This window comes from Streptomyces racemochromogenes (assembly GCF_044129415.1).
GTDB lineage: Bacteria > Actinomycetota > Actinomycetes > Streptomycetales > Streptomycetaceae > Streptomyces > Streptomyces racemochromogenes_A.
Map to the genome: position 1 here is coordinate 55,969 of NZ_JBBDHD010000012.1, position 50,891 is coordinate 106,859.

Annotated in this window: 41 protein-coding genes, 2 tRNA genes and 1 pseudogene; 15 read left to right on the forward strand and 29 right to left on the reverse strand. The window is 73.6% G+C overall.

Features of this window, described 5'->3' with window-relative positions:
* Positions 1-59: 59 nt before the first annotated feature.
* A complete protein-coding gene (locus WDV06_RS07205) occupies positions 60-875 on the reverse strand; it encodes an SOS response-associated peptidase (protein ID WP_395508800.1) in 816 nt (271 codons plus the stop codon).
* A gap of 53 nt (positions 876-928) precedes the next feature.
* Here WDV06_RS07205 and WDV06_RS07210 point away from each other — a divergent pair, with 53 nt between their 5' ends.
* From WDV06_RS07210 to WDV06_RS07225, 4 genes are all read left to right on the forward strand, one after another.
* Positions 929-1,642, forward strand: coding sequence for a M50 family metallopeptidase (locus WDV06_RS07210; protein ID WP_395508801.1), 714 nt, complete (start codon positions 929-931; stop codon positions 1,640-1,642).
* A gap of 53 nt (positions 1,643-1,695) precedes the next feature.
* Positions 1,696-3,048 carry a 3-phosphoshikimate 1-carboxyvinyltransferase gene (gene aroA / locus WDV06_RS07215; protein ID WP_395508802.1) on the forward strand — a complete coding sequence of 451 codons (1,353 nt, stop codon included), beginning with the start codon at positions 1,696-1,698 and terminating at the stop codon, positions 3,046-3,048.
* A 10-nt stretch (positions 3,049-3,058) separates the two neighbouring features.
* On the forward strand, positions 3,059-4,069 hold the full coding sequence (gene rsgA / locus WDV06_RS07220; RefSeq protein WP_395508803.1) for a ribosome small subunit-dependent GTPase A: 1,011 nt from the start codon (positions 3,059-3,061) through the stop codon (positions 4,067-4,069).
* A gap of 91 nt (positions 4,070-4,160) precedes the next feature.
* Positions 4,161-4,484, forward strand: coding sequence for a DMT family transporter (locus WDV06_RS07225; RefSeq protein ID WP_007266432.1), 324 nt, complete (start codon positions 4,161-4,163; stop codon positions 4,482-4,484).
* On the opposite strand, the gene WDV06_RS07230 is transcribed toward WDV06_RS07225, so the two are convergent.
* Entirely contained in the window at positions 4,450-5,010 is a 561-nt protein-coding gene (locus WDV06_RS07230) for a TetR/AcrR family transcriptional regulator (RefSeq protein ID WP_395508804.1), read from the reverse strand. The genes WDV06_RS07225 and WDV06_RS07230 overlap by 35 nt on opposite strands.
* A 153-nt stretch (positions 5,011-5,163) precedes the next feature.
* Between WDV06_RS07230 and hisN the strand changes: the two genes are divergently transcribed.
* On the forward strand, positions 5,164-5,970 hold the full coding sequence (gene hisN, locus WDV06_RS07235) for a histidinol-phosphatase (RefSeq protein ID WP_395508805.1): 807 nt from the start codon (positions 5,164-5,166) through the stop codon (positions 5,968-5,970).
* 134 nt (positions 5,971-6,104) lie between these two features.
* Positions 6,105-6,497, forward strand: coding sequence for a CBS domain-containing protein (locus tag WDV06_RS07240; protein WP_395508806.1), 393 nt, complete (start codon positions 6,105-6,107; stop codon positions 6,495-6,497).
* A 64-nt stretch (positions 6,498-6,561) separates the two neighbouring features.
* Here the strand turns inward: WDV06_RS07240 and WDV06_RS07245 are convergent, their stop codons facing one another.
* A complete protein-coding gene (locus WDV06_RS07245; RefSeq protein WP_395508807.1) occupies positions 6,562-8,013 on the reverse strand; it encodes a catalase in 1,452 nt (483 codons plus the stop codon).
* 146 nt (positions 8,014-8,159) lie between these two features.
* Here WDV06_RS07245 and WDV06_RS07250 point away from each other — a divergent pair, with 146 nt between their 5' ends.
* Complete coding sequence (locus WDV06_RS07250; protein WP_395508808.1) at positions 8,160-8,576, forward strand: Fur family transcriptional regulator; 417 nt, start codon at positions 8,160-8,162, stop codon at positions 8,574-8,576.
* 129 nt (positions 8,577-8,705) lie between these two features.
* On the opposite strand, the gene WDV06_RS07255 is transcribed toward WDV06_RS07250, so the two are convergent.
* The 4 genes from WDV06_RS07255 to WDV06_RS07270 form a co-directional block, all read right to left on the reverse strand.
* Positions 8,706-8,779 (reverse strand) — tRNA-Met (locus WDV06_RS07255).
* A 71-nt stretch (positions 8,780-8,850) separates the two neighbouring features.
* On the reverse strand, positions 8,851-10,707 hold the full coding sequence (locus WDV06_RS07260) for a tetratricopeptide repeat protein (protein WP_395508809.1): 1,857 nt from the start codon (positions 10,705-10,707) through the stop codon (positions 8,851-8,853).
* A 267-nt stretch (positions 10,708-10,974) separates the two neighbouring features.
* Positions 10,975-11,048 (reverse strand) — tRNA-Met (locus tag WDV06_RS07265).
* A 61-nt stretch (positions 11,049-11,109) separates the two neighbouring features.
* Positions 11,110-13,995, reverse strand: a complete 2,886-nt coding sequence (locus WDV06_RS07270) for a UPF0182 family membrane protein (protein ID WP_395508834.1) — start codon at positions 13,993-13,995, stop codon at positions 11,110-11,112.
* A 126-nt stretch (positions 13,996-14,121) separates the two neighbouring features.
* Between WDV06_RS07270 and WDV06_RS07275 the strand changes: the two genes are divergently transcribed.
* Positions 14,122-14,691: a PPA1309 family protein gene (locus WDV06_RS07275; protein WP_395508810.1), complete on the forward strand. Its 570-nt coding sequence runs from the start codon at positions 14,122-14,124 to the stop codon at positions 14,689-14,691.
* Between the two features lie 48 nt (positions 14,692-14,739).
* On the opposite strand, the gene WDV06_RS07280 is transcribed toward WDV06_RS07275, so the two are convergent.
* From WDV06_RS07280 to WDV06_RS07295, 4 genes are all read right to left on the reverse strand, one after another.
* Positions 14,740-15,828 carry a YlbL family protein gene (locus WDV06_RS07280; protein WP_395508811.1) on the reverse strand — a complete coding sequence of 363 codons (1,089 nt, stop codon included), beginning with the start codon at positions 15,826-15,828 and terminating at the stop codon, positions 14,740-14,742.
* 131 nt (positions 15,829-15,959) lie between these two features.
* Positions 15,960-16,157, reverse strand: a complete 198-nt coding sequence (locus WDV06_RS07285) for a hypothetical protein (protein ID WP_395508812.1) — start codon at positions 16,155-16,157, stop codon at positions 15,960-15,962.
* 325 nt (positions 16,158-16,482) lie between these two features.
* Positions 16,483-16,944 (reverse strand): molybdenum cofactor biosynthesis protein MoaE, encoded by a 462-nt coding sequence (locus WDV06_RS07290; protein WP_395508813.1) that lies wholly within the window; start codon positions 16,942-16,944, stop codon positions 16,483-16,485.
* 160 nt (positions 16,945-17,104) lie between these two features.
* Positions 17,105-18,271, reverse strand: a complete 1,167-nt coding sequence (locus WDV06_RS07295; RefSeq protein ID WP_395508814.1) for an SDR family oxidoreductase — start codon at positions 18,269-18,271, stop codon at positions 17,105-17,107.
* 192 nt (positions 18,272-18,463) lie between these two features.
* Between WDV06_RS07295 and WDV06_RS07300 the strand changes: the two genes are divergently transcribed.
* Positions 18,464-19,858, forward strand: a complete 1,395-nt coding sequence (locus WDV06_RS07300) for a zinc-dependent metalloprotease (RefSeq protein WP_395508815.1) — start codon at positions 18,464-18,466, stop codon at positions 19,856-19,858.
* Positions 19,855-20,397, forward strand: a complete 543-nt coding sequence (locus WDV06_RS07305; protein WP_395508816.1) for an NUDIX hydrolase — start codon at positions 19,855-19,857, stop codon at positions 20,395-20,397. Before WDV06_RS07300 ends, WDV06_RS07305 begins: the two co-directional genes overlap by 4 nt.
* Before the next feature lie 62 nt (positions 20,398-20,459).
* On the opposite strand, the gene WDV06_RS07310 is transcribed toward WDV06_RS07305, so the two are convergent.
* From WDV06_RS07310 to WDV06_RS07325, 4 genes are all read right to left on the reverse strand, one after another.
* A complete protein-coding gene (locus tag WDV06_RS07310) occupies positions 20,460-21,215 on the reverse strand; it encodes an AIM24 family protein (protein ID WP_395508817.1) in 756 nt (251 codons plus the stop codon).
* Positions 21,216-21,232: 17 nt separating this feature from the next.
* Positions 21,233-21,913, reverse strand: a complete 681-nt coding sequence (locus tag WDV06_RS07315) for an AIM24 family protein (RefSeq protein WP_395508835.1) — start codon at positions 21,911-21,913, stop codon at positions 21,233-21,235.
* 29 nt (positions 21,914-21,942) lie between these two features.
* Complete coding sequence (locus tag WDV06_RS07320; RefSeq protein WP_395508818.1) at positions 21,943-23,709, reverse strand: TerD family protein; 1,767 nt, start codon at positions 23,707-23,709, stop codon at positions 21,943-21,945.
* 171 nt (positions 23,710-23,880) lie between these two features.
* On the reverse strand, positions 23,881-24,516 hold the full coding sequence (locus WDV06_RS07325) for a M48 metallopeptidase family protein (RefSeq protein ID WP_395508819.1): 636 nt from the start codon (positions 24,514-24,516) through the stop codon (positions 23,881-23,883).
* Positions 24,517-24,641: 125 nt separating this feature from the next.
* On the opposite strand from WDV06_RS07325, the gene WDV06_RS07330 reads away from it, so the two are divergent.
* Complete coding sequence (locus WDV06_RS07330) at positions 24,642-25,754, forward strand: ThiF family adenylyltransferase (protein WP_395508836.1); 1,113 nt, start codon at positions 24,642-24,644, stop codon at positions 25,752-25,754.
* A gap of 133 nt (positions 25,755-25,887) precedes the next feature.
* Positions 25,888-27,216, forward strand: a complete 1,329-nt coding sequence (locus tag WDV06_RS07335) for an ABC1 kinase family protein (RefSeq protein ID WP_395508820.1) — start codon at positions 25,888-25,890, stop codon at positions 27,214-27,216.
* Between the two features lie 9 nt (positions 27,217-27,225).
* On the opposite strand, the gene WDV06_RS07340 is transcribed toward WDV06_RS07335, so the two are convergent.
* From WDV06_RS07340 to WDV06_RS07360, 5 genes are all read right to left on the reverse strand, one after another.
* The gene (locus WDV06_RS07340; RefSeq protein ID WP_395508821.1) at positions 27,226-27,432 is read right to left on the reverse strand and encodes a hypothetical protein; all 207 of its coding nucleotides are present in this window, start codon (positions 27,430-27,432) and stop codon (positions 27,226-27,228) included.
* Between the two features lie 95 nt (positions 27,433-27,527).
* The gene (locus WDV06_RS07345) at positions 27,528-27,860 is read right to left on the reverse strand and encodes a hypothetical protein (RefSeq protein ID WP_395508822.1); all 333 of its coding nucleotides are present in this window, start codon (positions 27,858-27,860) and stop codon (positions 27,528-27,530) included.
* The gene (locus tag WDV06_RS07350) at positions 27,857-28,228 is read right to left on the reverse strand and encodes a WhiB family transcriptional regulator (RefSeq protein WP_351879426.1); all 372 of its coding nucleotides are present in this window, start codon (positions 28,226-28,228) and stop codon (positions 27,857-27,859) included. Before WDV06_RS07350 ends, WDV06_RS07345 begins: the two co-directional genes overlap by 4 nt.
* Before the next feature lie 183 nt (positions 28,229-28,411).
* Positions 28,412-28,717 carry a hypothetical protein gene (locus WDV06_RS07355; protein ID WP_395508837.1) on the reverse strand — a complete coding sequence of 102 codons (306 nt, stop codon included), beginning with the start codon at positions 28,715-28,717 and terminating at the stop codon, positions 28,412-28,414.
* 179 nt (positions 28,718-28,896) lie between these two features.
* The gene (locus WDV06_RS07360) at positions 28,897-31,074 is read right to left on the reverse strand and encodes an ATP-dependent DNA helicase UvrD2 (RefSeq protein WP_395508823.1); all 2,178 of its coding nucleotides are present in this window, start codon (positions 31,072-31,074) and stop codon (positions 28,897-28,899) included.
* A gap of 171 nt (positions 31,075-31,245) precedes the next feature.
* On the opposite strand from WDV06_RS07360, the gene WDV06_RS07365 reads away from it, so the two are divergent.
* On the forward strand, positions 31,246-31,506 hold the full coding sequence (locus WDV06_RS07365; RefSeq protein ID WP_045949161.1) for a mycoredoxin: 261 nt from the start codon (positions 31,246-31,248) through the stop codon (positions 31,504-31,506).
* A 75-nt stretch (positions 31,507-31,581) separates the two neighbouring features.
* Here the strand turns inward: WDV06_RS07365 and nudC are convergent, their stop codons facing one another.
* The 5 genes from nudC to WDV06_RS07390 form a co-directional block, all read right to left on the reverse strand.
* Positions 31,582-32,523 (reverse strand): NAD(+) diphosphatase, encoded by a 942-nt coding sequence (gene nudC / locus WDV06_RS07370; RefSeq protein WP_395508824.1) that lies wholly within the window; start codon positions 32,521-32,523, stop codon positions 31,582-31,584.
* A 49-nt stretch (positions 32,524-32,572) separates the two neighbouring features.
* Complete coding sequence (locus tag WDV06_RS07375; RefSeq protein WP_395508825.1) at positions 32,573-34,009, reverse strand: dipeptidase; 1,437 nt, start codon at positions 34,007-34,009, stop codon at positions 32,573-32,575.
* Between the two features lie 10 nt (positions 34,010-34,019).
* A complete protein-coding gene (locus WDV06_RS07380) occupies positions 34,020-38,240 on the reverse strand; it encodes a UvrD-helicase domain-containing protein (protein WP_395508838.1) in 4,221 nt (1,406 codons plus the stop codon).
* A gap of 55 nt (positions 38,241-38,295) precedes the next feature.
* Positions 38,296-41,679, reverse strand: coding sequence for an ATP-dependent helicase (locus tag WDV06_RS07385; protein ID WP_395508826.1), 3,384 nt, complete (start codon positions 41,677-41,679; stop codon positions 38,296-38,298).
* Positions 41,680-41,883: 204 nt separating this feature from the next.
* Complete coding sequence (locus WDV06_RS07390; RefSeq protein WP_395508839.1) at positions 41,884-42,240, reverse strand: MGMT family protein; 357 nt, start codon at positions 42,238-42,240, stop codon at positions 41,884-41,886.
* Positions 42,241-42,350: 110 nt separating this feature from the next.
* On the opposite strand from WDV06_RS07390, the gene WDV06_RS07395 reads away from it, so the two are divergent.
* Positions 42,351-45,146, forward strand: coding sequence for a lysylphosphatidylglycerol synthase transmembrane domain-containing protein (locus tag WDV06_RS07395; protein ID WP_395508827.1), 2,796 nt, complete (start codon positions 42,351-42,353; stop codon positions 45,144-45,146).
* Positions 45,147-45,710: 564 nt separating this feature from the next.
* Entirely contained in the window at positions 45,711-47,315 is a 1,605-nt protein-coding gene (locus tag WDV06_RS07400) for an alpha/beta hydrolase (protein ID WP_395508828.1), read from the forward strand.
* On the opposite strand, the gene moeZ is transcribed toward WDV06_RS07400, so the two are convergent.
* The 4 genes and pseudogenes from moeZ to WDV06_RS07420 form a co-directional block, all read right to left on the reverse strand.
* Positions 47,312-48,490, reverse strand: coding sequence for an adenylyltransferase/sulfurtransferase MoeZ (moeZ, locus tag WDV06_RS07405; protein WP_045950911.1), 1,179 nt, complete (start codon positions 48,488-48,490; stop codon positions 47,312-47,314). The genes WDV06_RS07400 and moeZ overlap by 4 nt on opposite strands.
* Before the next feature lie 63 nt (positions 48,491-48,553).
* Positions 48,554-49,309 carry a spherulation-specific family 4 protein gene (locus tag WDV06_RS07410; protein ID WP_395508829.1) on the reverse strand — a complete coding sequence of 252 codons (756 nt, stop codon included), beginning with the start codon at positions 49,307-49,309 and terminating at the stop codon, positions 48,554-48,556.
* The gene (locus WDV06_RS07415) at positions 49,297-50,313 is read right to left on the reverse strand and encodes an NAD-dependent epimerase/dehydratase (protein ID WP_395508830.1); all 1,017 of its coding nucleotides are present in this window, start codon (positions 50,311-50,313) and stop codon (positions 49,297-49,299) included. Before WDV06_RS07415 ends, WDV06_RS07410 begins: the two co-directional genes overlap by 13 nt.
* Positions 50,314-50,391: 78 nt before the next feature.
* Positions 50,392-50,891, reverse strand: a pseudogene (locus WDV06_RS07420) (hypothetical protein); the annotation flags it as partial.

The window sequence follows — 50,891 nt, forward strand, 5'->3', positions numbered from 1 at the left end:
CCCCCATCGTGCCGGGTGGCCGCCCCGGCGCGGCGCAGGCCGGGGCCGGGAGTCGGGGCCTAGAAAAGGGTGCCCTCCTCGGGGGCCTCCAGCTCGCCGAGCAGCTCGGGCCCGTTGTTGCGCACGTTGCTCACGGCCGTGGAGACCGGGTAGGCCCGCATCAGGCCGCCCGGCGGGGGCGCCAGAAGGTCCCGCAGGCCGGTCTCGTCGGTGCGGGCCGGGTCCAGCCAGGCGTCCCAGCGGTCCGGGGTGAGCATCAGCGGCATCCGGGGGTGGATGTCGGACAGCGAGCGCGGTCCCTCGGCGGGGGCGACGCCCAGCGGGGTGGTCTCGGCCTCGGCGGTGATCACCGAGCAGGTGGCCCACCAGGCCTGCGGGTGGTCGGGGGGCAGGGCGGCGTCCCGCCAGAACTCGTAGATCCCGGCCATCGCGAAGACGGTGCCGTCGGCGGGGAGCACGAAGTAGGGCTGCTTGCGGGCCCGCTTCTTCCTGCCCTCCACCTCCAGCTGCCGCTCCTCGTGGGCGGTGACCCACTCGTAGTAGCCGTCGGCGGGGACGATGCAGCGCCGCTGGGCGAAGGGGCGCCGGAAGGAGGGCTTCTCGTGCAGGGTCTCCGACCGGGCGTTGATCATCCGGGCGGCGCCCTCGGGGCTCTTGGCCCAGGAGGGGACCAGGCCCCACTTCAGGGTCCGCAGCTGGCGAACCGGACGCCGGTCCCGCGCGTCTTTGAGGGGGCGGTCGAGGACGACGTGGACCTCTTTCGTCGGCGCCACGTTGTAGTCGGGGGCCAGGGTCTCCTCGGGCTCCCACCGCTCGATGCCGAATATCCCCGCCAGCTCCTCCGGCGTCCGACCGGCCGCAAACCTTCCGCACATGGCTGACACACTGCCACGGACACCGCCCACGACCGCAAGGAGTCCGCCACTCCATGGACAGCAGCACGACCGCCGGCCTCTGGGACCGGCTGACCGGCATACAGACCGCGCCGGCCACGTGGCTGGTGGCCGCCACCGGCCTCGCCGCCCTGGCGGTCGTGGCCTGGCGACCGCTGTGGCTGCCGGCCCGCAACGCGATCACCATCGCGCACGAGGGCGGCCACGGGCTGGTGGCCCGGCTGAGCGGCCGCAGGCTGGCGGGGATCCGGCTGCACTCGGACACCAGCGGGGTGACCGTCAGCTGGGGCAAGCCGACGGGGATCGGCATGGTCCTGACGGCCGCCGCCGGGTACACGGCGCCCTCGCTGCTGGGCCTGGGCGGGGCCGCCCTGCTGTCGGCGCACCGGATCACGGTGCTGCTGTGGGCGGCGACCGTGCTGCTGGCACTGCTGCTGGTGCGGATCCGCAACGCGTACGGGCTGCTGACGGTGGTGCTGGCCGGGGCCGCGTTCGTCCTGGTGTCCTGGCTGGCCTCGGAGGCCGTGCAGGCGGTCTTCGCGTACGCGGTGGTGTGGTTCCTGCTGCTGGGCGGGGTCCGGCCGGTCTTCGAGCTCCAGCGCAAGCGGCGCGGAGGAGCGGCGCCGGACTCGGACGCCGACCAGCTGGGGCGGCTCACTCACCTGCACCCGGTGGTCTGGCTGGGCTTCTTCCACACGGTCGCGCTGTGCTGCCTGGTGGGCGGGGGGCGTTGGCTGCTCGGCCTGTGAGACGCGGGAGCGATCAAGATCCGGGGTGGCGGCGAGCCACTAAAGTGGGGGCCATGACCGAGACCCCCGCGCTCCATCCGCTCTGGCCCGCTCCGCTCGCCGAGGGCGCCGTCCACGCCACCGTCACCGTGCCGGGGTCCAAATCGGTCACCAACCGCGCCCTCGTGCTCGCCGCCCTCGCGGCCGAGCCCGGCTGGGTGCGCCGCCCGCTGCGCTCGCGCGACTCGCAGCTCATGTCGGACGCGCTGCGCGCCCTGGGCGTCGGCATCGAGGAGACGGTCTCCTCCAGCTCCGCCGGGGCCGGCGCGGGCGGCGAGGCCTGGCGGGTCATCCCGGCGGCCCTGCACGGCCCGGCCACCGTCGACGTCGGCAACGCGGGCACGGTCATGCGCTTCCTGCCGCCCGTCGCCACCCTGGCGGCCGGCGACATCCGCTTCGACGGCGACCCCCGCTCCTACGAGCGCCCCCTCGGCGAGGTCATCAACGCGCTGCGCGCCCTGGGCGCCCGGATCGACGACGACGGCCGCGGCGCGCTGCCGATGACCGTCCACGGCGGCGGCGCCCTGGAGGGCGGCACGGTCGAGATCGACGCCTCCAACTCCTCGCAGTTCGTCTCGGCGCTGCTGCTGTCCGCGCCGCGCTTCAACCAGGGCGTCGAGGTCCGGCACACCGGCGCGACCCTGCCGTCGATGCCGCACATCCGGATGACGGTGGAGATGCTGCGCGCGGCGGGCGCCCAGGTCGACACCCCCGAGGCCGGCGGCGAGAAGAACGTGTGGCGGGTCGCGCCGAGCGCGCTGCTGGGCCGCGACATGGTCGTCGAGCCGGACCTGTCCAACGCGCAGCCCTTCCTGGCGGCGGCGCTGATCACCGGCGGTACGGTCACCATCCCGGACTGGCCGCGCCGCACCACGCAGCCCGGTGACGAGCTGCGCCGCATCTTCACGGAGATGGGCGGCTCCTGCGAGCTCACCGACGCGGGCCTGGTCTTCACCGGCACCGGCCGGATCCACGGCATCGACGTGGACCTCGGCGAGGTCGGCGAGCTGACCCCGGGCATCGCCGCCGTGGCGGCGCTGGCCGACTCCCCGTCCACCCTGCGCGGGGTGGCCCACCTCCGGCTGCACGAGACGGACCGGCTGGCCGCGCTCACCAAGGAGATCAACGAGCTGGGCGGCGACGTCACCGAGACGGCGGACGGGCTGCACATCCGCCCGCGCCCGCTGCACGGCGGCGTCTTCCACACCTACGACGACCACCGCATGGCCACGGCGGGCGCGGTGATCGGGCTGGCCGTGAAGGGCGTGGAGATCGAGAACGTGGCGACGACCGCGAAGACCCTGCCCGACTTCCCGAAGATGTGGACGGACATGCTCTCGGGAGCGGAAGCAGGAGCGGGAGCGTAGGGGCCCGGTCATGCGCAGGTACGGCAAGCACACCGACGAGGACGACATCCGCCAGCGCCCGAACCCCAAGGGCAACCGGGCGCGGACGAACATCCGGCCCAAGCACGAGGACGCCTCCGAGGGTTTCGTCCTCACCGTCGACCGGGGCCGGCTGACGTGTCTGGTCGAGGACCGCAAGGTCACCGCGATGAAGGCCCGGGAGCTGGGCCGCAAGGCGGCGGTGGTCGGCGACCGGGTGTCGCTCGTCGGTGACCTGTCCGGCAAGAAGGACACGCTCGCGCGGATCGTGCGGATCGAGGAGCGCAAGTCCGTCCTGCGGCGCACCGCCGACGACGACGACCCGTACGAGCGGGTGGTCGTCGCCAACGCCGACCAGCTGGCCATCGTCACGGCCCTGGCGGACCCCGAGCCCCGGCCGCGGATGATCGACCGCTGCCTGGTGGCGGCGTACGACGCGGGGCTGGAGCCGCTGCTGGTGCTCACCAAGTCCGACCTGACCTCCCCGGACAAGATCCTGGAGGTCTACTCGACCTTCGGCCTGAACTACGTGGTGACCAACCGCGAGGAGCTGGAGACGGGCGACGCCGCCGAGCGGGTCCGCGAGCGCCTCGAAGGCCGCATCACCGCCTTCGTCGGCCACTCGGGCGTGGGCAAGACCACGCTGGTGAACTCGCTGGTCGCCGAGGGCCGCCAGCGGGCCACCGGCCACGTCAACAAGGTCACCGGCCGCGGCCGGCACACCACCACGTCGGCGCTGGCCCTGCCCCTGCCCTCCGGGGACGGCTGGGTCATCGACACGCCGGGCGTGCGCTCGTTCGGCCTGCACCACGTGGACCCCTCGCGGGTGGTGCTCGCCTTCCCGGACCTGGTGCCGGGTACGGAGGAGTGCCCCCGCGCGTGCAGCCACGACGAGCCGGACTGCGCGCTCGACCAGTGGGTGGAGGACGGCCACGCGGACCCGGCGCGGCTGTACTCGCTGCGGCGGCTGCTGGGGACGCGCGAACGCCGCGAAGGCGACTGACCGTCCGGCGGGGTTTGCGTCACACCTTGTCTGGTAAATGCATAATCCCACCACGTGACGCGATGTCACCTGACGCGGGGAGGCACTCGACATGGCGTGGCTGCTGGTCGTGGTCGCGGGAATCCTGGAGACCGGTTTCGCGGTCTGCCTCAAGCTGTCCCACGGTTTCACCCGGCTGTGGCCGACGATCGCCTTCGCGTGCTTCGCGCTCGGCAGCTTCGGTCTGCTGACCCTGGCCCTCAAGAAGCTGGACGTGGGCCCGGCCTACGCGGTGTGGACGGGCATCGGGGCGGCCGGGACCGCCATCTACGGCATGGTCTTCCTCGGGGACCTGGTCTCCACCCTCAAGCTGGTCTCGATCACGCTGGTCATCCTGGGCGTCATCGGACTCCAGCTCTCCGGCTCGGCCCACTGAGGAGCCGCAGCAGTTCCCGCTCCCCCGGCTCCTCCCCGGGCGCCACCACGTAGGACAGCGCGAGCCGCACCGCGAGCTCGCAGCGGCGCTCCGGCTCCTGGGGCAGCGCGGCCGCGGCCCGGTCGCGGGCGGCCCGGGTCAGCTCCCCCGGCCCGATCGCGTACCGGCTCCCGGGCGGGGGCGGCGCGGGCAGGGCCGGCCCCCAGGCCCCGGTCAGCAAGGCCCGTACGAGGGCGTGCGCGCGGGCCGCCCGTACGGTCCACTCGGCGACCGCCGCGAGCCGGTCGGCGGCGGTGTGCCCGGGCGGGGCCGCGGCCAGCGCGCGGTCCACCCCGTCGAGGTACCGGTCGGCCGCCCGGCGCACCAGGGCCCGGCCCAGGCCGTCCTTGCCGCCGAACTCGTTGTAGAGGGTCTGCCGCGACACCCCGGCGGCCGTGGCCACCTCCACCATCCGCACCGCCGGCCAGGGCCGTGCGCACAGCGCCGCCTCGGCCGCTTTCAGCAAGGACTCCCGGGCCGCCGACATCGTCGCCTCCCCCGCCTGTCGCACCGGCCGGCTGTCACCGGGCCTGGCTCACCCGCAAGATTTGACGGGCCGCCAGATCCTGTCAAGGGCGCCTCCCGGCCGTACCGTGGACGGCGTTCGCCGGGCCGGTGCCGATCTCGGTACTGTTCGGGCATGCCCACGTATGACGACGACCTGCGCCTCGCCCTCGAACTCGCCGACGCGGCGGACGCCACCACCATGCAGCGGTTCCGGGCCCTGGACCTGAAGGTGGAGACGAAGCCGGACATGACTCCGGTGAGCGAGGCCGACCAGGCCGCCGAGGAGGTCATCCGGGCGGGGATCCTGGCCGCGCGGCCGCACGACGCGATCCTCGGCGAGGAGTACGGCCTCAAGGGCGACGGCCCGCGCCGCTGGGTCGTGGACCCGATCGACGGCACGAAGAACTACGTGCGCGGCGTGCCGGTGTGGGCGACCCTGATCTCCCTCATGGAGGAGGGCGCGGACGGGGAGTTCCGCCCGGTCGTCGGCGTGGTCTCGGCCCCCGCGCTGGGCCGCCGCTGGTGGGCCTCGCAGGGCGGCGGCGCCTTCGCGGGCGGCGCGCTGGGCGAGCCCGCGGGCCGGATCGGCGTGTCCGAGGTGGCCTCCCTGGGAGACGCCTCTTTCGCGTACTCCTCACTGGGCGGCTGGGAGGAGCAGGGCCGCCTCCCCGGGTTCCTGGAGCTGACCCGCGCCTGCTGGCGCACCCGGGGCTACGGCGATTTCTGGCCGTACATGATGGTCGCGGAGGGCTCCCTGGACCTGTGCGCCGAGCCCGAGCTGAACCTCTGGGACATGGCGGCCCTGGCGGTCGTGGTCCAGGAGGCGGGCGGCCGGTTCACGAGCGTGGACGGCGTGGACGGGGTGCACGGCGGCAACGCGGCCGCCTCGAACGGGCTGTTGCACGAGGAGATGCTGGGCTTCCTGCGCCCCTCCTCCTGATCCCGACGCGCGGGGGCGTGCGCTCAGCGCGCCCCCTTGATGACGCTGCGTGCTCGTGGGAATCTGATACTCCCCCGCTTGTGCGCTTGTGAAGCGGTTCTCGAAGCGGGACACACCAGGAGGTGGTTCTCTTCATGCTCGTCCGTGACGCCATGAGCACCGTGATCCTCACCCTCGGACCTGCCCACACCCTCCGTCAGGCGGCCTGCCTGATGTCCGGCCGACGCGTCGGAGCGGCCGTCGTCCTCGACCCCGACCACAGCGGCATCGGCATCCTGACCGAGCGCGACATCCTCAACTCCATCGGAGCGGGCCACGACCCCGACCGGGAGTCGGTGGGCGCGCACACCACCAACAACGTCGTCTTCTGCACCCCCGAGGCGACCGTGGCGGAGGCGGCCGAGGCGATGGCCATCGGCGGCTTCCGGCACCTGATCGTGCTGGAGGACGGCGGCCCGGTGGGCATCGTCTCCGTCCGCGACGTCATCCGCTCCTGGGTGCGCACCCGGCGCACCATCGCGGCGTGAAACGGCGGCGGGCCGGAACCCCGAGGGGTTCCGGCCCGCCGCTCGCCAGGGCAAGCGGCCTCCGTCAGCCGCGGAGGGCCTGGACCGCGGCTTCCAGCCGCTTGCCGAAGTCGCCGTCCGCCTGGCGGAAGTTGTTGACCGCGCGCTCGACGATGTCGTCGCGGGAGACCTTGGCGATGAAGCCGGCCAGGTTCTCGATCAGACGGCCCTTCTCGTCCTCGGACATCAGGCGGTAGAGGTCACCGGCCTGGACGAAGTCGTTGTCCTCGGAGTGGGACGGGGTGGCGTGGTTGCCCGTGCCGCCCGCGACCGGGGTGGACTGCCACAGCGGGCGGTCCGTCTGGAAGGGGCCGCCGAAGCTGTTCGGCTCGTAGTTCTTCGCGCCCTTGTGGCGGCCGTCGTAGAGGTAGCCGTCACGGGAGTTGGTGCGCGCCTCGGTGGCGTGCGGGCGGTTCACCGGCAGGTGGTCGGCGTTGATGCCGACGCGGTAGCGGTGGGCGTCGCCGTACGCGAAGAGGCGGCCCTGGAGCATCTTGTCCGGGGACGGACCGATGCCGGGGACGAAGTGCGCCGGGGAGAAGATGGACTGCTCGACCTCGGCGAAGATGTTCTCCGGGTTGCGGTTGAGCTCCAGCTTGCCGATCTCGATCGGCGGGTAGTCCGCGTGCGGCCACACCTTGGTGAGGTCGAACGGGTTGAAGCGGTACTGGGCCGCGTCGGCCGCGGGCATGATCTGGACCTGGACGGTCCAGCTCGGGAAGTCGCCGCGCTCGATGGCCTCGCGCAGGTCGCGCTGGTGGGAATCCGGGTCCTCGCCGGCGAGGGCGTTGGCCTCGGCCTGGGTGAGGTTCTTGATGCCCTGGTCGGTCTTGAAGTGGTACTTGACCCAGAAGACCTCGCCGGCCTCGTTGTTCCACTGGAACGTGTGCGAGCCGTAACCGTTCATGTGGCGGTAGGACGCCGGGATGCCGCGGTCGCCGAACAGCCAGGTCACCTGGTGGGTGGACTCGGGCGACAGGCCCCAGAAGTCCCAGACGTTGTCCGGCTCCTGCGAGCCCGTGTACGGGTCGCGCTTCTGGGTGTGGATGAAGTCGGGGAACTTGATGGCGTCGCGTATGAAGAACACCGGGGTGTTGTTGCCGACGAGGTCGTAGTTGCCCTCTTCGGTGTAGAACTTCAGCGCCCAGCCGCGCGGGTCGCGGCGGGCGTCGGCGCCGCCGAGGCTGTCCGCGACGGTGGAGAAGCGCAGGAAGGTCTCGGTCTGCTTGCCGACCTCGGAGAGGAACTTCGCGCGGGTGTACTGCGTGACGTCGGCGGTCACGGTGAAGGTGCCGTAGGCGCCGGCGCCGCGGGCGTGCACCACGCGCTCCGGGATGCGCTCGCGGTTGAAGTGCGCCAGCTTCTCCAGGAGGAGCTGGTCCTGGACGAGGACCGGCCCGCCGACCCCAGCGGTCTCGCTGTTCTGGTTGTCGGCGACCGGAGCCCCGGCCTCCGTGGTGAGCGGTCCCTGCGTCACGTGCGCCTCCTGCGTCATTCCTGCTGGTCCTGTCCTTGGCGTTTGCCGTAACCGATCCTACGATGGACTTTGTCTAAGTCAAGTAGACATCCAAGTCCATATCGGTTCGGGATCTGCACCGGATCGCCACTGTTAGGCTGGCGTGTATGAGTGACCTGCTGGAACGACTTCGCGGACGCGGCTGGCGCATGACGGCCCAGCGGCGTGTCGTGGCCGAAGTACTCGACGGTGACCACGTTCACCTGACGGCAGACGAAGTGCACGCACGCGCTGTCACCAAACTGCCCGAGATTTCTAGAGCGACGGTGTACAACACCTTGGGCGAGCTGGTATCGCTCGGCGAGGTGCTGGAGGTCTCGACGGACCGGCGGGCCAAGCGGTACGACCCGAACGCCCACCGCCCGCACCACCACCTGGTCTGCGGCCAGTGCGGCGCCATCCGCGACGTCCACCCGGCCGGCGACCCGCTGGCCGACCTGCCCGCCGGCGAGCGCTTCGGCTTCACGGTCTCGGCGGTCGAGGTGACCTACCGCGGGCTGTGCCCGGCCTGCGCCGCGGGCTGACACGACGCGGGAACGCAGAAGGCCGGGGGCGGGAAGCCCCCGGCCTTCTGCGCCGCACGCCGCACCGGCGTTCACGTTCAGAAACGACTCAAGGCCCGGATCCATGGGATCCGGGCCTTGGGCCTTCAGTAGCGGGGACAGGATTTGAACCTGCGACCTCTGGGTTATGAGCCCAGCGAGCTACCGAGCTGCTCCACCCCGCGTCGGTAAACACGACTGTACGGGAGTCCACCCGGCAGATGCAAATCAGTGAACCGTCCGCCGCCGGCCGGCCTCAGACGGACAGCTCCTCCGCCAGCGCGTCGCGCAGCCGGGCGGCCCGCTCGGCGACCTCCGCCGGACCGAGCTCCATGGCCCGCAGGCACCACTTCTGCCCCTCCGCGAGGTCCCCGTGCCGGGCCGCGAGCAGCCCCAGGCGCAGGGCGGCCCGGCCGTGGCCGGCCACCGCCGCCCGGGTCCACCACAGGGCCGCCTCCGGCTCGTTGCCCTCGCGGGCCAGCAGCAGCCCGAGGTTGAAGGCGCCGTTGCGCGAGCCGGCCTCGGCCGCCTCCCGGTACCAGCGGGCCGCCACGGCCAGGTCGCCCCGGGCCGCGGCCAGCATCCCGACCCGCACCTGGGCCCGCCGGTGGCCCTGCTCGGCGGCGCGCTCGTACCAGTCCTCGCTCTCGGTGCGCGCGGCTCCGCCGACGGGCTCGCCGAGGGCCACCGGCTCCGGGGGCGGGGCCAGCGACTCAAGGAGGGCGGCCAGCCGGAAGGCGGCCTCCGCGCTGCCGCCGCTCGCGGCGCAGCGCAGGTGCCGCTCGGCGGCGCGCTCCTCGCCGTCGCGGACCAGGGCGATGCCGACCTGGAGGGCGGCGTCGGTGTGCCCGGCCGCGGCGGCGCGCTCGTACCACTTCAGGGCGGCGCGGTCCTCGTCCCGGCTGGCGAAGAGGATGCCGAGGTTGAAGGCGGCGTCCACGCTGCCCGCCTCGGCCGCCTTGGAGAACCAGGGCTCGGCGCCCGCCGCGTCCCCGGCCTGGAGCAGCATGATCGCCAGCGCGTTGGCGGCCTCGCGGTGGCCCGCGTAGGCGGCGCGGCGGTACCACTGCTCGGCCTGGGCGGTCCGCTCCTGCGCGGCGCACAGCAGGGCGAGGTTGTAGGCGCCGTTGTGGTCGCCGGCGTCCATCGCGACCCGGTACCACTTCTCGGCGGTCTCGGTCTCGCCGCGGGCCGCGTGCAGCGCGCCCAGGGCGTTCGCCGCGTTCCCGTCACCGTCCTGCGCCGCGCGGTGCCACCAGGCGGCGGCGCTGTCCTCGTCCCCGGCGTCGCGCAGCAGGAAGCCGAGCGCGCACGCCGCCCGGGCCTCGCCCTGCTTGGCGGAGCTCAGGTACCAGCGGCCGGCCTCCTTCAGCTCGCCGCGCGCTTCCAGCAGGGCTCCCAGGTGCAGTCCGGCACGCCGGTGGCCGCGCGCGGCGGCCTGCCGGTACCACTGCTCGGCCTCGGCGGGGTCGCCCTTGCGCAGGTGCCGGGCCAGCCGGTAGGCGGCCTCGCGGTGACCCTGCTCGGCGGCGGCCCGGAACCAGCGCTCGATGCCCTTGTCGCCTCGGTGCTCCAGCAGGTCGGCGAGGCCGTACGCGCCGAGGGCGTGGCCGGACTCGGCCGCCTGGCGCAGCCAGTACTCGGCGGCGGGCTCGTCCCCGCGCTCGCGGTAGTGGCGGCCCAGGGCGTGCGCGGCGGGGGCGGAGCCGGCGACGGCGGCGACCCGCCACCAGCCGGCCGCCTCGTCGGGGTAGCCGCGCTGGAGGAGGAGGACTCCCAGGTTGTTGGCGGCGGCGCGGTCCCCCGCGGCGGTGGCGCCGCGGAGGTAGGGCTCGGCCCCGGCCAGGTCGCCGCGGCGCAGCAGCAGCGCGCCGAGCACGCTCATGGCGCCGGGGTCGCCCTTGTCGGCGGCCACGCGGTGGCGCGCCTCCAGCTCGGCGTCGGTGGCCCCCTCGGCGTCGCCGAAGGCCTCTTCCGCGAAATCCGCATCGGTCAGTGCGGTCTGCGCGTTGACAGCGGGAGCCGCCTTGCCGGCCTCCGTACCCGACTCGGCCTCCGCCCTCACAAACCGCCCTGTCTCCAGCAGAGTTGACCTGTCCCCCATAAATCCCATCGTCGCATCACCTGCTACCCGCGTACACCTGGTATGTCGCAGCCAGTGAGGTCACTACAGCGTTTTGTCGACATGCCCACAGAGAGACAAGTCAAACACGCTCACGCCCCAACTCACCCGCCCCAGTGACCTCATGTTCCCCAGCAGCTTCCTACCGGCCCTTCCCGGCGCCTGCGAGCCCCTCCGATCCGCCTCCGAATCTCATCCGAATCTCATCCGGGCATGACGAAGGCCCGGATCCCATTGGATCCGGGCCTTCGTCTTCAGTAGCGGGGACAGGATTTGAACCTGCGACCTCTGGGTTATGAGCCCAGCGAGCTACCGAGCTGCTCCACCCCGCGTCGGTGAAACCACAGTATCACGACGCGGGGAGGAGCCATGAACGCCTTCCGGCCGGGCCGCCTAGCCCGCCGGCTTGGGGGCCGTCAGCTTCGCCTCCGCGTCGATCGCCCGCTTCAGCGCCGCCTGGAGGTCGCTCTGCGCCTTGCCGTAGGCGGTCCAGTCGCCGGCCTTCATGGCCTTGTCGGCTTCCTCGACCGCCTTCTGGGCGTCGGCGAGGGCCGCCTTGACCGTCGGGTCCTGGGCCGTCGGCGGGTTGCCGGTCGACTCGCCCGGCTTGGTCGGCTGGGTCTCCGGGGGCACCGGCGTGGTCGGGGCCTCGGCGCCGAACACCACGTTCAGCGCCTTCTCCAGGGTGTCCTCGAAGGCCGTCTGGTTGCCGTAGGTCACGAGGACCTTGCGCAGCAGCGGGTACTTCAGGGTGGAGCTGCGAACGTACACCGGCTCCACGTAGAGCATCCCGCCGTCCATCGGCACCGCGAGCAGGTTGCCGTACTCGATCTCCGAGTCGCCGCCGCGCAGCAGCCGGATGGATTCGGCGATCTTCGGCTCCGACTGGAACTTGCTCTGCACCTGGCCGGGACCGTCCGGCGGCTTGCTGGTCGGCATCTTCAGGATGCGGATCTTGCCGTAGTCCGGGGTGCCCGGATCGGCGTTCACCGCCATGAACGCGCTCAGGTTGGGCCGCTCGTTCGGCGTGAAGGTGGTGGTGAGCGAGAAGACCTGGTCCTTCTCCCTCTGCCCCGGCATCTTCATCGACAGGTAGTACGGCGGAACGGCCGTACCGGCCTTGGTCGTCGGGTCGTCGGGGACGGCCCACGCCTCACTGCCGCTGAGGAAGGTCTGCGGGTCGGTGACGTGGTACCGGGTGAGGAGCTCGCGCTGGACCTTGAACAGGTCCTGCGGGTAACGCAGGTGCTCCATGAGCGGCTTGGGGATCTCGCTCTTGGCCTTCACCGTGCCGGGGAAGGCCTTCATCCAGGTCTTCAGGACCGGGTCCTGGGTGTCCCACTGGTAGAGGTTCACCGTGCCGTCGTAGGCGTCGACGGTGGCCTTCACCGAGTTGCGGATGTAGTTGACCCGGTTCTCCTGGGCCACCACGGCGCGCTGGTTGTTGGTCAGCGAGTCCGCGGTGCTCTGGCCGAGCGTGGTGCGCGAGGCGTACGGGTAGCCGTTCGTCGTCGTGTAGGCGTCGACGATCCACTTGATCCGGCCGTCGACGACGGCGGGGTAGGGGGCGCCGTCGATGGTCAGCCAGGGGGCGACGGCCTCGACGCGGTCCTTGGGGGTGCGGTTGTAGAGGATCCGCGACCCGTCGCCGATGGCCCCCGAGTAGAGGATCTGCGGCTCGCTGAAGGCGAGCGCGTAGGCGGCGCGGTTCACCGGGTTGTCGAGGTTGACGCCGGAGTCGCCCTTGTAGCTCGTCTCCTTCTCGCCCTTGTCGTCCGAGTAGTCGAGCTCCTTCTGCGGTCCACCGACGATCGAGTACTGCTTCGTCTGCTCGCCGTAGTAGATGCGCTGCTCGAAATCCGTGCCGAACATGCCCTTGGAGGGCAGGTCGGACTGGGTGAAGTCGGGGGCGCCGTCCTTGACGGTGGTGCCCTTGGCCGCGACGACGCCGTAGCCGTGGGTGTACTTGAAGTGGTCGTTGATCCAGTTGTTCTTCGGGATGCCGCCGATGTTCAGCTCGCGCAGCCCGATGACGGTGTCCTGGCCGTTGTACCGGTCGACCGCCAGGGTGGACGGGAAGCCGTAGTAGCCCTTGACCTGCTGGAGCTGCTGGAACGCGGGCGAGACGATGTTCGGGTCGAGCAGGCGCAGGCTCGCGGTGGTGTCGGCCGCCGCCCGCAGCTTGGTCCGGTCGTCCGTCTGCGGGACGGCCGGGTAGTCCTTGACCTCGGTCCCGTCGATCCCGTAGGCGTCGCGCGTGGCCTTGATGTTCTTCTCGACGTACGGGGATTCCTTGGCCTGCTCGTTGGGCTGGACCTGGAACTTCTGCACGATGGCCGGGTAGAGCCCGCCGATGAGGATCGCCGAGAGGACCATCAGGCCGAAGCCGATGACCGGCAGCTGCCAGGTGCGCCGCCACAGCGTGGCGAAGAACAGCACCGCGCAGATCGCGGCGATGGCGACGAGGATGGTCTTCGCCGGCAGGTAGGCGTTGGCGTCGACGTAGCGCAGGCCGGTCCAGTTGTCGGAGGCCTTGAAGTCGCTGGACTTCACGGCGAGGCCGTACCGGTCGAGCCAGTACGCGACCGCCTTGAGCGTGACGAACAGGCCGAGCAGCACCGACAGGTGGCCGGTGGCCGCGGCGGTGGCCCGGGCGCCCGGGCTGGTCACGCGGAGTCCGCCGTACAGGTAGTGCACGACGACGGCCGCGATCACCGACAGCACGACGGCGGCGAAGCCGAAGCCGAGCAGGAACCGGTACCAGGGCAGGTCGAAGGTGTAGAAGGACACATCGAGGTGGAACTGGGGGTCCTTCTTGCCGAAGGGCACCCCGTTCACGTACATCAGCCAGGTCTTCCACTGGCCGGCCGCCGACGCCCCCGCGATCAGACCGACGACCGCGGCGATGCCCAGGAGCAGCCACTTCCGGTACGGTGCGACGCTCATCCGGTAGCGGTCGAGGCTCTGCTGCTCCATCGACATCGCGCTCAGCGGCGGGCGCAGCCGGTACGCCAGCCAGACGTTCAGCCCGACGGCACCCGCCATCAGCAGGCCGAAGACGGCGAAGAGGCCGATCTTGGTCCACAGGGTCGTGGTGAAGACCGAGGAGTACTTGACGGAGCGGAACCAGAGCCAGTCCGTCCAGAACCCGGCGAACATGATGAACGCCATGGCCAGCACGGCCAGGACGCCCAGGGTCAGCAGAAGGGTCCGGGCACGCCGGGAGGGGCGGCCGACTCTCATCCGTGGCCCGGAGGGGCCTCCGCCGCGGTCCGGCATCTGGAAAGCCAAGGTGCGCACCTCGAAAGTCGCTGTGTCTGGTCGTGGGCCCACGATCGTAGGGCCCACTCATGCAACTTACTGAGGCTTTAGTCAGTTCCCGGTATCGGGGAGAAAGGAGGCAGGATGTTGCCCATGTCCAACCTTTCGCCCTCCCCCGGCACCCCCATGGCGGCCAGTCCGCTGACCCGCGCCGTCCTCGAAATCGACGAGTACGCCTCCACCCTCGGCTGGGACAAGCCGGCCCGCCTCTTCGCCCTGGTCGACACGGCCCGCCTGCGCCGCCAGGAGCCCGGCCTCGCCAACCAGCTCGGCCTCGACACGGACGACGCGGGCAAGGCCCAGCTCACCCCCATCGAGCAGGACGAGGTGCCGGCCGGGACCCCGCTGGACAAGTTCCTGGGGACCATCGCCTGGCCCGACGCGGTCGTCGGGTGCGCCCTGACCGTGGAACGGCTGATGCTGCCGCCGTCCGCCGAGGCCTCCGTGCCGGAGGGGCTGAACGACAAGCAGCTGGCCAAGTGGGTCGCCGGCCACCCGGAGCGGCAGGAGGTGCGCCTGACGGTCGGCGTCCTGCGCGACGGCTCGCGGGAGTCGGCCGTGCGGCTGCGGGACAAGGACTCCTCCAGCGAGGTGCTCACCGGCGCCGGCCTGGTGCCGGGCCTGGCCGACGCGCTGGCGGCGACCTTCGCCTGAGGGCCCGCCGGGCCGGGCCCCCGCGGGCCCCCGGCCCGGACCGTCCGCTCAGGACCTGGTGCAGCTCGGCAGTCCGGCGGTGTCGCCCTTGCCGATCTTCTGCAGGGCCTTCGTGGCGTCGTCGATGGTGGAGACCTTCACCAGGGTCAGGCCGTCGGGCACCCGCGCGGCGGCGGCGGCGCAGTTCTCGGCCGGGGTCAGGAAGTACTCGGCTCCGGCCTGGCGGGCGCCGATGGTCTTCATCTGGATGCCGCCGATCGGGCCGACCTTGCCGGTGTCGTCGATGGTGCCGGTGCCGGCGATGAACTTCCCGCCGGTCAGGTCCTCCGGGGTGAGCTTGTCGACGATGCCCAGGGCGAACATCAGGCCGGCGCTGGGGCCGCCGACGTCGGCGAGCTTGATGTCGATCGGGAACGGGAAGGTGTGGTCGGTCCCGGCCCGGATGCCCACGACGGCGTGGCCGTCGTCCTGCGCCTTGCCCGCCGTGACGGTCACCTTGGTGGTGCCGGTGGGCTCGCGGCCCGCCTTCTCGGCCTCGGCCGCCTCGGCGGCGGGCACGATGGTGAATTCGACGGGCTCGCCCGGCTTGTGCCTGGTCACGAGCTTGGCGACGTCGCCGGGGACGGTGACCGGGCTGCCGTCGACCTCCTTGACGACGTCGCCGGCGTGCAGCCTGCCCTCGGAGGGGCTGCCCTTGACGACGGTGGCGACCACGACGCGGGTGCTGACCGGGATGCCGAGCTGCTTGAGGGCGGCCACCTTGGCGCTCTCCTGCGACTGGCTGAACTCCTCGGCGTTCTCCTGCGTCGACTCCTTGTCCGTCTTGCCGTCCGGGTAGAGGTTCTCGTGCGGGACGACGATGTTGTCGTCCGCGAGCCAGCCGTAGACCGCTTCGAGCAGGTTCATGTCGTAGTCGGCGCCCGTGACGCGGACCGTGGTCATGTTGAGGTGGCCGGTGGTCGGGTACGTCTTGTGCCCGGAGATGTTCAGGACGGGCTCGCCGTGCGATTCGCCCAGGGTGTTCACCGTCGGGCCCGGGCTCATCTCGGAGTACGGGACCTTGAGGAACACTCCCGCGCAGAGCAGCGCGAACAGCACGAGGGAGGAGGCGAGCATCGTCGCTGTACGGCGTGGCATGGATCGACAGTACGGGACGGCCCGGGCGGGCGACCCGTGGGGCCGGTCCGTACGGGGGCCGCGGGCGCAACTCTCAGGCGATTCTCAGCGGGGGGCCTTCCGGCCCGCTCACCGCGGACTCCCGGGACGCCTCAGACAGCGTCGGAACCGGAGTGCGCCTTTTCCTTCTGCCTCGCCCGGTCGGACTTGTCCATGGCCTCGCGGAACCTCGCGTAGCCGGCGAGCTCGGATATGTCCCCCTGGGTGCGGTCGCGCGCTGCCCAGCTGCCCCATATCGCCGCCCCGATCGCGGCGAACAGCGGAATCAGCAACCACGCCAGTGACGCCATGGACGTGCCTCCCTGCCCCGAAAGTACGAGTGTCGTCGGTGGCTTCAACGCTCGTGCCCACAGGGGGGTTACGCAAATCGAGGGCGTGTTGCGCGGCCGAACGGGTGTGAGGCTACTCCCGCCCGGCAGCGCCTCCGCGACCGGGGGGCCGGTGTGTGCCGCGGGGCGCCTCAGCAGGCGCCGACCCACTCCTCCGTGCCGTCCGAGAACGTCCCCTCCTCCACGCCGACCTCGCGCGGTTCGGCGCCGGGGCGCCTCCCTGGCTTCGGCCGGCTGCGCCGGACTCCGTCCGCCGGTGGGGCCGGGCTGAGTCCCGACCCTCGCCTCAGCAGGCGCCGACCCACTCCTCCGTGCCGTCCGAGAACGTCTGGTGCTTCCAGATCGGGACCTCGTGCTTGAGGTCGTCGATCAGCATCCGGCAGGCCTCGAAGGCCTCGCCGCGGTGCGGGCAGGAGACGGCGACGACCACGGCCAGGTCGCCGACGGCCAGGTCGCCGACGCGGTGGACGGCCGCCAGGGCGCGGACCGGGTACTTCTCCACGACCCGCTCGGCGATGCGGCGCATCTCGGCTTCGGCCGTGGGGTGGCAGGAGTAGCCGAGGGAGTCGACGTCCGCGCCGCCGTCGTGGTTGCGCACCGTGCCGACGAAGAGGGTGGTGCCCCCCGTCGCGTCGTCGCCGACGGCCTGGAAGACCTCGTCGATCGAGAGCGGGGTCTCGCGGATCGCGAGCAGCCGGATGGGGTCCTGGGCGGCCTGCTCGCCGGGGTGGTCGAAGTGCGGTGCCATGCCATCCATCGTGCCTCAGGGGCTGACGTGGCGGAATAGCCGGATCACCCGTGGCATGACCGGCCGGTTGGGAGTCTCCTACAGGAGCCCCGCGTTCCGGCCGGGCCCGGACCGGTGTCCGGGCCCGTGAGCCGGCGGAGCCTTCGGCGGGCGGGCCGGGTCAGAGGCCGCGGCGCCTGCGGGCCCGGCGGACCGCGGCGGCGGCGCCCAGCAGGGCCACCGTCGCACCGGCGGCGCCGGCGGCCGTGGCGGCGTCCTTGCGGCCCAGGCGGCGGCCCGCGACGGTGTGCCGGCCCGCGACCTCCTGGAGCAGCTCGGCCAGCACCTCCTCGTTGGTCCAGCGGGGCCGCCAGCCGGCCGCGTGCAGCCCGCTGACGCTGACCACCCAGGGGTGCATCGTGTACGCGAGGTCGCCGGCCGGGGACGGGGTCAGGCCGATGCGGTGCAGCCGGGCCGCGGCGCCCAGGGCGACGGCCGAGGGCAGCTCCATGCGGCGGATGCCGCTGAGCTCCTCGACCTCCTCCTGTTCCAGCCAGCCCTCGCAGCCGACGGCCAGCTCGCCCTCGACCTTCTCCAGGGCGGCGTACTCCAGGGCGCTGACCAGGTCCTCGACGTGGCAGAACTGCCAGGTGGGCCGGGAGCCGGCGACGACGAGCAGGCGCGGGGACTCGAAGTACCGGGTCAGGGCCGTGTCCGTGCCGCCGACCAGGACGGCCGGGCGGAGCACCGTCACGTTCAGGCCCGGGTGGGCCCGGGGCGCCCGGCGGCCCAGGCGCTCGATCTCCAGCAGGTCGCCGACGCCGGTCGCCTCGGCGGTGGCCCGCAGCTCGGAGTCCTCGGAGAGCGGGATGTCGTTGTCCGGGAGGGCCCCGTAGACCATCGCGGAGGTGCACAGCACCACCCGGTGCACCCCGGCCGCCGCGGCGGCGGTGAGGACGGTCTGGGTGCCGCGTACGTTGTACGCGGTACGGGCGGCGGGGTCGGTCTCCAGGTCGAGGTCGAGCGCGAGGTGCACGACGACGTCCGCGCCGCGCAGTTTGTCGGCGATGGCGGGGTCGCGTACGTCCAGGACGTGCCACTGGGCGTCGGCGCAGTCCCCGCGCCGCTCGTCGATGGCGACGACCTGCTTGACCTCGTCGGACTCGGCGAGGCGGGTCACGAGGGCGGCGCCGACGCCGGAGGCGGCCCCGGTGACCGCGATCACGGGGCTGCGCCGGCGGGGGCCGGCCTCGTTTCGCGGCTGGCGAACGCCGGGGGCGCTGTCGCCGTGCTCAGGGCGGTTTTCGGCGTCGTGCGGCGCGCGAGCCTGCGGATCTGGGGAACTCACCGGGCGTCTCCAGCGGTTGTCTTCAGTGGGGACGCGCCGTGACGCGTACCCACCAGGTGATGTCCATCCTGCCGCAGCCCAGGAGTCGGCGGAGCACCGAGCCCGGAAGCGGGAGTGGTGTCTACGCTGGGTGGTGTTGTCGGACCATTGCCCGTCGGCACCCGCCGGCGGCCCTACGAGCCGAGGAAACCCGTGAGCGACACCCCATTCGGATTCGGCCTTCCGCCGGAGGAGCCGGAGGACGGCGACAAGGGCAAGAAGGGGGGCCAGGGCGGCCCCGGGAATCCGTTCGGGTTCGGCCCGGGCGGCCTCCCCGGCGGCCTTCCCGGCGGCGCGGACAACCCGTTCGCCGCGATGTTCGGTTCGATGAACCCGGGCGACCTGGGCGCCGCCTTCCAGCAGCTGGGCCAGATGCTGAGCTACGAGGGCGGTCCCGTGAACTGGGACATGGCCAAGGACATCGCCCGCCAGACCGTCGCCCAGGGCACGGCGGACGGCGTGAAGGACGCCAGCGTCGGCGTGGCCGAGAAGTCGGCGGTGGAGGAGGCGGTGCGCCTCGCCGACCTGTGGCTGGACGGGGTGACCTCCCTGCCGTCGGGCGCCAACGCGGCCGTGGCGTGGAGCCGCGCCGAGTGGGTCGAGGCGACCCTCCCGGTGTGGAAGGAGCTGGTGGACCCGGTCGCCGAGCGCGTCGGCGCGGCCATGGGCAGCGTGCTGCCCGAGGAGATGCAGGCCATGGCGGGCCCGCTGCTCGGCATGATGCGCTCCATGGGCGGGGCCATGTTCGGCCAGCAGATCGGGCAGGCCGTGGGCGTGCTCGCGGGCGAGGTCGTCGGTTCCACGGACATCGGGCTGCCGCTGGGCCCGTCCGGGCGGGCGGCGCTGCTGCCGCTGAACATCGAGAGCTTCGGCAAGGACCTGGGCGTCCCCTCGGACGAGGTACGGCTGTACCTGGCCCTGCGCGAGGCGGCGCACGCCCGCCTCTTCGCGCACGTGCCGTGGCTGCGCTCGCACCTGTTCGGCGCGGTCGAGGGCTATGCGCGCGGCATCAAGGTGGACACCTCGAAGCTGGAGGACGTGGTCGGCCGGCTCGACCCGTCGAACCCGGAACAGCTGCAGGAGGCCCTCCAGGGCGGCATGTTCCAGCCGCAGGACACCCCGGAGCAGAAGGCCGCGCTGGCCCGCCTGGAGACGGCGCTCGCGCTGGTCGAGGGCTGGGTGGACGCCGTGGTGCACGAGGCGGCCAAGCCCCGGCTGGCCTCGGCCGACGCCATGCGCGAGACGATGCGCCGCCGGCGCGCCTCGGGCGGCCCCGCGGAGCAGACGTTCGCCACCCTGATCGGGCTGGAGCTGCGGCCGCGCCGGCTCCGGGACGCCTCGCGGCTGTGGGCCTCGCTGACCGACGCCCGTGGGGTGGACGGCCGCGACGGGCTCTGGGAGCACCCGGACATGCTGCCGACCGCCTCGGACCTGGACGACCCGGACGGGTTCGTGCACCGCGAGCAGCTCGACTTCTCGGAGATCGACAAGATGCTCGGCGAGGCCGCCGAGAAGCGCGATCAGGGCGAGGGTGACGAGAAGAAATGAGCCTGTACGACGACGCCGTCCTGGTCCTGAAGGACTACGAGGGCCGGGACGGGCAGCAGCGCGAGCTGCGGGACGTCTACCTGGAGCACCTGGCGCAGCACCCGGACGGCATGTACAAGCCCTGCGGGGCGGGGCATGTGACGGGCAGCGCGCTGGTCGTCGACCCGGTCGGCGGCCGGGTCCTGCTGACCCTGCACAGGAAGCTCGGGCTGTGGCTCCAGATGGGCGGGCACTGCGAGCCCGGTGACACCACGCTGGCCGGTGCGGCGCTGCGCGAGGCCGTCGAGGAGTCGGGCATCCCGTCCGGGCTGACGCTGCTGGCGGGCGGGCCGGTGCGGCTGGACCGGCACCCGATCCCGGCGCCGTGCAACTGGCACCTGGACGTGCAGTACGTGGCGGTGGCCCCGGCCGGCGCGGAGGCGGAGATCAGCGACGAGTCGCTGGACCTGCGCTGGTTCCCGTACGAGGAGGTCGCTTCGGTGGCCGACACCTCGGTGGTGCGGCTGCTGGAGGCGGCCCGGGAGCGGCTGGGCGCGTAGGGGCCTGGCGAAGGGGCGGGCCCACGGGGTCCGCCCCTTCGTCGTGCCGGTGCGGCCGCCGCTCAGTTCCAGACGTTGTTCTGGTTCTGGGCGTGCACCCCGTGCTGGCCCATGCCGTACTGGGCGGCGAGGCCCTGGCCGAGCTGGGCGTTCTGCGGGGGCAGCACCTCGCTGGGCTGCACCAGGGCGAAACCGGTGCCGAGGAAGCTGAGCTCCCAGCCCTCGCCGGTGTTGCCGCGGCGCCGCCAGACGCCGCTGGAGTGCGTCTGGGCCTGCATCTGCACGCGCAGGGAGGTGGACCAGGCGACGATGGCGTCGGCGTCGGCGTTGACGTACTTGTCCGGGGTGACCTGCATCATCAGCGGCTGTCCGGAGGTCATCAGGGCGACCTTGCCGCGGCCGGTGATGTTGAGCTGGTACTTGCCGGAGCCGGAGATCCCGTACTGGCTGTCCACCGCGATGACCTCGGTGTGCAGGGTGGAGTCCATGGCCAGGACGTAGCTGCTGTCGACGGTCAGGCCCTCGTGGTCGACGTCGAGGACGTGCACGTGCTGGGCCAGGTTGGCGAAGTAGACGGTGCCCTGCCCGGAGCAGCGCATCAGGTCGAGGCCCTCGCCGGTGCGCATGCGGGCGCCGCGCTGGCTGGTGCTCTGGTACTCGCCGTCGAAGTCGACGATGCCCTGGTAGGCGACCATCGAGCCCTTGCGGGCGAGGACGTCGTCGGAGCCGGTCAGGGTGACCCGCAGCAGCTGCGGGTTCTGGACGGCGTACCGCTCCTGGGACTGCTGCTCGGCGTGGCCGAAAAGTGAGCTCTGCATGATGTGTCCGCTCCCCCTCAGCCCCGGGTCCGGAGCCGGTCGGTGCTGTCCTCGCTGGGCTGTACGACGACGATGCCCTGGCCGGAGAAGGCCATCTGGTAGGCCTCCCCGCTGCCCCGGCCGATCAGTGACGAGGCCTTGAAGCTGCTCTTCCCCTTGACCTTGAGGTTCGGGGACCAGGCGACGAGCGCGTCGGGGTCGACGAACGTCTCGTCCTCGCCGCGTCCGCAGTCGACGACGATCGGGGTGCCGCGCGAGGTGATGGCGACCCAGCCGGTGCCGGAGACCTGTACGTTGAACAGGCCCTGGCCGGCGAACTTGGCCATGCCCTTGACCCGCTCGACGCCCCACTGGAGGTGGGCGTCGAAGGCGAGCAGGTTGGTTCCGTTGACGGAGAGGGCGTCGTTGTTCAGGTTGATGCAGACGACGTTCGCGCCGTAGTCGGCGAGGTAGAGCAGGCCGTCACCGGTGCACTTCATCAGCGGGGCGCCCTCGCCGGTGAGCCACTGCGAGGCCCTCTGGCGCAGGGCCGGCGGGTTGGGTTCGTACTGGACGAAGCCCTCGTAGGCGACCATCGACCCGGTGCGGGCGAAGAGGTCCTGGCCGCTCTGCATCGCGACCTTGAGCATGGCCGAACCGTGGTTCTCCATACGGGCCGTGACCGGGGTCGGGGCGTAGCCCGCGAGCTGCTGGTTCATCGGGTTCATGGCGTTCATGTGGGGCTCCCTCAGACCTCGTACGGCTGGACGACGATGAAGTTGCCGGGCGCGCCGCGGAACTGGAGGTTCACGGTCTCCCCGCTGTGGCCCGGGTAGGCGTTGCGGCGCAGCCGGACCTGGCTGGAAACGATCACCTGGGAGGCCGCCGACCAGGCCACGATGGCGTTGCTGTCGGCGAAGGTGGTCGGGGTGACGGGCAGGACGACGGGGGTGCCGTGCGTCTTGACGATCACGGTGCCGGTGCCGTGGAAGAGCATGGTGAACAGGGCTCCGCCGGGGATGCCGTGGCCTTCGATGCGGCGGACCTCGTGCTGGAGGGACTCGTCGAAGGCGAGGACGCTCTCGGAGTTGACGCAGATGCCGTCGCCCTGGAGCTCGATGGCGTGCAGATGGGCGCCGTTCTCGGCGAGGAAGAGCTGGCCGCGGCCGGTGCAGCGCATCAGCTGCATCTCCTGGCCGGTGGCGTTGCCGACGATGCGGCCGGCGAAGCCCGCGCCCTTGTAGCTGAAGTCGACCTTGCCCTGGTAGAGGACCATGCTGCCCTGGCGGGCGAGGACGGGCTGGCCGCCGCCGGCCGCGAGGTCGACCCGCATGAGCTGGTGGTTCTGCGCGGTCCAGCGGGCGCCCGTGGGCGCCTCCTTGTACAGCTGGAGCGCGGCGGCGAGACCCGGTCCGGCCTGCGGGGCCGCCTGGCCGTAGGGGGCCGGGGGCTGCTGGCCGTACGGGGGCTGCTGGCCGTAGGGGGCCTGCTGGCCGTACGGGGGCTGGCCGGGCTGCGGGTGGCCCTGCTGCGGGGCGTAGCCCTGCTGCTGGGGCGGGACCTGGCCGCCGTAGGAGGGCTGGGGCGGCTGGCCGTAGGGGGCGGGGGCCGGGCCCGGGGGCGGGACCTGGCCGCCGTACGAGTGCTGCTGCGGCTGGCGGCCGCCGTACGAGGGCGGGCCGGGCTGCTGCGGCGGGTGGGGCGGCTGGCCGTAGGGGGTCGCGGGGGCGGGCGGGGTCAGCGGGCCGACCATGGTCGGGGCCGAGTGCACCGCGGCCGGGGCGGGGGCCGGCGCCGGGGGCTGCTGGGGCTGCTGGGGCTGCTGCTGCGGGGCGTACGGCGCGGGGGCGGGCGGCTGCTGCTGGACCGGGGCGCCGTAGGACGGGGCGGGGGCCGGTGCCGGGGCGGCGGCCTGGGCCGGCGGGGCGAACCCCGGGGCGGCGGCCTGCGGCTGGGCCGGGGCCTGCTGCTGCGGCTGCTCGTCCTCTTCGGCGACCTCGCCGCCGAAGTGCTCCAGCAGCGCGGCGAGCCCGCCGTCGAAGCCCTGGCCGACGGCGGCGAAGCGCCACACGTCCTTGCGGTAGAAGTCGCCGATCATCAGGGCGCGCTCGGTGCTGAACTCGGAGCCCGTGAAGGAGTACCGGACGACCTCCTCGCCGCCCGCGACGATCCGGATGTAGCCGGGGCCGATCTGCGACATCTGGCCGTCGCCGTCGAGGGTGGCGGTGAAGGACAGCTTGTGGATGGACGCCGGCACGTGGTCGAGGGTCACCCGGAAGGATTCGGTGTCCCCGGCCTGCGGGCCGAGCTGCTGGACGGACTCCTCGGGCGACTTCGGCTGGTTGTAGAAGACGAAGTAGCGGTCGTCCGACAGGCGCTCGTCGGCGTCGAGACCGAAGCAGCTGATGTCGAAGGTGAGTCCGGGCCCCGCGATCCGGACGCCCACGTACAGATCGGTCCCCGCCGTCAGGTCGCTGATCCTGGCCTTGTGGCCGCGTTGGAATTCCCTGGCCATACGTCCGACCGCCCCCCGTCCCGAGTGTGCGTGTGAGTGTGCGGTGCTCGCCCGCGTGATCGTGTGCCGCCGGGCGTACCGGCGGTCGTGTGCGGCTCAGGCTAACGGCTCCGGCCGACATCCGGGCAAGCCGGTACCGACCCGGTACATATCGCGCTCCGTACCGGAGCGTCATTCCTCGCGGGCCGCCGGGATCCGGGGGAGCCGCTCCGCCGCGACCACTCCCTCCAGGAAGCCCCGGGCCCGCTCGGTCTTCGGGTACGCCTCCAGCAGTTCCCAGAACCGGGGGCCGTGCCCGGGGACGAGGAGGTGCGCCAGCTCGTGCAGGAGCACGTAGTCGACGACGTAATCCGGCATCCCCTGGAGCCGGTGGGAGAGCCGGATGCTGCCTTCGGCGGGGGTGCAGGAACCCCAGCGGGTGTTCTGGTTGGTGACCCAGCGGACCGAGCGGGGGCGGGCGCGGCCGCTGAAGTACTGCTCGGACAAACGCGCCGCGCGCTCGGTGAGTTCCGTGTCGCCGATGGTGCGCTTGCTCTCCTGGGCGGCGAGCTTGTCCAGCATGACGCCCACCCAGCGCCGCTCCTCCGCCTCGGACATGCGGGCCGGGATCAGGACGACCGTCCGGTCACCCTCGCGGTAGGCGGAGACGGTCCTGCGGCGGCGCGCGCTGCGGCGTACTTCGACGGCGTGCGGGGATGGGTCGGCGGGCACGCCTCGACGGTACCCGGTCGCCACGGCGGAAGTCCCGCACGTCCGCGGTTCGAACAGGATCCCCGCGCGGACGCCTCCGGCACCGATCCCCTCCATTCATCTCATATGACTGATTCCCCTTGCCTGTGGACAAATCCGAGCACGCCGCCCGGGGGGCGGGCATCGTGGCGGAGGTGGCCGGGGAAACGGCCGCGGACGCCACGGGGAACGAGGAGGCGGCGATGTATCCGAAGGTGAAGCCCGCGCTGGCACGGGCATGGCGGGATCTGCGGACGGTGCAGTTCGGGGTGACCCCGGCGCACGCGGTGGTGCTCAGCCCGGTGGACACGGCCACCGGCTCGCTCATCGACCGGATCGACGGGACGCGCGGCATGGAGCTGCTGCGGACGGAGGCCCGGGGCATGGGCCTGCCGGAGGGGCAGGCGGACGGGCTGGTCCGCCGGCTCGCGGGGGCCGGGCTGCTCGACGACGCCACGGCGGGCGGGCCACGCGCCCAGGCCGTACGGAGCCGGCCGGAGGCGCTGGAGCGGCTGGGGCCCGACCTGGGCTCGCTCTCACTGGTGCACCCGGAGCCCGGGGGCGACTTACGGGGCGTCGCGGCCCGGCGGGCCATACGGGTCCGGGTGCGCGGCAGCGGCCGGGTGGGGGCGCTGATCGCCGCCGTGCTGGCGGGGGCCGGAGTGGGGCGGGTGGAGGTGCTCGACGGCGGCCGGGTGGAGCCGGCCGATGTGGCGCCGGGCGGGCTGGGTCCGGTGAGCGTGGGCCGGCTGCGTGCCGAGGCCACGCGCGCCCTCGTACGGGAGGCCGCGCCGGGGCGGGCTCCGCGCGAGGGCGACCCCGAGGGGCCCGGGCCGGAGGTGGCGCTGGTGGTGGTCGCGCCCCGGGACGGCCTCCAGGCGTGGGCGCCCGATCCGGCGACGGCCGCCGACTGGGTGGCGACGGGCACCCCGCACCTGTACGCGGGGGTGCTGGAGGGGACTGGGCTGGTCGGTCCGCTGGTGCTGCCGGGAGTGACGGCCTGCGCGGGGTGCATGGAGCGCGAGCGCGTCGAGGGAGACCCGGCCTGGCCGCGGATGCTGGTCCAGTGGAGGTCGGCGCACCGGCGCCGGGAGCGGGCCGCCTGCGACCTGGGGCTGTCCACGGCGGTGGCCGGCCTGGCCGCGGCCCACGCCCTGGCCTTCCTCGACGGCCGCCTGCCGGCCTCCCTCGGCTCCCGCTGGGAGGCCGCGCTGCCCGCGGTGCACTGGGAGCGCTCGGGTCTGACCCCCCATCCGGACTGCCCGTGCGGAGCTGCGGTCCCGGCGGCGGAGCCGGAGCGGGGGGTCCGGTCATGAGGCCTGGTGGAGGGGGCCGGTGGAGGCCCGGCCGGTGGGGAGGGCCATGACAGGATGCGGGGTGACCGCAGGCGCGGGGAGGGCACCCTGAACCGACGCTTGCGCCGAGGCTGTCTGGGAATTGGAGGGGCGCATGTCTGATCTTCCCCGGAAGGCGGTCACCCGGACCGTCAAGCTGGCCGCGTTGCCACTCGGTATCGCGGGGCGGGCCACCTGGGGGCTGGGGAAGCGGATCGGCGGCAAGTCCGCCGAGATCGTGGCCCGCGAGCTCCAGCAGCGCACCGCCGAGCAGCTGTTCCGCACACTCGGTGAGCTCAAGGGGGGTGCCATGAAGTTCGGGCAGGCCCTGTCGGTGTTCGAGTCGGCGCTCCCGGAGGAGGTCGTGGGGCCGTATCGGGCGGCGCTGACCAAGCTCCAGGAGGCGGCGCCCCCGCTGCCGGCGGCGCGGGTGCACCAGGTGCTGGCCGAACGGCTCGGCGAGGACTGGCGCGACCTGTTCGAGGAGTTCGAGGACAAGCCGGCCGCGGCCGCCTCGATCGGGCAGGTGCACCGGGCGGTGTGGCACGACGGGCGGCAGGTGGCGGTCAAGGTCCAGTACCCGGGGGCCGGGGAGGCGCTGCTGTCGGACCTCAAGCAGCTGGGCCGGTTCGCCGGGCTGCTGGGTCCGCTGATCCCGGGCATGGACGTCAAGCCGTTGATCACCGAACTGCGCGACCGGGTCGCGGAGGAGCTGGACTACGAGCTGGAGGCGGAGGCCCAGCGCACCCACGCGGACGCCTTCGACGGGGACGACGACGTCCTCGTACCGGACGTGGTGCACCAGGGCGACCAGGTACTGGTGACCGAGTGGCTGGAGGGCACCCCGCTCTCGGAGGTCATCGCCGACGGCACGCAGGAGGAGCGCGACAGGGCGGGCCAGTTGCTGACCCGGTTCCTCTTCTCCGGTCCCGCGCGCACCGGGCTGCTGCACGCCGATCCGCATCCGGGGAACTTCCGGCTGATATCCGGGGCGGACGGCCGGATGCGGCTGGGCGTGCTGGACTTCGGCACGGTGGACCGGCTGCCCGGCGGCTGGCCCAAGCCGATCGGCCGGTCGCTGCGGATGACCCTGGAGGGGGACGCCGAGGGGGTCTACGGGCACCTGCGCGCCGAAGGGTTCGTGAAGGAGTCCATCGCGCTCGACCCGGACGCGGTGCTCGACTACCTCAAGCCGATCATCGAGCCCGCCGAGGTGGAGGAGTTCGCCTTCACCCGCTCGTGGCTGCGCGGGCAGGCGGCCAGGATCGCCGATCCGCGTTCGCCCGCCTACCAGTTGGGGCGGCAGATCAACCTGCCGCCGTCCTATCTGCTGATCCACCGGGTGACGCTGAGCACCATCGGGGTGCTGTGCCAGCTGGGTGCGACCGTGCGGCTTCGGGACGAACTCGACGTCTGGCTGCCCGGGTTCACGCCCGAGGACTGATCCTCCGGGTCACCACCAGGAGGAGTCGAGGCGGCCCTCGATCGCCCGCAGGTTGGCGCGGGCGCAGTCCACGCAGAAGTACTGTCTGATCCCGTTCTCGACCGAGCAGGTCCAGGTGGGCGGGGCGCCGTTCGGGGAGCGGGCGCCGCAGCGCGCGCAGACGACGGACTGGTCCTCGGGTCCGGGCTGGCCGGGGTGGGAAGTCGGCTGGTCCACCACCAGACGATATCCCCGCGGGGCCCTGCGCGTGCCCCGCAACGCACCGGAGGGACCGGTCCGTTCGGACCGGTCCCTCCGGGGGGCTGCTGCCGTCAGTGCATGACGGCCATGGCCAGCGCGCGGCGGGCGCGCATCGAGACGCGCTCGGCCTTGCGCTGCATGCGCCGGGCGGCGACCAGGCGCACGGCGTGACGCTGGGCGTCCACCTCACGCAGCCGGTCGTCCATATGCGCACGGGCCAGGGCTTCTGGGATGAGTTGCATTTCGCGGGTCCTGTTCTGACGCGAGGTGATCGCGCCGGTGGTGATGAAGTCTGCGGTGGCGGAGCCGTGCGGCTGCTCGCTCGTGGTGGCGTTGGGGGACATGGGGGCCTGCTTCAGGGGGTCGTGCGTCAGAGGGCGGTCGATGGTTCCGATGGCGGTCATGCCGCAGCAACCGGGTTCTTGCGCGGGCGGCCACGGGGCCGCTTGCGGGCCACGACCACGCCCTGGACGAAGAGCTCTCCGCCCCAGACACCCCAGGGCTCGCGGCGCTCCTTGGCGCCGGCGAGGCAGGCCTCGACCAGCGGGCAGGTGCCGCAGAGGGACTTGGCGTACTCGACGTCCGCCGGGGACTCGGCGAAGAAGACCTCGGGGTCGAAGGTGCGGCAGGGGACGGGGACGCCGAGGTTCTCGATGGCGTCGTCGAGCGCGGTGAGCGCGGTGAGGGGGGTCAAGGCGGGGTCCTCCGGGACTGCGGGCGGGGAGATCGTTTGGGTCTGCGGTACGGACGGGGCGTGCGCTTCGAGTTGCACGGTTGTCTCTTCCTCGTCTTGTTCGGTTAGTCGTTCCGGCCGGTCGGCCGGGTGGCGGCTGTTACCTGGTCCTGCCAGTCCCGAGGCCCCTTCGCTCCGTCGTCCCCGGTCGGGGACAAACAGAAGGGCCGCGGATCCCGGGTGGGGTTCCGCGGCCCTGAAGGCGCCGGCCTGATCATGAGATCAGGCTGGATCACTCCAGGGTTCGAGCCCGCGGAAGGCCCACATCAGGTGGTGCTGCGTCGTCGTCTGCTGCTTGAATCCGGCACCGGCCGCGGCGGCGGAACCATAGGCGCCATGCGCCTGCTGGGCTCCCGCTACTGCCACCAGTGCCTTGGTCGGTCGCTCGTTGCGCTCGCTGACCGGAAGGGTCGCCAGCAGGGCGGGCTTGCCGGCGGAAATCGCGGACAGACCGGTGCCCCGGAGGGAGACGGAACCGAGCAGGCAGGAAGCGGCGACCGAGCGATCGGTCATTTTGGTGAAGGTCATGAAGCTGGTCACTGGTCTCGCCTCCTCTCGGCGTCTCGGGGACTCGGCCCGGGGGCCTGTCCCATGCGTATTCGGATAAGTACAGCACGGATCAGGGGCTTCGGAGAAGCCACCGTTTCCGTTGCTAAGAACCTATGGGGATCCGCTGGGCATGTGCAAACTATTTTTCCGACGAGTTTCTACGCGTCGTCAGGATCCTCGCCCACGCGCTCCTGACCTGCGCAGATCGCCAGGACGTCGGCTCCGTACCGGTCGAGCTTGCGGCCTCCCACTCCAGAGATCATCGAGAGCTCTCCCGGCTCGGAGGGCGCGGCCTCCGCGATGGCCATCAGCGTCTTGTCGGTGAAGACGCAGTAGGCGGGCAGCCCCTGGAGCTTCGACTGGACGGCGCGCCACTCGCGCAGCCGCTCGTAGAGGCCCTCGTCCATGTCCGACGGGCAGTCACCGCAGCGCATCAGCTTGATGTCGCCGGCCTCGGTCAGGGTGCGGCCGCAGACCCGGCACAGCACCGGCCCGCGGGAGCCCCGCCTGCGCGCCCCGCGCTCGGCCGGGGCTCCCGCCCGTGCCGCTGGGGCCGCGGAGCCCGGCCGCAGGCCGTTCAGGAAGCGGCTGGGGCGTCGGGAGGCCCGGCCCCCCGGGGAGCGCGAGAGCGCCCAGGAGAGCGTCAGGTGGAGCCGGGCGCGGGTGACGCCCACGTACAGCAGCCGGCGCTCCTCCTCGACCTGCTCGTCGGTCTTGGCGTAGGTGATCGGCACCATGCCGTCGGTGAGGCCGACGAGGAACACGGCGTCCCACTCCAGGCCCTTCGCGGCGTGCAGCGAGGCGAGGGTGACGCCCTGGACGGTCGGCGCGTGCTGGGCGGCCTTGCGCTCCTCCAGCTCGACGGTGAGCTCGGCCAGTCCGGCGCCGGGCCGGCTGCGGGCGAAGTCCTCGGCGAGGCGGACCAGCGCGGCCAGCGACTCCCACTGGTCGCGCACGGCGCCGGAGCCGGCGGGCGGCTCGGCGGTCCAGCCGGTGGAGCTGAGGACGGCCCGGACCTGGGAGCCCAGCTCGACGATGTCGTCGAGCAGCGGGTCGTTGCCCGCGGAGCGGGCGGCTCCGCGCAGGGCGAGGACCGCCTTCTGGACCTCGGCCCGCTCGAAGAAGCGTTCGGCACCGCGCAGCTGGTAGGGGACGCCGGCGTCGGCCAGGGCCTGCTCGTAGACCTCGGACTGGGCGTTGATGCGGTAGAGCACGGCGATCTCGCCGGCCGGGACCCCGGCGGCGATCAGGTCGCGGACCCGGCGGGCGACGCCCTCGGCCTCGGCGGGCTCGTCGGGGTACTCGGCGTAGACCGGGTCGGGGCCGGGTTCGCGCTGGGAGAGCAGCTCCAGCCGGTGTTCGGCGGCGCGGCCCTTGGCCTGGCTCAGCAGGCCGTTGGCGAGGTGGACCACCTGGGGGGTGGAGCGGTAGTCGCGCACCAGCTTGACCACGGTCGCGTGGGGGTAGCGGGTGCGGAAGTCCAGCAGGTGGTCGGGGGTGGCGCCGGTGAAGGAGTAGATGGTCTGGCTGGCGTCGCCGACGACGCAGAGGCTGTCGCGCTCGCCGAGCCACAGCTCCAGCAGGCGCTGCTGGAGCGGGCTGACGTCCTGGTACTCGTCCACCACGAAGTGCTGGTACTGGGCGCGGATCTGCTCGGCGATGTCGTGGCGGTCCTGGAGGATGCCGACGGTCAGGAGCAGCACGTCCTCGAAGTCGATCATGCCGCGGTCGCGCTTGAGCTGCTCGTACGTGCTGTAGATCTGGGCGATCTCGGCCGTGTCCCGGGGGGCCTCGCGGCCCGCCTTGAGGGCGGCGGCCGGGTAGTCGGAGGGGACGGTCTGGGTGACCTTCGCCCATTCGATCTCGCCGGTGACGTCGCGCAGCTCGTTGCGGTCGAGGCGGACCCGGCAGCGCGCCCCGGCCTCGGCCACGAACTGGATCTTGCGTTCGAGGAGCCGCGGGACGTCCCCGCCGACGGCCCGGGGCCAGAAGTACTGGAGCTGGCGCAGGGCGGCCGAGTGGAAGGTGCGGGCCTGGACCCCGCCGGCGCCCAGCGCGCGCAGCCGGCCGCGCATCTCGCCGGCGGCCCGGTTGGTGAAGGTGACGGCGAGCACGCTGGCGGGCATGAGCTGCCCGGACCGGACCCCGTAGGCGATGCGGTGGGTGATCGCCCGGGTCTTGCCCGTACCGGCTCCGGCCAGCACGCACACCGGGCCGCGCAGGGTCGTGGCGACCTCGCGCTGCTCCGGGTCGAGGCCCTGGAGCACGGCGTCGGCGTCGGCCGCGCCGGTGCCCGGGCCGTCAGGGAACGAAGGGGAGTGCGTTGCTGCTGTCACCCCGCCATGCTGCCAGGTCGGGTGGGGCGGGCGGGAAATCCGTCCACAGGCCCGGCCGGATTGTCGGATGGGTCATACCGGCCGGCCGCCGGGAATGGCCGGGGCGCGGCGTACGTTCGAGTACTCGGACCGGGCGGCCTCCGGTCCACGAGACCTCACAGAGGAGCGAGCATGCAGGACACGGGCACGGTCACGATGTACAGCACCACCTGGTGCGGCTACTGCCGCCGGCTGAAGACGCAGCTGGACCGGGAGGGCATCGCGTACAACGAGATCAACATCGAGCTCGACCCCGAGTCCGCCAAGTTCGTGGAGCAGGCCAACGGCGGCAACCAGACCGTCCCGACCGTGCTCGTGAAGTCCTCGGCCGGAAACGAGTCCGTGATGACGAACCCGAGCCTCGCGCAGGTCAAGCAGGCCCTGGCCGTCTGACGCCCGCGCCCGCAGCGCACGGAGCACATGCGGAAGGCCCCCGCCGCGGCGGGGGCCTTCCGCATGTGACGCGGGTTACGGCGCCGGCTTCGGCAGCGGCCGGCCGTACCAGAGCTCGACGAGCCGGGCCGCGATCGAGATCCCCGAGGGCGGGACGACAGCACCGGACTCGAACGCCTCGCGCAGCTCCTCGCGGGAGAACCAGCGGGCCTCCTGGATCTCCTCGCCGTCGACGGTGATCTCGGAGCTGACGGCCCGCGCGTTGAAGCCGAGCATCAGGCTGTACGGGAAGGGCCAGGGCTGGCTGGCGACGTACTCGACCTCGCCGATGCGCACGCCCGCCTCCTCCCACACCTCGCGGACGACGGCCTGCTCGATCGACTCGCCCGGCTCCACGAACCCGGCCAGGGTGGAGAAACGGCCCTCCGGCCAGTGCACCTGGCGGCCCAGCAGCGCGCGGTCCTGCTCGTCGGTGACCAGCATGATCACTGCCGGGTCGGTGCGCGGGTAGTGTTCGGCGCCGCAGCCCGGGCAGCGGCGGATGTGCCCGGCGGCCGCGACGACCGTGCGCTCGCCGCAGCGGGAGCAGAAGCGGTGCATGCGCTGCCAGTTCTCCAGGGCGACCGCGTGCACCATCAGCCCGGCGTCGCGCGGGGACAGCAGCAGCCCGGCCTCGCGGAGCCCGGCGGGGCGGGCCGACTGGTCCATGCGGCCCGGCAGCGAGTCCTTCTGCAGCGCGAAGTACCGTACGCCGTCCTCGTCGGTGCCCAGGAAGTAGCGGTGGGTCTCGGTGGCCGGGGCCTCGAAGGCCGCGGTCATCACGATGCCGGTGCCTCCGTCGGGGGTGTCGTCGATCAGCACCTGGCCGCCGGAGACGACGAAGACGCGGGTCGTGGGGTGGCTCCAGGCGGCGGCCAGCCAGGCCTCGTCGAGGCGGTGGTGCGCGGCGCGGTCTATGTCGCTGGGCGCGGTGAGCGACAGTGGGCGCTCGGTGGGCGTGCTCACAGGTACTTCCAACTCCCCCGGTGGATGGGACAAGGCAGGCGTACGGACGTGGTGCGTGCGGTCAGGCGGTGGCGGCGGCCGCGACGGGCCGGGGCGGGGCCCAGTTCTCGGCGAGGTCGCCCCACAGGTGGGCGGCGGTCTCGACGCCCTTGAGGAGCAGGTCCAGCTCGACCTTCTCGTTCGGGGAGTGCCAGCCGTCGGACGGGACGGAGATCCCGAGGAACAGGACGGGCGCGCCCAGGACGTCCTGGAGGTCGGCCGCCGGACCCGAGCCGCCCTCGCGGGTGAAGCGGACCTGCTGCCCGAAGGCCCGGCCCATGGCGCGGACGACGGACTGGAGCGCCGGGTGGTCCAGCGGGGTCAGGCACGGGCGGGTGGGCGCGCCGAAGGTGATGGAGTGGCGGATCCCGGCGGGGATCCGGGCCGCGACCCACTCCCGTACGGCGGCCTCGACCTCGTACGGGTCCTGCCCCGAGACCAGCCGGAACGACAGCTTCAGGTGCGCGGAGGCGGGGACGATGGTCTTGCCGCCGGGGCCCTGGTAGCCGCCGCCGATGCCGTTGACCTCGGCGGTCGGGCGGGCCCAGACGCGCTCCAGGGTGGAGTAGCCGGCCTCGCCGGAGGCGGCGTGGGACTTGGCCGTGCGCAGCCACTCGGCCTCGTCGAAGGGCAGCTGGGCGATCAGCCGGCGTTCGGCGTCGGTGAGCTCGGCGATACCGTCGTAGAAGCCGGGGACCGTGACGCGTCCGTCCTCGTCGTGCAGGGCCGCGACGAGGCGGGCGGCGGCGGTGGCCGGGTTGGGCACGGCACCGCCGAAGGCGCCCGAGTGGATGTCCTGGTCGGGGCCGTGGAAGTCGATCTCGCAGTCGGCGACGCCGCGCATGCCGGTGCAGACGGTGGGCGTGGTCTCGGACCACATGCCGGTGTCGGAGACGATCACGACGTCGGCGGCGAGCTCGGCGGCGCGGGCCTCGACGAGCGCGCGGAAGTTCGGGGAGCCGGACTCCTCCTCGCCCTCGATGAGCAGCTTGAGGTGCACGGCGGGGGCCTCGGCACCGGTGGCGGCGAGGTGGGCGCGCACGCCGAGGGTGTGGAAGAAGACCTGCCCCTTGTCGTCGGCCGCGCCGCGCGCGTACATCCGGCCGTCCTTGACGACGGGCTCGAAGGGCTCGGTGTGCCAGCCGTCGGCGAGGGCGGCGGGCTGGACGTCGTGGTGGCCGTAGACGAGGACGGTGGGCGCGGCCGGGTCGGCGGCCGGCCAGTGGGCGAAGACGGCGGGGGCGCCGGCGCCCGCGGCGGTCTCCCAGACCTCGGCGACCGGGAAGCCGGTCTCCTTGAGCTTCGCGGCGAGCCATTCGGCGCTGCGGCGTACGTCGTCCGCGTGCTCGGGCTGGGCCGACACGGAGGGGATGCGCAGCCACTCGGCGAGGTCGTCGAGGAAGGCCGTGCGGTGGGTGCCGATGTACGTACGGACGACGTTGTCCGGGGTTTCGCTCATGGCCACGAGCCTAGCCGTCCGCCTGGTGGGCGCCGTCCGCGCCCGTTTCGCCTTGGAGGATCCGCTCAAGGCCCTCCCGGCCGGGCAGGTCGCGGGGCCGGATGACGCGGCCGCTGCGCACGTGGAGGAAGGCCGCGGCGACCCGGTCGAGGGGGGTGCCGGTGGCTTCGGCCCAGGCCAGGCGGTAGACGGCGAGCTGGAGGGGGTCGGCCTGGGTGGTGCGGCCGGTCTTCCAGTCGACGACCTCGTACGAGCCGTCGGGGTTCCGGTAGACGGCGTCGATCCGGCCGCGGATGACGCGGCCGGCGAGGGTGAGCTGGACGGGCGCCTCCATCCGGTACGGGGTGCGCTCGGCGTACTCGCTGCGCTCGAAGGCGGCCTTGAGGGCTTCGAGGTCGGCGGCGTCGGCGATCTCCTGGTCGGTGCCGGGGAGGTCGGCGGCGGGGTCGAGGACGTCGAGGAGGGGCAGGGGCAGGGCGTCGAAGCGGGACTCGACCCAGGCGTGGAAGCGGGTGCCCTGGCGGGCGGCCGGCTGGGGGGGCTTGGGCATGGGGCGGGCGAGGTCGCGGACGAAGGCCTGCTCGTCGGCGGCGAGGCGCAGGAGCTGGCTCGCGGAGAGGGAGCCGGGCAGCTCGACGTCGCGCACGGCGGCGCGGGCGCGGAGCAGCTCGCCCTCCAGGGCGTCGAGGTCCCGGTCCCAGGAGGCGATGGTCCGGGCCTCTTCGGCCGTGAGCCGGTCGCCTGCGGCGCGCGGGGACGCGTACGGGTACGCCCGCCCGGCGGCCTCACCCCCGGGCAGCACGGCTTCCCCGGCCCACAGGCCGTCGGCGTCGGCGACCCCGGCAGGGTACGGCCCCCCGGCGGCGTCCCGCCCGGACCCGGGCGCGGGCAGCGCGGCTTCGCCCGCCCACAGGCCGTCGGCGTCGGCGGTCCCGGCAGGGTACGGCCCCCCGGCAGCCTCCCGCCCGGACCCGGGCGCGGGCAGCGCGGCTTCGCCCGCCCACAGGCCGTCGGCGTCGGCGGGCACGGCGGGGTACGGCCCCCCGGCAGCCCTCCTCCCGGACCCGGGCGCGGGCACGGCTTCCCCGGCCCAGAGGTCGTCGGCGTCGGCGGGCACGGCGGGGTACAGCCCCCCGGCAGCCCCCCGCCCGGACCCGGGCGGGGGCAGCGCGGCCTCGCCCGCCCACAGGCCGTCGGCGTCGGGGGTCTCCCGCCCGGGTGCGGGCGCGGGCTGGGTGGCTTCGGCGGCCCAGAGGGCGTCGGTGGTGTCGGGGGCCTCCGGGGCGGGGGCGGGCGGGGGTGGTGTGGCTTCGGCGGCACAGGGGTCGGTGGGGGCGGCGGGCTTCTGTTCGGCCGCCCTGGCGCTTCCCGCAGTACCGGTCTGCGGGTCCGTCGCGTGCGGGGCTCCGGTCGCGCCGGGGCGGGCCGGGGTCTCGTCGGCCCACGGGCCTTCGGCCGAGCGGGGGGCGGGCAGGGCTCCGCCGGCCCGGTCGTCCGCGGGCACGGCCTCGCCGGCCCAGAGGTCGTCGGACGCGCGGGGGGCCGGCAGGGGTTCGCCGGGCCACGGGGCGTCCGGTTCCGGTTCGTCCTCGTAGGACGGGTCGTCGCAGTCCGGGGGCCAGAGGAAGGGGTCGCCGGCCGGGTCCTGGGGGCCGGTCGGCGCCGCGTCCCGGTCCGCGTCCGGGGCGGCCGGCCCGGCCAGGGTCGTGAGGTAGGACTCGACCAGGGCCGCCGCCTCGCGGCGCAGGCTCAGGGAGTGCGGGTCCAGGGGGAGGGGCCAGGAGTGGTCCGGGGCGGCACCGGGGGCCAGGGACGGGTTCTCGGCGTCGGGCGGCGGGGCGTCCGCCCAGGCCTCGATCTCGCCGTAGCCGCGCGCGCAGTGGTCGTGGAGGGCCTGCAGGAACGCGGACGGGCCGCGGCGGCGCTTCTGGGTGGGGCCCCACCAGTGGCCCGAGGCCAGCAGGAGGGAGCGGGGGCGGGTGAAGGTCACGTAGCCCAGGCGGAGCTCCTCCGTCTCCTTGTGGGACTTCAGGGCCGCCTTGAAGGACTTCAGGCCCGCCGAGGTCCACTCCGGGTCGGCGGGGAGCGTCGCCGCGTCACCGCGCAGGGCGTACGGGAGCACCTTGGGGTACGAGGTCCAGGCCTCCGGGGCCTTCTCCTTCGGGAAGGAGCCCGCGCACAGGTCGGGCACGACCACCACGTCCCACTCCAGGCCCTTCGACTTGTGGGCCGTGAGGACCTTGACCGTGTTCTCCCCGCCGGGCAGGGCGTGGTCGAGCCCCTTCTCGTACTGGGCGGCCGTGCGCAGGAAGCCCAGGAAGGCCAGCAGCGTGGCCTCCCCGTCCAGCGCCGCGAAGCCGGCGGCGACGTCCAGGAAGTGGGAGAGGGTCTCGCGGCGGCGGGCCGCGAGGGCGTGGGGCGAGGCGGAGAGTTCCACGTCCAGGCCGGTCGTGGACAGGACGCGGTGCAGGACGTCCATCAGCGGGTCGGAGAGGGAGCGGCGCAGGTCGCGGAGCTCCTGGGCGAGGTGGGCGAAGCGGACCCGGGCGGCCGGGGAGAACGGGAGGTCCGCGGCGGCCGAGCCGTCCAGGAAGGTCTCCAGGGCGTCGGCCAGGGAGACGACCTCGGCCGGGTCGACGCCCTCGACCGCGGCGGCGAGGCGCCCGTCGGGGCCGTCGGAGGCTCCGGGGCGGGTCACCAGCTGCCGGGCGAGGCGCCCGAGCAGCGCCAGGTCGCGGGCGCCGATCCGCCAGCGCGGGCCGATCAGGAGGCGGACCAGGGCGGCGTTGGCGCCGGGGTCCTGGAGCACCTCGCAGACCGAGACCAGGTCGGCGACCTCGGGGAGGTGGAGGAGCCCGGACAGGCCCACGACCTCGACCGGGACGTCCCGGGCCACCAGGACCGCCTGGATGCTCGCGAAGTCGGCGGCCGACCGGCACAGAACGGCGATCTCACCCGGTTCCCGGCCCGTGCGCACCAGGTGGGCCACGGAGTCGCCGAGCCACTCCAGCTCCTCGGCGTGCGTGGGCAGCAGGGCGCAGCGGACCAGGCCGTCGCGCTCGGCGCCCGGGGCGGGGCGCAGGGCCTCGACGCCCTCGTGCATCGCGCGCAGCGGGGCGGCGAGGCCGTTGGCCAGGTCCAGCAGGCGGCCGCCGCTGCGCCGGTTCTCGCTGAGGGAGAGCCGGGTCGCGGGGCGTCCGTCGGCGTGCGGGAAGTGCTCGGGAAAGTCGTCGAGGTTGGCGACGGACGCGCCGCGCCAGCCGTAGATGGCCTGGCAGGGGTCGCCGACGGCGGTCACGGCGTGCCCGGTGCCGCCGCCGAAGAGGCCGGACAGCAGCAGCCGCTGGGCGACGGAGGTGTCCTGGTACTCGTCGAGGAGGACGACGCGGAACTCCTCGCGCAGCAGCGCGCCGACCTCGGGGCGGGTGGTGGCGAGCCGCGCGGAGAGGGCTATCTGGTCGCCGAAGTCGAACAGGTCGCGGGAGCGCTTGGCCTCGCGGTAGCGGACGACGAGCTCCAGCAGCTCCAGGCGGCCGCGGACCGCCTCGGGGGCCTTGCGCAGGTCGTCGTTGGTGAGCCTGGTGTCGGCGAGGACGCCGAGGAGCTCCGTGTCGTACGCCCGCAGCTCCGCCGGCTCGACCAGGTGCTCGGAGAGTTCCGCGTCGAGCGCGAGAAGGTCGCTGACCAGGTCGGGGACGGATTTGGTGAGGGCGGGGTAAGGGCCGGGGGCCTCGCGGAGCACCTTCGCGGCGAGCTGGAAGCGGGTGGCGTCGGCGAGGAGGCGGGCGCTGGGCTCCAGGCCGATGCGCAGGCCGTGGTCCTTGAGGAGCTGGCCGGCGAAGGCGTGGTACGTGGAGATGCGGGGCTCGCCGCCGGCCGCTCCGGGCTCGGCGCCGGCCGGGGCCGGGGCTGCGCCGGCGGGGCCGGGGAGGGGGTCGGGATCGGTGATCCCGGCCCGTGCGAGGGCTTTGCGTACGCGTTCGGCCAGCTCCCCGGCGGCCTTGTTGGTGAACGTCAGACCGAGGACCTGTTCGGGGGCGACGGCCCCGGTGCCCACGAGCCAGACGACGCGGGCGGCCATCACGGTCGTCTTGCCGGAGCCGGCGCCCGCGACGATGACCTGGGGGGCCGGCGGGGCGGTGACGCAGGCCAGCTGTTCGGGCGTGAAGGGGATCCCGAGGAGCTCCTTGAGCTGCTCGGGATCGTCGAGGACGGGGTCGCGCCCGGACACGTACGCGGTCACCTCAAAAGGCTAGCCGCCCCCACGGACACTCCCGTCCGGCGTCTCATTCCACGGTCTGGCGGCCCTCGGGGAGGGCGCTGCAGGAGCTGCGGAAGGAGCAGCGCTTGCAGTGTTCGCCGGTGGCGGGTGCGAAGCGTTCGTCCAGGACGCGGCCGGCGGCGGTGGCCAGCAGGTCGCCGACCCACTCGCCGGAGCTGCCGGGGGACAGCGCGTCCTGCGCCTGGATCCTCGGGACCTCGTCGCCGCCGTCGCGCTTGGCGGCGCCCTGGCGCAGCTGGACGAGTTCGGCGCCGCCCGGCTCGGGACGGCGGCCGTCGAAGACCTCGTCGACGGCCCCCTCGCGGACGGCGAGCTGGTAGACGGCGAGCTGGGGGTGGCGGGCGACCTCGTCGCGGGTGGGGGCGCCCTTGCCGGTCTTGAAGTCGACGACGTACGCGCGGCCCTGCGGGTCGGCCTCGACGCGGTCCATGGAGCCGCGGATGCGGACGGCGTACTCGCCGGCGTCGAGGGTGACGTCGAAGTCGTGCTCGGTGGCGACGGCGGTGCGGCCGCCGCGGTCGGTGGTGTGCCAGCGCAGGAAGCGTTCCAGGGCGGCGCGGGCGTTGTCCTTCTCCTGGCGGGACTTCCAGGGGGCGTCGAAGGCGAGGGCGTCCCAGACGGAGTCCAGGCGCTCCATGAGGACGGCCAGGTCGGCGGGGGTGCGGCCGGAGGCGACCTCGTCGGCGAGGACGTGGACGACGTTGCCGAAGCCCTGGGCGGCCGTGGAGGGGGCGTCGGCCTTGACCTCGCGGCCCAGGAACCACTGGAGGGAGCAGGTGTTGGCGAGCTGGTCCAGGGCGCTGCCGGAGAGGGTGACGGGACGGTCCCGGTCGCGCAGGGGAACGGCGGAGGCGGTGGGCTCGTACAGGCCCCACCAGCGCTGGGGGTGCGCGGCGGGGACCAGGGGGCGGTCCTCGTCGTCGGTGAGCGCGGCGAGCCGGGCCAGGCGCCGGGCGGCGGCGTCGCGCAGGGCGGGTGAGGCGTCGGGGTCGACGGTGGTGGCGCGGAGCTCGGCGACGAGCGCCGGGACGGCGAGGGGGCGGCGGGGGCGCCCGGTGACGTCCTTGGGGGTGACGCCGAGTTCGGTGAGGAAGCGGGAGGGCTGGTCGCCGTCCTCGGCGGGCGCCTTGACGGCGGTGACGACGAGGCGGTGGCGGGCGCGGGTGGCGGCGACGTAGAACAGCCGGCGCTCCTCGGCGAGGAGGGCGCCGGGGGTGAGGGGTTCGGCGAGGCCGTCGCGGCCGATGCGGTCGGCCTCCAGGAGGGAGCCGCGGCGGCGCAGGTCGGGCCAGAGCCCTTCCTGTACCCCGGCGACGACGACGAGACCCCACTCCAGGCCCTTGGAGCGGTGGGCGGTCATCAGGCGTACGGCGTCGGAGCGGACGGTCCTGCCGGCGAGGGTGTCGGCGGCGATGTCCTCGGCCTCCAGCTGCTCCAGGAAGTTGAGCGCGCCGCGGCCGCCGGTGCGCTCCTCCGCGCGGGCGGCGTTGTCGAAGAGGGCGCACACGGCGTCGAGGTCGCGGTCGGCGTTGCGGCCCGCGGGGCCGCCGCGGCGGGCCTGGCGTTCGAGGCGCTGCGGCCAGGGGGTGCCGTCCCAGAGGGTCCAGAGGGCCTCTTCGGCGGTGCCGCCGCCCTGGAGGAGCTCGCGGGTCTTGCGCAGGAGCAGGCCGAGGCGCTGCGCGCCGCGGGCGTACGCGGGGTCGTGCGCGGTGAGGCGTTCGGGCTCGGCGAGGGCGCGGGCCAGCAGGACGTCGGAGGGCGCGGGGACGGCGACCCCGGCGGCCCGCTCCTCGTCCCGCAGGGCGCGCCCCAGCCGGCGCAGGTCGGCGGCGTCCATCCCGCCGAGGGGCGAGGAGAGCAGCTCGACGGCGGCCTCGACCCCGACCCACCCTTCGCCTCCGGCGGTTCCGGTGGGGGGCGCGGCCTCGCCGGGGGCGGTCGGGACGGTGGCCGTCTCCGCGTCGGCCGGTTCGGGGGCGGCAGGCACCGGGGCGGCAAGGGCGGTGGCCGCCTCCGCGTCGGCCGGTTCGGGGGTGGTGGGGGCGGCTGCGGCCTCGGCCGTGGTGCGGAGGGCCGTCAGGAGGGGGGCTATCGCCGGTTCGTGGCGCAGGGCCGTCGCCGTGGTGTCCGTCTCCGCCGGGACGCCCGCCGCGATCAGGGCGCGCCGCATCGCCGGGAGGGTGCGGCCGCCGGAGCGGACCAGGACGGCCATGTCCTGCCAGGGGACGCCGTCCTCCAGGTGGGCCCGGCGGAGGATGTCGGCGATGTTGTCCAGTTCGGCCCCGGCGGTGGGGTACGTGTACACCTCCACGCTGCCGCCCCCGCGGGCCGGCGTCAGGTCGCGGTGGGCCCGTACGGCGGCGGCCGGCAGGCGCGGGACCGGCATGCGGGTGGTCAGGAGGCGGGTCGCGGCCAGGAGGTTCGCGCCCGAACGGCGGCCGACGGTGAGGGCGCGGACCCGTGCGCCGGGGAAGGACGCCTCGAAGTCGAGGGTGTTGTTGATGTCGGCGCCCCGGAAGGCGTAGATCGACTGGTCGGGGTCGCCGAAGGCGACCAGCGTCCCCGCCGGGCCGTTGAGCGCGCGCAGCAGCCGCAGCTGGGAGGCGTCCGTGTCCTGGTACTCGTCCACGTAGATCACGTCGTAGGAGGACGACAGGGACGGGGTCTCCTCGGCGAGGAGGACGGCGCGGTGGACCAGCTCGGCGTAGTCCAGGGAGCCCTGGAGGTCCAGGACGTCGAGGTACTCGGAGAGGAAGGCGGCGGCCGCCTTCCAGTCGGGGCGCCCGATGCGGTCGGCGAAGGCGGCGAGGGCGGTCGGGCCCAGGCCCAGCTCGCGGGCGCGGGCCAGGACGGCGCGCACCTCGTCCGCGAACCCGCGCGTGGTCAGCGCGGCCCGGAGGTCCTCCGGCCAGCGGATCGAGCGCAGCCGGCGCTGGCCCTCCAGCAGGGTGCGGACCATCACGTCCTGCTCCGGACCGGACAGCAGGCGCAGCGGGTCCGCGAACAGCTCGTGGTCCTGGTGGGCGCGGACCAGGCCGTAGCAGAAGGAGTGGAAGGTGGTGGCCTGCGGGGCGCGGGCGCCGCCGAGCCGCAGGGCGGCGCGGTCGCGCAGTTCGACGGCCGCCTTCCGGCTGAAGGTGAGGACCAGGATGCGGGCCGGGTCCGTCCCGGCCTCGACGCGGGCGGCGGCCGCCTCCACGAGGGTCGTGGTCTTGCCGGTGCCGGGGCCGGCCAGGACGAGCAGCGGTCCGCCGGTGTGATCAACCACCGCCTGCTGGGCCGCGTCCAGAACAGGGGGAGCCACCTGCCGCGGGCCGGTGCGCACCAGGCGGTACGCGTCGGGCGTACGCGTACGCCGCTCCGAGCGGCCGGGAGAAGAGGTGATCACGTGGGGTGCCGGTCCTGGTGGGTCTGCGGGTGCTGTCAGCGGGACGGACGGCGCGGGCGCCGAAGCCGAAGAGGCAACGCTACGGCAACCGGCGGGGCCGCCGCAGTTCCTCCCGGTGGGCCCGGACGTCGCCCCGCAGGGCCCGCGGGCCGTCCCCCGTACGGGCCTTCGGGTGCCCGTCCGGATTCCGGATGGCCGAAGCTGTCAGGTGTGAGCCTCGTCGCCTCCGGAGCCCTGCCCGCGCCCGTCCCAGCGTGCCCGCCGCATGGCCAGCCGGGGTTCGCCGGAGGGCGTCTCGCGCAGCGGGGTGCCCTCGGTGCGGTAGTGCTCCAGCGCCCGCCGCTCGTGCCCGGGCAGGGGGACGCCGTCGGCGCGCACCACCCGCCACCAGGGCACGGCTCCTCCGTACAGGGCCATGACGCGCCCGACTTGGCGCGGTCCGCCCTCGCCGAGCCACTCGGCGACGTCGCCGTACGTCATCACCCGGCCGGGCGGAATCCGCTCGGCCACCTCCAGTACCCGCTCCGCGTACGCGGGCAGCTCTCCGCTCATTCCGCCCATGGTGCCGGACGCTCCGGGCGGCACGTCGGAAGCTTCGGTTCCATACCGCCGCGCACCCTGATGCCCCGCTGGGCCGCCGGTCCGTGCCACCATCTTCCGGGCGGTGACTGGTGATACGTGATCAAGAAGAGACGGAAGTGACGGCGAAGGAGCGGGGTGTGAGCCCTCCGGACAGTGCGGGAACGGGCGGGGACGCCCGCCCGGACAAGGACGCGCCCGACGGTGCGCGGCCCGCCGGGGACGCACACGCGCGCCCCGCCGGGGACCCGCCCCCCGCGGAGCGGCGCCCGCACGACCCGCACCCCGACGACCCGCCCGGTCACACCCCGACCGCGGCCGACCGCGTCCAGGTGGACGAGCCGCTGCTCGCCGCCCGCGTGCACCGCCCCTCCGACCTCGTACGCCTCCTCGTCGGCCTCCTCGGCATCGCGGTCGTCCTCGGCATCGCCGCCTTCGCGCACGGCACGACGGTGGGCCTGGAGGCCGACATCAGCAAGGGCACCGGCCAGGCGCCGGACGTGCTGATCAAGGTCGCGGGTCTGGTGTCGAGCATCGCGGTGCTCCTCGTCCCCGTCGCCTTCGCCATCGAGCGGCTGGTCAAACGCGACGGGCTGCGCATCGCCGACGGGGTCCTGGCCGCCGTCCTCGCGCACGGGGTCACCCTCGGGATCGACCTGTGGGTCTCCCAGGGCGCCGCCGACACCATCCAGGAGGCGTTGACCCGCTCCGCCGGAGACGGGGCGCTCACCGACCCGGTGCACGGCTACCTCGCGCCGGTGATCGCGTATATGACGGCCGTCGGGATGACGCGGCGGCCGCGCTGGCGGGTCGCGCTGTGGGTGGTGCTGCTGCTGGACGCCTTCGCGATGCTGGTCGGCGGCTACACCACCCCCTTCTCGATCATCCTGACCGTGCTGATCGGCTGGAGCGTCGCGTACGGGACCCTGTACGCGGTCGGCTCGCCGAACGTCCGCCCCACCGGGCAGCACCTCCTCGCCGGGCTGCGGCGGGTCGGCTTCCAGCCGGTCAGCGCGATGCGCGCGGAGGCGCCCGAAGGGGACGCCGCCGAGACCGGCGACCGGGGCAGGCGCTACCACGTCACGCTGGAGGACGGCCCGCCGCTGGACGTCACCGTCGTGGACCGCGAGCAGCAGGCGCAGGGGTTCTTCTACCGGGTCTGGCGGCGGCTGACCCTGCGCGGGATCACCACCCGGCGCAGCATCCAGTCGCTGCGGCAGGCCCTGGAGCAGGAGGCCCTCCTCGCGTACGCGGCGATCGCGGCCGGGGCGAACGCGCCGAAGCTGATCGCCACGTCCGAGCTGGGCCCGGACGCCGTGATGCTGGTCTACGAGCACCTGGGCGGGCGCACCCTCGACGCCCTGTCCGACGAGGAGATCACCGACGACCTGAGCCGCAACGCGTGGGAGCAGGTACGGGCCCTCCAGTCCCGCCGGATCGCGCACCGCCGGCTCACGGGTGACGCACTGGTGGTGGATCGTTCCGGCAAGGTCGTCCTGACCGACCTGCGGGGCGGTGAGATCGCGGCCGGCGACCTGGTGCTGCGGATGGACGTGGCCCAGCTGCTGACCACGCTGGGCCTGCGGGTCGGCGCGGAGCGGTCGGTGGCCTCGGCGGTGTCGGTACTCGGCCCGGACACGGTCGCGGACTGTCTGCCGCTGCTCCAGCCGATCGCGCTGAGCCGCTCCACCCGGGCGACGCTGCGCAAGCTGGCCCGGGAGCGGGCCGACCGGCAGCGGGAGGCCGTACTGGAGTCCTCGCGGGCGGCGAAGGCGGCCCGCGAGGCGGCGGCGGGCACGGCCGGGGCCTCCGGGACCTCGGCGGCGGCGGAGCGCAAGGCGGAGAAGAAGGCGCTGGACGACGCGCTGGAAGGGGCGCGGGAGGAGGACCTGCTGAGCCAGATCCGCAAGCAGGTGCTGCTGATCCGCCCGCAGGCGCCGGTGGAGCCGGCCCGGCTGGAGCGGATCCGGCCGCGGACGCTGGTGTCGTTCATCGCCGGGGCCTTCGGCGCGTACTTCCTGCTCACACAGCTGGCCCACGTCGACTTCGCGACGATCGTCGGCGAGGCGCAGTGGGGCTGGGTGGGGGCCGCGCTGGCGTTCTCCGCGCTGACGTACGTGGCGGCGGCGATGAGCCTGCTGGGGTTCGTCCCCGAGCGGGTGTCGTTCCTGCGGACGGTCGTCGCGCAGGTGGCGGGGTCCTTCGTGAAGCTGGTGGCCCCGGCGGCGGTCGGCGGCGTCGCGCTGAACACGCGGTTCCTCCAGCGGGCGGGGGTGCGGCCGGGGCTGGCGGTGGCGAGCGTCGGCGCCTCGCAGCTGTTCGGGCTGGCCAGCCACATTCTGCTGCTGCTGTCGTTCGGCTACCTGACGGGCACCGAGAAGACCCCGGAGATGACCCCGTCGAGGACGGTCATCGCGGGTCTGCTGACGGTGGCGGTGCTGGTGCTGGTCGTCACGGCGGTGCCGTTCCTGCGGAAGTTCGTGGTGACGCGGGTCCGGGCGCTGTTCGCGGGTGTGGTGCCGCGCATGCTGGACGTGCTCCAGCGGCCGCAGAAGCTGATGACGGGCATCGGCGGGATGCTGCTGCTGACCGGCTGCTTCGTGATGTGCCTGGACGCGTCGATCCGTGCCTTCGGGGGCGGCGACACGCTGAGCTACGCGAGCATCGCGGTGGTCTTCCTGGCGGGCAACGCGCTGGGTTCGGCGGCGCCGACGCCCGGCGGCATCGGGGCGGTCGAGACGACGCTGACGCTGGGGCTGATCGCGGCGGGGCTGGAGAAGGAGGTGGCCATCTCCGCGGTGCTGTTGTTCCGGCTGATGACGTTCTGGCTGCCGGTGCTGCCGGGGTGGGTTTCGTTCAACTACCTGACGCGCAAGGAAGCGATCTAGCTCCGCGGGGTTGCGGGGGGGCGCTGCGCGGAACCCGTCCCCGCACGCGGGCGGGGCCGCGAAACCCGGGGCTCCGCCCCGGACCCCGTACGCGCGCCTTCTCCCGCGCCCGCGCGCACCGACTCCCGGAGGGCGACGGTTTCCTCGTCCCGCCCGTGGACGGCCGCACGCTGCGTTCGTACTGCGGGCCTCGGTCGGCCGGATCGGCGACGAGGCGCGCCGGGAGCTCCCCGACGGCGAGCCGGTCCGCCGCGCCGCCGGCGAACCCCACCGGGCGGCGGGGCCGCTGGGCGAGCCCGTCGCGGCCCGGGTCACCCGCCGGGACCGGGGACTGCTCCAGTACACCGTCGGCCACCGGGACCGCGTCGCCCGCATCCGCCGGGCCGCCGCGCAGCTCCCCCGCCTCTGCCTGTGCGGAGCCGCCTACGAGGGCGGCGGCCCGGGGCGTCCCGGAGGTGGCGTAGATCCCTCCGGGCGCCCCGGAGGGGAGCCGGGCCGGGCGCGTCAGTCACCCGCCTGGACCGTCAGCGGGCGGCGCACGGGCCGGGCGCCCACGATGGGGACATGCCCACGATCGCCTCGCGGACCACCGCCGCCGCCGCCCTCGCCGCCGCGCTGCTCACCACCAGCGCCTGTTCCGCCGGCAGCGGCGGTACGAAGCAGGCCCCGGCCGGGGCGACCGCGGAGACCAAACCCCTGGTGTGGGGGGAGTGCGCGGCCCCCGACGCCGCCGAGGGCGGAGGGCAGGCGCCGCCCCCGGACTGGCAGTGCGCGACCCTCGACGTGCCGCTCGACTACGCCAAGCCCGAGGGGGAGACGATCCCCCTCGCCCTGATCCGGGCGAAGGCGAGGAAGCCGAAGGAGCGGCTCGGCTCGCTGGTGTTCAACTTCGGCGGCCCCGGCGGCTCCGGGATCACCACCCTGCCCGGCGCCGCGAAGGACTACGCCGCCCTGCGGGACCGCTACGACCTGGTGAGCTTCGACCCGCGCGGCGTCGGCCGCAGCGCGCCGGTGCTCTGCGAGAACGACAGGCAGCTGGACGCCTACTACGCCCAGGACTCCTCCCCCGCCACCCCCGAGCAGGAGAAGGCCTTCACCGACGCCCTGCGCACGTACCAGCGGGCCTGCCAGGCGAACTCCGGCAAGGTGCTCCCGTACGTCGGCACCGAGAACGCCGCCCGCGACCTGGACCGGATCCGCCAGGCCCTCGGCGACCCGAAGCTGAACTACTTCGGCATCTCCTACGGCACCGAGCTGGGCGGGGTCTACGCGCACCTCTTCCCGAAGAACGTCGGCCGGGCCGTCTTCGACGCGGTCGTGGACCCGACGAAGGACTCTGAGCAGGGCGCGCTCGGCCAGGCGAAGGGCTTCCAGCTGGCCCTCGGCAACTGGGCCCAGGACTGCGTGGACCGGGGGGAGCAGTGCCGGATCCAGGGCACCACCGCCAAGGAGATCGAGGACAACATCGTCAAGCTGCAGAAGCAGCTGGCGGCCAAGCCCATCCCCGGCATCGGCGACCGGATGCTCACCGAGACGATGGCGACGAACGGCATCGCCCAGGCCCTGTACTCGAAGGAGCTCTGGCCGCTGCTGGAGCAGGGTCTGGACGAGGCGGAGGGCGGCCAGGGGCAGCTGCTGATGGCGCTGTCCGACGCCCTCAACGGCCGGGACCAGCAGGGCCGTTACAGCAACATCGGCGCCGCCAACACGGCCATCAACTGCGCCGACTCGAAGGACCGTTACAGCCTGGAGGAGACCAAGGCGAAGCTGCCGGAGTTCCGCAAGGCCTCCCCGGTCTTCGGGGACTTCCTGGGCTGGGCACTGATGAGCTGCACGGGCTGGCCGGTGGCCGGGGCCTGGCAGACGCCGGACGTCTCCGCCCCCGGTTCGGCGCCGATCCTGGTGGTCGGCAACACCGGCGACCCGGCGACCCCGTACGAGGGCGCGCGGAAGATGGTGGAGCGGTTGGGCAAGGGCGTGGGCGTGGAGCTCACGTTCAAGGGGCAGGGGCACGGCGCGTACAACAGCGGCGACGCGTGCGTGCAGCGGGCGGTGAACGCGTACCTGCTGGACGGGAAGGTGCCGGGCGCGAACGCCGTGTGCACCCCCGGCGCGAACGACGGAGGGGCCGTACCGCCGAGCGGTACGACCCCTCCGGGACAGGCCTAGTAGACCGGCTTCTCGGGCTCGATCTGGTGGACCCAGCCGATCACGCCGCCGCCGACGTGGACGGCGTCCGCGAAGCCCGCGTTCTTCAGGACCGCGAGGACTTCCGCACTGCGGACACCCGTCTTGCAGTGCAAGACGATCCGCTTGTCCTGCGGCAGGTCCTGGAGGGCGGTGCCCATCAGGAACTCGCCCTTGGGGATCAGCTTCGCGCCGGGGATCGAGACGATCTCGTACTCGTTCTTCTCGCGGACGTCGATGATCTCGATGTTCTCGCCCTCGTCGATCCACTCCTTGAGCTGCTTGGGAGTGATCGTCGACCCGGCGGCGGCCTCCTGGGCCTCCTCCGAGACGACGCCGCAGAAGGCTTCGTAGTCGATGAGTTCGGTGACGGTGGCGTTCGGGCCGCAGACCGCGCAGTCGGGGTCCTTGCGGACCTTGACCTGGCGGTACTGCATCTCCAGGGCGTCGTAGATCATCAGGCGGCCGACGAGCGGCTCGCCGACGCCGGTGAGGACCTTGATGGCCTCGGTGACCTGGATGGAGCCGATGGACGCGCAGAGCACGCCGAGGACGCCGCCCTCGGCGCAGCTCGGGACCATGCCCGGCGGCGGGGGCTCCGGGTAGAGGCAGCGGTAGCAGGGGCCGTGCTCGGACCAGAAGACGGAGGCCTGGCCGTCGAAGCGGTAGATCGAACCCCACACGTACGGCTTGTTCAGCAGCACGCAGGCGTCGTTGACCAGGTAGCGCGTGGCGAAGTTGTCCGTGCCGTCGACGATGAGGTCGTACTGGCTGAAGATCTCCATCACGTTCTCGGCTTCGAGCCGCTCTTCGTGAAGGACCACGTTGACGTACGGGTTGATGCCCAGGACGCTGTCGCGAGCCGACTCGGCCTTGGAGCGGCCGATGTCCGACTGGCTGTGGATGATCTGGCGCTGCAGGTTCGACTCGTCGACCTCGTCGAACTCCACGATGCCCAGGGTGCCGACGCCGGCCGCGGCCAGGTACATGAGGGCGGGCGAGCCGAGGCCGCCCGCGCCCACGGCCAGCACCTTGGCGTTCTTCAGGCGCTTCTGGCCGTCCATCCCGACGTCCGGGATGATCAGGTGGCGGGAGTACCGACGGACCTCGTCAACGGTGAGCTCAGCAGCTGGCTCGACCAGGGGTGGCAGCGACACGGGGACTCCGTAGATGGGTAAGTCTGAACGGTGGTTCTTTCCGTAACACTGCCACGCCCTTCTTCATTCCGAGACACCCGGTCCGATACGTGAGACGAATTCGTCCCAGTAGGCGGGCATCGACTCCCACGGGTCCCGGTCGGGCGTCGCGCGCCGGTCGGTGAACCAGATGGTCCCGGCGCCCTGCCAGCGGGCGATGCGGACCGCCTCGTCCAGGTGCGTGCGGGGCACCCCGTGGACCAGGTGGCAGAACCGCTCCGGCGGGTGGTCGGCCGTCCACTCCGCCACCTGCGACCAGCGGTAGTCGGCCCAGGCCCCGGCGAAGGTGACCAGCTGGTCGGCGGCCTCCAGGTAGGCCTCGCAGGGATGGGTGCCGTGTCCGAGCACGATCCGCAGCTCGTGGCCGAGCCCGCGCAGGGCGTCGGTGAGCCGGCGGACCCCGGCGAGTTCGGAGCGGTCCGCGGGGGCTTCGGCCAGGTAGAAGCCGCCGACGCCGTACCAGTCCCGGAAGCGGTGGGCGTCGGAGACCAGCTCCCCGAACGGCCGGGTGCCGCGCCGCAGGGCGAGGTGGCCCAGGACCGTCCCGCCCGCCCCGCGGAGCTTCGCGGCCGCCTCGGTGCAGTGCGGGTCGGGGCGGCCGCCGGGGCCTGCGGAGACGTTGAGCACGGCCCAGTGCAGGGGGGTGCCGGGGCGGGTGAGCTCGGCCCACTCCACCGGGGCGAGCAGCGGGTGCGCGTAGCCGGGGATGCCCAGGCCCAGGCGGCCGGACTCGGTCGCGGCGGCCGCCGTGGCCCCGGGCGGGGTGGTCAGATGCGGCACGCCGCCTCCATCCAGATGTCCGCGAGGGACTCCTCCAGGTTGATCCGGGGCCGCCAGCCGAGCCGGTCCCGGGCGGTGCGGACGTCCGCCTGCTGCCAGGCGCCGCAGCCGTCGGGGTACGGGAACGGCTGCGGGGCCGCGGTGGCCAGCTGTTCGGCGGTGGCCTCCGAGCGGGGGGAGCCGATGCCGGCGAGGCCCTGCGGGCGGCCGGGGTGGCCGTGCTGCGGGGTGTTGTGCGGGCCGCCGTGCGGGACGTCGAGCTCGTTGAGGGCGCCGCCGTACCCGGCGACCCGGGCGAGCACGGCCGCGGCGTCGCGCAGCCGGACCGCGCGGCCGGTGCCGATGTTGACGACGCCCTGGGCGGCGGACAGCGAGGCGGCGTGCACGGCCCGGGCCACGTCCCGCACGTCGACGAAGTCGCGCTGCACGCCGAGCCCGCTGAGCTTGAGCTCGCCGTCCCCGGACTGCATGGCGCGCCGCATGGCCTCGGCGAGCCGGCCGAGGGGGGACCCGGCCGGGGTGCCGGGGCCGACGGGCGAGAACACCCGCAGCACGACGGCGTCCAGTCCGGAGCCGAGCACCAGCTCGGTGGCGGCGAGCTTGCTGACCCCGTACGGTCCGCCGGGTCTCGGGACGGCGTCCTCGGCCGTGGACGATCCGGGCTGGCTGGGCCCGTACTCGGCGGCGCAGCCGAGCTGGACGAGCCGGGCCCCGCAGCCGCTGCGGCGCAGGGACTCGCAGATGGTGGCGACCGCGACGGTGTTGTGGCGGGTCAGTTCGCGGGCCCCGCCGCGGGTGGCGCCCGCGCAGTTGATGACGACGCCGGGGTGGACGGCGTCCAGGAACCGGGTGAGGGCGCCGGGACTGCCGGTGGCGAGGTCGAAGCGGACGTCGGCGTCGTCGCCCCGGCCCAGCGCGGTGAGCTGGACGGCGGGGTCGGCGAGCAGCCGGTCCGCGACGTAGCGGCCGAGGTAACCGTTGGCTCCGATCAGCAGCACCCTCATCGCGCGGCCCCTCGGTTGGTTGGCTGGCCGGTCATCCTTTTCTCCTTGGTGAGTTGTCGTTGTGCAGGGGTACGGCGCTCAGGGACGCGCGTGTGCGGAGGCACGGGACAGCGCGAGGAAGGCGTGTACGAGGAGTGCCGCGACGGCCGCGTACACCGCGGCCGGGGCGGGGACCAGGGCGAGCGCCAGGGCCGCGGCCACCGGTGCGCGGTGGGCGCCGTGGCGCAGGAGGAGCCGGGCCAGGAACAGCAGCACCGCGAGCGGTACCGCCGTCGCCCGGCCGGCTCCGGCGAGCGCGGCGGCCCCCGTGGCGGCCGCGGTGAACAGCAGGAGGGCTCCGGCCAGCAGGGGCCGGGCCCCGGCGCCGAACTCGTCCAGTGCCCGGCTCCCGGCGAGCCGCCGCCGGGCCCGGGCGGCGTAGAGGGCGGCGGTGAGGTGGCCGGGGGCCACGGCCAGGGCGAGGGCCGCGCCGAGGGCCGGCCCGTGCCGGTGGGCGGCCCAGCCGGCGGCGGCCGCGGCGAGCAGGTGGGCGGTGGCGGGGAACCGCCCGCCGGCGACCCGCCCGGGCCACACCAGCG

Excerpts from the sequence above, each read along its gene's own strand:
- WDV06_RS07205 (WP_395508800.1), bottom strand. The coding sequence starts at position 875 with ATGTGCGGAAGGTTTGCGGCCGGTCGGACGCCGGAGGAGCTGGCGGGG.
- WDV06_RS07210 (WP_395508801.1), top strand. The coding sequence starts at position 929 with ATGGACAGCAGCACGACCGCCGGCCTCTGGGACCGGCTGACCGGCATA.
- aroA (WP_395508802.1), top strand. The coding sequence starts at position 1,696 with ATGACCGAGACCCCCGCGCTCCATCCGCTCTGGCCCGCTCCGCTCGCC.
- rsgA (WP_395508803.1), top strand. The coding sequence starts at position 3,059 with ATGCGCAGGTACGGCAAGCACACCGACGAGGACGACATCCGCCAGCGC.
- WDV06_RS07225 (WP_007266432.1), top strand. The coding sequence starts at position 4,161 with ATGGCGTGGCTGCTGGTCGTGGTCGCGGGAATCCTGGAGACCGGTTTC.
- WDV06_RS07230 (WP_395508804.1), bottom strand. The coding sequence starts at position 5,010 with ATGTCGGCGGCCCGGGAGTCCTTGCTGAAAGCGGCCGAGGCGGCGCTG.
- hisN (WP_395508805.1), top strand. The coding sequence starts at position 5,164 with ATGCCCACGTATGACGACGACCTGCGCCTCGCCCTCGAACTCGCCGAC.
- WDV06_RS07240 (WP_395508806.1), top strand. The coding sequence starts at position 6,105 with ATGCTCGTCCGTGACGCCATGAGCACCGTGATCCTCACCCTCGGACCT.
- WDV06_RS07250 (WP_395508808.1), top strand. The coding sequence starts at position 8,160 with ATGAGTGACCTGCTGGAACGACTTCGCGGACGCGGCTGGCGCATGACG.
- WDV06_RS07260 (WP_395508809.1), bottom strand. The coding sequence starts at position 10,707 with ATGGGATTTATGGGGGACAGGTCAACTCTGCTGGAGACAGGGCGGTTT.
- WDV06_RS07270 (WP_395508834.1), bottom strand. The coding sequence starts at position 13,995 with ATGCCGGACCGCGGCGGAGGCCCCTCCGGGCCACGGATGAGAGTCGGC.
- WDV06_RS07275 (WP_395508810.1), top strand. The coding sequence starts at position 14,122 with ATGTTGCCCATGTCCAACCTTTCGCCCTCCCCCGGCACCCCCATGGCG.
- WDV06_RS07280 (WP_395508811.1), bottom strand. The coding sequence starts at position 15,828 with ATGCCACGCCGTACAGCGACGATGCTCGCCTCCTCCCTCGTGCTGTTC.
- WDV06_RS07285 (WP_395508812.1), bottom strand. The coding sequence starts at position 16,157 with ATGGCGTCACTGGCGTGGTTGCTGATTCCGCTGTTCGCCGCGATCGGG.
- WDV06_RS07290 (WP_395508813.1), bottom strand. The coding sequence starts at position 16,944 with ATGGCACCGCACTTCGACCACCCCGGCGAGCAGGCCGCCCAGGACCCC.
- WDV06_RS07305 (WP_395508816.1), top strand. The coding sequence starts at position 19,855 with ATGAGCCTGTACGACGACGCCGTCCTGGTCCTGAAGGACTACGAGGGC.
- WDV06_RS07310 (WP_395508817.1), bottom strand. The coding sequence starts at position 21,215 with ATGCAGAGCTCACTTTTCGGCCACGCCGAGCAGCAGTCCCAGGAGCGG.
- WDV06_RS07315 (WP_395508835.1), bottom strand. The coding sequence starts at position 21,913 with ATGAACCAGCAGCTCGCGGGCTACGCCCCGACCCCGGTCACGGCCCGT.
- WDV06_RS07320 (WP_395508818.1), bottom strand. The coding sequence starts at position 23,709 with ATGGCCAGGGAATTCCAACGCGGCCACAAGGCCAGGATCAGCGACCTG.
- WDV06_RS07325 (WP_395508819.1), bottom strand. The coding sequence starts at position 24,516 with ATGGAGGGGATCGGTGCCGGAGGCGTCCGCGCGGGGATCCTGTTCGAA.
- WDV06_RS07330 (WP_395508836.1), top strand. The coding sequence starts at position 24,642 with ATGTATCCGAAGGTGAAGCCCGCGCTGGCACGGGCATGGCGGGATCTG.
- WDV06_RS07335 (WP_395508820.1), top strand. The coding sequence starts at position 25,888 with ATGTCTGATCTTCCCCGGAAGGCGGTCACCCGGACCGTCAAGCTGGCC.
- WDV06_RS07345 (WP_395508822.1), bottom strand. The coding sequence starts at position 27,860 with ATGACCGCCATCGGAACCATCGACCGCCCTCTGACGCACGACCCCCTG.
- WDV06_RS07355 (WP_395508837.1), bottom strand. The coding sequence starts at position 28,717 with ATGACCTTCACCAAAATGACCGATCGCTCGGTCGCCGCTTCCTGCCTG.
- WDV06_RS07365 (WP_045949161.1), top strand. The coding sequence starts at position 31,246 with ATGCAGGACACGGGCACGGTCACGATGTACAGCACCACCTGGTGCGGC.
- WDV06_RS07375 (WP_395508825.1), bottom strand. The coding sequence starts at position 34,009 with ATGAGCGAAACCCCGGACAACGTCGTCCGTACGTACATCGGCACCCAC.
- WDV06_RS07390 (WP_395508839.1), bottom strand. The coding sequence starts at position 42,240 with ATGGGCGGAATGAGCGGAGAGCTGCCCGCGTACGCGGAGCGGGTACTG.
- WDV06_RS07400 (WP_395508828.1), top strand. The coding sequence starts at position 45,711 with ATGCCCACGATCGCCTCGCGGACCACCGCCGCCGCCGCCCTCGCCGCC.
- WDV06_RS07415 (WP_395508830.1), bottom strand. The coding sequence starts at position 50,313 with ATGAGGGTGCTGCTGATCGGAGCCAACGGTTACCTCGGCCGCTACGTC.